This window comes from Oceanospirillum beijerinckii DSM 7166, assembly GCF_000422425.1.
Taxonomy (GTDB): Bacteria; Pseudomonadota; Gammaproteobacteria; order Pseudomonadales; family Halomonadaceae; genus Oceanospirillum; species Oceanospirillum beijerinckii.
This window is the reverse complement of record NZ_AULT01000005.1, coordinates 115344-173014: the sequence shown is the minus strand read 5'-3', so window position 1 is coordinate 173014 and position 57671 is coordinate 115344. Positions and strand designations below refer to the sequence as shown.

At 47.4% G+C, this 57671-nt stretch carries 42 protein-coding genes and 3 tRNA genes (2 of these 45 cut by a window edge); 22 read left to right on the top strand and 23 right to left on the bottom strand.

The window, feature by feature from the left end:
* The 3 genes in view from H579_RS0100690 to H579_RS0100680 are tightly spaced (at most 49 nt apart) and all read left to right on the top strand, a layout consistent with a single transcriptional unit that may run on beyond the window.
* Positions 1-62, top strand: partial view of a type II toxin-antitoxin system VapB family antitoxin gene (locus tag H579_RS0100690; RefSeq protein WP_028299060.1) — the end only. 130 nt of this gene lie to the left of the window's left edge; only the last 62 of its 192 coding nucleotides appear in the window; the start codon falls outside the window, past its left edge; the stop codon is at positions 60-62.
* On the top strand, positions 62-463 hold the full coding sequence (gene vapC / locus H579_RS0100685; protein WP_028299059.1) for a type II toxin-antitoxin system VapC family toxin: 402 nt from the start codon (positions 62-64) through the stop codon (positions 461-463). The genes H579_RS0100690 and vapC overlap by 1 nt, the downstream gene beginning before the upstream one ends.
* Positions 464-512: 49 nt before the next feature.
* Positions 513-4847 carry a hypothetical protein gene (locus tag H579_RS0100680; protein WP_028299058.1) on the top strand — a complete coding sequence of 1445 codons (4335 nt, stop codon included), beginning with the start codon at positions 513-515 and terminating at the stop codon, positions 4845-4847.
* Between the two features lie 85 nt (positions 4848-4932).
* Here H579_RS0100680 and safD read toward each other — a convergent pair whose 3' ends face one another.
* The 3 genes from safD to H579_RS29575 all read right to left on the bottom strand — a co-directional run bounded on the left by safD (position 4933) and on the right by H579_RS29575 (position 7440).
* On the bottom strand, positions 4933-6303 hold the full coding sequence (safD, locus tag H579_RS0100675; protein WP_028299057.1) for a sulfoacetaldehyde dehydrogenase SafD: 1371 nt from the start codon (positions 6301-6303) through the stop codon (positions 4933-4935).
* A 2-nt stretch (positions 6304-6305) separates the two neighbouring features.
* Entirely contained in the window at positions 6306-7058 is a 753-nt protein-coding gene (locus H579_RS0100670) for a sulfite exporter TauE/SafE family protein (protein ID WP_028299056.1), read from the bottom strand.
* 277 nt (positions 7059-7335) lie between these two features.
* Complete coding sequence (locus H579_RS29575) at positions 7336-7440, bottom strand: glutathionylspermidine synthase family protein (RefSeq protein WP_245583185.1); 105 nt, start codon at positions 7438-7440, stop codon at positions 7336-7338.
* Between the two features lie 299 nt (positions 7441-7739).
* Between H579_RS29575 and H579_RS29370 the strand changes: the two genes are divergently transcribed.
* Entirely contained in the window at positions 7740-8585 is an 846-nt protein-coding gene (locus H579_RS29370; protein ID WP_211224640.1) for a hypothetical protein, read from the top strand.
* A gap of 82 nt (positions 8586-8667) precedes the next feature.
* On the opposite strand, the gene H579_RS23695 is transcribed toward H579_RS29370, so the two are convergent.
* A complete protein-coding gene (locus H579_RS23695; protein WP_036564929.1) occupies positions 8668-9948 on the bottom strand; it encodes a hypothetical protein in 1281 nt (426 codons plus the stop codon).
* 910 nt (positions 9949-10858) lie between these two features.
* Between H579_RS23695 and H579_RS23690 the strand changes: the two genes are divergently transcribed.
* A complete protein-coding gene (locus tag H579_RS23690) occupies positions 10859-11914 on the top strand; it encodes a sensor domain-containing diguanylate cyclase (RefSeq protein WP_169449681.1) in 1056 nt (351 codons plus the stop codon).
* 203 nt (positions 11915-12117) lie between these two features.
* On the opposite strand, the gene H579_RS0100645 is transcribed toward H579_RS23690, so the two are convergent.
* A complete protein-coding gene (locus tag H579_RS0100645) occupies positions 12118-12627 on the bottom strand; it encodes a M48 metallopeptidase family protein (protein ID WP_028299054.1) in 510 nt (169 codons plus the stop codon).
* A gap of 468 nt (positions 12628-13095) precedes the next feature.
* Between H579_RS0100645 and H579_RS0100635 the strand changes: the two genes are divergently transcribed.
* The gene (locus tag H579_RS0100635; RefSeq protein WP_028299053.1) at positions 13096-14724 is read left to right on the top strand and encodes a methyl-accepting chemotaxis protein; all 1629 of its coding nucleotides are present in this window, start codon (positions 13096-13098) and stop codon (positions 14722-14724) included.
* A 45-nt stretch (positions 14725-14769) separates the two neighbouring features.
* Here H579_RS0100635 and H579_RS0100630 read toward each other — a convergent pair whose 3' ends face one another.
* From H579_RS0100630 to H579_RS0100615, 4 genes are all read right to left on the bottom strand, one after another.
* Entirely contained in the window at positions 14770-17745 is a 2976-nt protein-coding gene (locus H579_RS0100630) for an EAL domain-containing protein (protein ID WP_028299052.1), read from the bottom strand.
* A gap of 165 nt (positions 17746-17910) precedes the next feature.
* Entirely contained in the window at positions 17911-19539 is a 1629-nt protein-coding gene (locus H579_RS0100625) for a methyl-accepting chemotaxis protein (protein WP_028299051.1), read from the bottom strand.
* A 457-nt stretch (positions 19540-19996) separates the two neighbouring features.
* Positions 19997-21625: a methyl-accepting chemotaxis protein gene (locus H579_RS0100620; RefSeq protein WP_028299050.1), complete on the bottom strand. Its 1629-nt coding sequence runs from the start codon at positions 21623-21625 to the stop codon at positions 19997-19999.
* Between the two features lie 334 nt (positions 21626-21959).
* The gene (locus tag H579_RS0100615; RefSeq protein ID WP_084623759.1) at positions 21960-22823 is read right to left on the bottom strand and encodes a hypothetical protein; all 864 of its coding nucleotides are present in this window, start codon (positions 22821-22823) and stop codon (positions 21960-21962) included.
* Positions 22824-23057: 234 nt separating this feature from the next.
* On the opposite strand from H579_RS0100615, the gene H579_RS0100610 reads away from it, so the two are divergent.
* Positions 23058-24023 (top strand): TAXI family TRAP transporter solute-binding subunit, encoded by a 966-nt coding sequence (locus H579_RS0100610; protein ID WP_028299048.1) that lies wholly within the window; start codon positions 23058-23060, stop codon positions 24021-24023.
* Between the two features lie 23 nt (positions 24024-24046).
* On the opposite strand, the gene H579_RS0100605 is transcribed toward H579_RS0100610, so the two are convergent.
* Positions 24047-25894, bottom strand: coding sequence for an ATP-binding protein (locus H579_RS0100605; protein WP_028299047.1), 1848 nt, complete (start codon positions 25892-25894; stop codon positions 24047-24049).
* 467 nt (positions 25895-26361) lie between these two features.
* On the opposite strand from H579_RS0100605, the gene H579_RS0100595 reads away from it, so the two are divergent.
* From H579_RS0100595 to H579_RS0100580, 4 genes are all read left to right on the top strand, one after another.
* Positions 26362-27351, top strand: a complete 990-nt coding sequence (locus H579_RS0100595; protein ID WP_028299046.1) for a TAXI family TRAP transporter solute-binding subunit — start codon at positions 26362-26364, stop codon at positions 27349-27351.
* A gap of 358 nt (positions 27352-27709) precedes the next feature.
* Positions 27710-30376, top strand: coding sequence for a TRAP transporter permease (locus tag H579_RS0100590; protein ID WP_084623758.1), 2667 nt, complete (start codon positions 27710-27712; stop codon positions 30374-30376).
* A gap of 543 nt (positions 30377-30919) precedes the next feature.
* Positions 30920-31351, top strand: a complete 432-nt coding sequence (locus H579_RS0100585) for a universal stress protein (protein ID WP_028299044.1) — start codon at positions 30920-30922, stop codon at positions 31349-31351.
* A gap of 152 nt (positions 31352-31503) precedes the next feature.
* A complete protein-coding gene (locus H579_RS0100580; RefSeq protein ID WP_028299043.1) occupies positions 31504-31725 on the top strand; it encodes a hypothetical protein in 222 nt (73 codons plus the stop codon).
* Between the two features lie 255 nt (positions 31726-31980).
* Here H579_RS0100580 and H579_RS27495 read toward each other — a convergent pair whose 3' ends face one another.
* Both H579_RS27495 and H579_RS27490 read right to left on the bottom strand, forming a co-directional pair.
* Positions 31981-33036: a response regulator gene (locus tag H579_RS27495; RefSeq protein WP_051227180.1), complete on the bottom strand. Its 1056-nt coding sequence runs from the start codon at positions 33034-33036 to the stop codon at positions 31981-31983.
* Between the two features lie 163 nt (positions 33037-33199).
* Positions 33200-36607, bottom strand: a complete 3408-nt coding sequence (locus tag H579_RS27490; RefSeq protein ID WP_051227179.1) for an AraC family transcriptional regulator — start codon at positions 36605-36607, stop codon at positions 33200-33202.
* A 64-nt stretch (positions 36608-36671) separates the two neighbouring features.
* Between H579_RS27490 and H579_RS23675 the strand changes: the two genes are divergently transcribed.
* The 3 genes from H579_RS23675 to H579_RS0100555 all read left to right on the top strand — a co-directional run bounded on the left by H579_RS23675 (position 36672) and on the right by H579_RS0100555 (position 40274).
* Complete coding sequence (locus tag H579_RS23675; RefSeq protein WP_051227178.1) at positions 36672-37487, top strand: substrate-binding periplasmic protein; 816 nt, start codon at positions 36672-36674, stop codon at positions 37485-37487.
* Positions 37488-37921: 434 nt separating this feature from the next.
* Entirely contained in the window at positions 37922-38845 is a 924-nt protein-coding gene (locus H579_RS0100560) for a hypothetical protein (protein ID WP_028299042.1), read from the top strand.
* 577 nt (positions 38846-39422) lie between these two features.
* Complete coding sequence (locus tag H579_RS0100555) at positions 39423-40274, top strand: pPIWI-associating nuclease domain-containing protein (protein ID WP_028299041.1); 852 nt, start codon at positions 39423-39425, stop codon at positions 40272-40274.
* Between the two features lie 405 nt (positions 40275-40679).
* On the opposite strand, the gene H579_RS0100550 is transcribed toward H579_RS0100555, so the two are convergent.
* Positions 40680-40756: transfer RNA gene (locus H579_RS0100550), tRNA-Arg, on the bottom strand.
* Positions 40757-40814: 58 nt separating this feature from the next.
* Between H579_RS0100550 and arsS the strand changes: the two genes are divergently transcribed.
* From arsS to H579_RS0100535, 3 genes are read left to right on the top strand one after another with little or no spacing between them, the layout of a single operon-like run.
* On the top strand, positions 40815-41780 hold the full coding sequence (arsS, locus tag H579_RS0100545) for an arsenosugar biosynthesis radical SAM (seleno)protein ArsS (RefSeq protein ID WP_028299040.1): 966 nt from the start codon (positions 40815-40817) through the stop codon (positions 41778-41780).
* 57 nt (positions 41781-41837) lie between these two features.
* Complete coding sequence (locus H579_RS23670; protein ID WP_084623757.1) at positions 41838-42596, top strand: TIGR04283 family arsenosugar biosynthesis glycosyltransferase; 759 nt, start codon at positions 41838-41840, stop codon at positions 42594-42596.
* Positions 42583-43170: a TIGR04282 family arsenosugar biosynthesis glycosyltransferase gene (locus tag H579_RS0100535; RefSeq protein WP_051227177.1), complete on the top strand. Its 588-nt coding sequence runs from the start codon at positions 42583-42585 to the stop codon at positions 43168-43170. The genes H579_RS23670 and H579_RS0100535 overlap by 14 nt, the downstream gene beginning before the upstream one ends.
* Before the next feature lie 108 nt (positions 43171-43278).
* On the opposite strand, the gene H579_RS0100530 is transcribed toward H579_RS0100535, so the two are convergent.
* The 4 genes from H579_RS0100530 to flgA form a co-directional block, all read right to left on the bottom strand.
* Positions 43279-44040 (bottom strand): flagellar brake protein, encoded by a 762-nt coding sequence (locus H579_RS0100530; RefSeq protein WP_028299038.1) that lies wholly within the window; start codon positions 44038-44040, stop codon positions 43279-43281.
* A gap of 48 nt (positions 44041-44088) precedes the next feature.
* Complete coding sequence (locus tag H579_RS0100525; RefSeq protein ID WP_028299037.1) at positions 44089-44577, bottom strand: flagella synthesis protein FlgN; 489 nt, start codon at positions 44575-44577, stop codon at positions 44089-44091.
* Positions 44578-44585: 8 nt separating this feature from the next.
* A complete protein-coding gene (flgM, locus tag H579_RS0100520) occupies positions 44586-44891 on the bottom strand; it encodes a flagellar biosynthesis anti-sigma factor FlgM (protein ID WP_028299036.1) in 306 nt (101 codons plus the stop codon).
* Between the two features lie 151 nt (positions 44892-45042).
* Positions 45043-45738 carry a flagellar basal body P-ring formation chaperone FlgA gene (gene flgA, locus H579_RS23665; protein WP_157834524.1) on the bottom strand — a complete coding sequence of 232 codons (696 nt, stop codon included), beginning with the start codon at positions 45736-45738 and terminating at the stop codon, positions 45043-45045.
* A gap of 231 nt (positions 45739-45969) precedes the next feature.
* Between flgA and H579_RS0100510 the strand changes: the two genes are divergently transcribed.
* The 5 genes from H579_RS0100510 (at position 45970) to H579_RS0100490 (ending at position 53240) form a co-directional block, all read left to right on the top strand.
* Entirely contained in the window at positions 45970-46914 is a 945-nt protein-coding gene (locus H579_RS0100510) for a chemotaxis protein (RefSeq protein WP_028299035.1), read from the top strand.
* Between the two features lie 161 nt (positions 46915-47075).
* Positions 47076-47915: a CheR family methyltransferase gene (locus H579_RS0100505; protein WP_028299034.1), complete on the top strand. Its 840-nt coding sequence runs from the start codon at positions 47076-47078 to the stop codon at positions 47913-47915.
* A gap of 161 nt (positions 47916-48076) precedes the next feature.
* Positions 48077-48889, top strand: coding sequence for a putative metalloprotease CJM1_0395 family protein (locus tag H579_RS27485; RefSeq protein WP_051227175.1), 813 nt, complete (start codon positions 48077-48079; stop codon positions 48887-48889).
* 277 nt (positions 48890-49166) lie between these two features.
* Positions 49167-50972 (top strand): acyl-CoA dehydrogenase C-terminal domain-containing protein, encoded by a 1806-nt coding sequence (locus H579_RS0100495; protein WP_028299033.1) that lies wholly within the window; start codon positions 49167-49169, stop codon positions 50970-50972.
* Between the two features lie 471 nt (positions 50973-51443).
* Positions 51444-53240 (top strand): acyl-CoA dehydrogenase C-terminal domain-containing protein, encoded by a 1797-nt coding sequence (locus H579_RS0100490; protein ID WP_028299032.1) that lies wholly within the window; start codon positions 51444-51446, stop codon positions 53238-53240.
* A gap of 401 nt (positions 53241-53641) precedes the next feature.
* Here the strand turns inward: H579_RS0100490 and H579_RS0100485 are convergent.
* The 6 genes from H579_RS0100485 to bioC form a co-directional block, all read right to left on the bottom strand.
* Positions 53642-53726 (bottom strand) — tRNA-Leu (locus H579_RS0100485).
* A gap of 146 nt (positions 53727-53872) precedes the next feature.
* Positions 53873-53957, bottom strand: a tRNA-Leu gene (locus H579_RS0100480).
* Between the two features lie 234 nt (positions 53958-54191).
* Positions 54192-55193 (bottom strand): GTP cyclohydrolase FolE2, encoded by a 1002-nt coding sequence (gene folE2 / locus H579_RS0100475; RefSeq protein ID WP_051227174.1) that lies wholly within the window; start codon positions 55191-55193, stop codon positions 54192-54194.
* 50 nt (positions 55194-55243) lie between these two features.
* The gene (locus tag H579_RS0100470; protein WP_157834523.1) at positions 55244-56005 is read right to left on the bottom strand and encodes a DUF1826 domain-containing protein; all 762 of its coding nucleotides are present in this window, start codon (positions 56003-56005) and stop codon (positions 55244-55246) included.
* Positions 56006-56302: 297 nt separating this feature from the next.
* Positions 56303-57034 (bottom strand): dethiobiotin synthase, encoded by a 732-nt coding sequence (bioD, locus tag H579_RS23655; RefSeq protein ID WP_036564928.1) that lies wholly within the window; start codon positions 57032-57034, stop codon positions 56303-56305.
* 19 nt (positions 57035-57053) lie between these two features.
* Positions 57054-57671, bottom strand: partial view of a malonyl-ACP O-methyltransferase BioC gene (gene bioC / locus H579_RS0100455; RefSeq protein WP_028299028.1) — the 3' portion only. The gene runs 180 nt beyond the window's last position; the window shows 618 of its 798 coding nt (coding positions 181-798); its start codon lies off the right edge, out of view; it ends in the stop codon at positions 57054-57056.

Below are 57671 nucleotides of genomic sequence, written 5' to 3'. Positions count from 1 at the left end.
TCCGAGCTTTTCGAGGCAAACTTAAATGGGAAGGTAATCTGGATGAAATGAGGCAAGACTGATGATTCTGGTCGATTCTTCAGTCTGGATTGACTACTTTAACGGCCAACATACTGCCGCCACAGATTTTCTTGATCAAGCTCTTGGCCAGTCCGATCTGATTATTGGTGATCTGATATTGACCGAAGTGTTACAGGGCTTTAAACAGGATAAAGACTTTAATATCGCAAAAACCCTGCTCTCATCACTTGATATCCACTCGCTACTCGGCCAAAACATCGCAATAAAGAGTGCTGAAAACTTTCGTTTCCTTAGAAAACGCGGCATTACTGTTAGAAAAACCATTGATGTAATCATTGCCACTTACTGCATTGAAAACCAAATCAACTTGCTGCAATCAGATCGTGATTTTCAGCCCTTTGCTGAACACCTCGGCCTGATGCTACTGCCCTACGGTCAATAACATCCACAACTTCACACCCTTATTCGAAAAGCTACAGTGAGTTTTTACAATGGAACAGCTAAATACTCTTAAAGATATTCTTTTAACACTTAAGCCTGCAGGAGCTGATGGTTTCGAGGGTTTACTTAGAGTTGTGCTCACTGAATTAACGGGCATACCTTTTCGACTGGCATCAAGTGGACTTCAGGGAGGTATCGACGGTGACTCAGCATTCAGAAATGATGCAATTTGCTTTGAAGCCAAACGATATTCGGAAAAAATTCACCGGAATGAAGTCATTACAAAAATAGCAGACCTTGCTCGCACCAATACCTCCCCAGACAGGTTATGGATTCTTGGTGCTACAACTGAAATAGGCACACAGCTGGAGATGGCCCTTAGAGTCGATGGTGAAAAGAATGCTATCTCTACACTTATTCTTGATTGGGTTGAAACACCGCTGCCTCTACTAGCTGTCGCTATTACAGCAGCACATAAGTCAGCAAAAAGTTTCCTTATTGAGTACTGCGAACTTCAACCAGCCCCCACAAAGCTTGACGATATATTTCAAAAGATTAAGTGTCACCCTGACTTTTCTCCCCTGCTCAATAAGCTGAAATCTGATCTTAATACACCGGTCTTAGCCCTGACTCATGCGGAGAGAGATAATAAAGCCTGGAGAGAGACCACATTTAGTTCTGCAAGCATTGCTAGAAATTGCTTGGGACAACCCCTGACAGTTAATCATCAAACAGAATTTTCTGAACTGCGTGAAGAGCTAAGACAACAGATCAGACAAGGCCTAAAAAGGAACAAGGCCGTAGCCCTGCTTGGAGGCGAAGGCCATGGTAAATCATGGCTTGCAGCTCAAATCTGTTTGGAGCATCAAGGGTTAGCTCTTTTTGCCAGTGCAGAACAGTTTGAAAGTTTAAGACCACTAGACCTGGATGATCTATTGATTGATCTACTTATCGAACAAAGTGGTGGTACTAGTGATGATCCAGCTAAAAAGAGATGGAAACATAGACTTAATGCATGGTCGAACCAACCGACTGACAATCCTGTCTTGTTTGTGCTTGATGGCATCAATCAACGACAGAATCTTCACTGGGCAAGATTAATTGATAGTCTGAATGAGCGTCTGATAAAGATTGGCGGGCAGCTTATCATCACTGTACGTCCACAGTTCTGGGGCAAAGTGGTCAGTCCTGGACTGAATTTTTCTCCTCAACAAATTTCAGTTCCAGAGTGGACACCTGAAGAACGAGATGCTCTCTTACAGCATTACGGTATTAAGCAACATTGGCTTGATAAAGCAACACTTAATACCCTAAAGAATCCCAGATTACTCGGGATTGCCGTAACAACACTCCCACAGAACGACCACTCTGCCTGGAAGGGCCTGACTCCTGATCGAATTCTCTTTGAACACCTAAGAGCCTCACAAAGAGAGAGATTCGAAGATGAAAACCTGATCGACTTAGTGGAGAGGTTGAGCGATCACGCAAAACAGGTTTTAGAAAAGGTAAAGCAAGCGCCATTACAGATATCACGGCAGTTCCAACAAGATTCAAACAATGTAATTGAAACGCGCTTCTTTCAAACCTGCGGCCCTCGTGGCAAATATTATGAATTGCGTGATGAAGGATTAGCACTTGCGCTTGGCTATGCCTTGATTGATAACCTGTGGCAAGCCCAGCAATATGAATACGACCTTGATGAGCTAATTGAACAGCTAATAGATCCTATTAGCTCGATGGACAGGGCTGCTGATGTCATTTTTTCTTCTCTGATGATATCAGCCTTAGATTCAGATCCGTTGAACACCAGTATTTTTTCTGTTTTGCTCAAGGCTTTCTCTAATCTACAGAATCTTGATAGCCAACGCTTTGACGAGTTTGTGGAGATTGTAAAGAAACAACCAGTAGAGCTTCTCAATACACTTAAACTCATTACTTTAGGATCAGAGCGGCACCTAAATCAGGATTGGTTAACTGAAGCAGCATATCAAATAGCTCAATCAGAGGAAGGCTGGCTTGTAATTGAGCCGATTATTCATCGATGGCTACGTAGCTATAACAAAGACTTTGTCGAACAGGTTCGCCGCTTCCCAAGAGTAAATACCTCGGAGGATATGAAACATTTAAATAATCGAAAGCAAAAGATTCAAGCTGTGCTCTCATCACTTTCACCCTTTGAAAAAAATCTACTTGATGAAATGAATGAGGCGTCGGGAAACGTAGGGGCCTTATTGGCACAAGCACTCAAACTACTGGCAAGCAAACCATTAGCAGACTTCGCAGATAGCTTTATAGCTTTGGGCTTAAGCTTCACTCTGGATGAGGGCGTTAGCTTTGCAAGAGAAGCATTCTCTCAATTAACAAGCTTTAATCGAATGGATCGAGAGTTAACAAAACAAGCTTTTTTGAAAGCTATCAAGCCACTACGATCTGAAGACACATCAACAGCAGGACAGTGGACAATTGTACGTATGCTCTATGCCACTGGCGACTTTGCAGCAGCCTTAGAAGCTAAAGAAATTACACAGAAACTACGTACTTTTGAATGGCAATATCCAGAACCTAATAGCTGGAAGCTGGCCCAAGCAGCAGATCCAAATATTGTTGCCCCTATTGATTTTGATAGTGGAATAAAGCTCTTCTTGAACCTGTCAACAAATAACATTATGCAAACAATGAGTCAAAGTAGTGAAGCTATCGACTACAACTGCTTCCTGCCTATCGCTTGTCGTTTTGATTCTGATATAGCGAAATTAAAAGCCAGAGAATTACTATCGGGCTTGCTGACACGAACAGGAATCCCATTACGCCAGCTGATCCTTAATGGTACATCCAGTATTCCTTTAATGACCAGAGAAATGTCCACCGAACTTATGGAGCGGGCAACTAGTACCAATATGATGGATGATATATCTCAAGATGACGAATTTCTAAAAATGTTCCTTCTTTGGTATATAGTTCCTCATTTATCAACATCAGAACAGCTAAAGTGTCTAACCAATCCAATATTTGGCCCAACTTATCTGCTAAATATCATTCCCTGCTTAAAGCTTGAAAATGAAGGTATTACAGATTTTATCCAAAATAAACTGGACCTCAAAGATGAGCGGGCTGCTTATGGGGTTTTAACAGCAATACTTTTTGGCAATGTATCGATTACTCAAGAGTTTGAGTCCTTGGCTCAATATTACTGCAATGCTCAAGACTCAAAACTCCGTGCTCATGTCTTTGAAATCTCTATTAAACATGAACTTAGAACTATCAGATACAAGCATACTCAAGGAAGCTGGAAGGCATGTGACGAACAAGCAGGAACCTATGAAAACTGGTTTGGCTCTGTACTACTGATAAAAGCTTGCACCAAAGGAGAACTATCTGTTGAACAGATGATCAAAAGAATTTCTCAAGAGGCATGGTTCTATGCAGCAGAGCAAGTTGGGGAAGAGTTAGTCCAGCAGCTAGCCCATTACTTTCTATTATGCATACAGAAAACCGCTGGTATAACTATCAGTCGAGAGCAAGAAGACTTATCTGGTGTATTTTTTGTTGAAGGACAGAACGTATCCCCATCTAATCTATTTGATAGTACATCCCGTGGAAAACTAAAGCTCCTTATAAACTCATTTCCAGCTGTACTATTACAGATTCTTGAGATACTGGAGGATATTAACCCCAACCGTATATCCGCATTGAAAAATATCTCTTTTGTTGTAGCAAATCTTATCTCAAAAGACTGGCCAGAAAGAGCAGTGGCTCTTTTTCAAAAAGCTTTAGCTAGCGAAGGAGTGATGAATTATTCAATTGAAATGATATGGTCCAGCGCTCCATCAGAAGCGATGAAATCTATCTGGGAGCAAAGACTGCTGCAGTCAGAAAACAACGAAGCCTTGGCAAAAGAAGTACTGGCTGCAGAGAGATTTGATGCAAAAGCCTTTTTAAAAGAGTTTGCCGATAAACTGGCCAATAGCTCATCAACGCTTGACCAGGCTTATGCTGCAACAATCATGGGATTTTCTTCTTACCCAGAGCAATTTGAAAACATCGATATCATCCAAAAACACATCGAAGAGCAAAACATTGTTGGAGATGCCGCAAGAATAGCGAAGAAATCATACGATCAATATCAATGGTCTCAAAAATGGGCAAATGATATGTGGTCAGCAAACTCCGCTGAAGAGTTCTGGCGCTGTTTAATAATCTTACAGACCTGTATAGATGCCAGAACACCGGTTAATCCAACAACTGAAAGTCAATGGCAGCACTTTGTCCCTCTTTTTGAACAGCTCAGAAAAAAAGCTATCAAGGAGAAAAATAAGGAACGTAAGGAGAAGCTCCTTGGAGAAAAAACACCGGATAGTATTTTTCTCACAGCTGGATATGCTTAAACATTGCTGAGCGCAGCTTTCCGGTGCTGGTTTATCCACCGGAAAGCTGAGAGATTAAGCGATACAACAGCTAAGAGCCGGAGCCTTACAACACCAGAGTCTTGGTAAAGCTCATCTCGCGAATGGCGTATTTGATACCTTCACGGCCGACACCACTCTCTTTTACACCACCAAATGGAAAATGCTCGGTGCGGAAACCCGGGCCATCATTTGCGGCCAGTGTGCCCACATCCAGCTCTTCAAACAGACGACGAATTAGGGCCAGATTATTGGTGAAGATACCGCCCTGCAGGCCGTAAGCCGTGTTGTTGATAATCGGGATAATGCTATCTACATCATCAAACTTAAACAGCGGCATTACAGGGCCGAAGGCCTCTTCCACCATCAGTTCACACTCAGGATCAACGTTCTCCAGAATGGTTGGGTAAACAAAGGCACCTTCGTACTTGTTGCCCATAGCGACTGTCGCGCCACGCTCAATAGCGTCTTCGATAAAGTCCCGTACCTGATCGGCAGCACCCTGGTGAATCAGAGGGCCAATAAAGGTTTCATCTTTCGCTGGATCACCCACCACCAGCTCAGAGCTTTTCTCGACCAACAGATCACGGAAGGCATCGTATACTTTTTCATGTACAAACAAACGTTTAGCGGCAGTACAGCGCTGACCTGCGGTGGCGAAACGTTGATTAATTGCGGCTTTTACCGCACCTTCCAGATCGGCGTCATCCATGATGATCAAAGGATCATTACCACCCAGTTCCAGCAGCAATTTCTTATAACCGGCTGCGGCGGCAATAGCATTGGCCGCTGCAGTACCGCCGGTAAAGTTGATGGCATTCACATCCGAGTGACCGTTTAAACGATCCAGCTCTTTCATCTCAGGCATACAGAACTGCAGTACGTTTTCCGGCATACCGGCTTCATAGCACAGCTCAACCAGACGCTGAGCCGTGGCGGTATTTTGCGGACCCGGTTTAAACAGTACGCTATTACCCGCCGCATAGGCCGGTCCGATCTTGTGAATCGCGATATTGATCGGGAAGTTAAACGGCGTAATACAGAAGATGGTGCCCAGTGGACGCCAGCAGACAATACCGATCTTTTTACCCATAGCGGCATAAGCATCGGAGTCCAGTGCTTCACCGGTAATCTGACGGGCTTCTTCGCTACAGGCAATCGTCGCATTAACCGCGCGCATCATCTCAACACGGGAGTCAGAGATCGTCTTACCGGTTTCACGGGTGATCAGCTGAGCAAGCTCTTCTGAATTAGCTTTCAGCAACTCAGACAGTTTTAGCAGCACATTAGCGCGCTCAAAGGCTGCGCTATCACGTTGAGTCTTATGGCCGGATTTCAGCAGAGCCAGTTTCTGCTCCACCTGTTCCCACGAGGTGTACTCGTATTCGCCGATTGGCTCATTGTTGTAAGGGTTCACTAAGGAATAGGTTTGGCTCATGGCTAAGCTCCCATTTGAATCAGTTGATAAGTAATGCGACCGGCAGCACAAAACAGCGCGACCTTCATCAAGGTAAAAAACACTTGAGTATTGATATAACGCAGCACGATCACGCCCAGCTTGGCGCCCACGACAGCAGCCAGACTTAGCACAGCGATCAGCTCAGCGTTATCAAGAAAAGAGAAACCCAAAAACAGAAAGGCCGGAATCTTGGTCAGATGGGCAAACAACTGCATCAGCGATTTGTTGCTCACCACCTCTTCTTTGGTCAGGTCATCACGGATAAAAAACACCGCCAACAGAGGATCAATGGCCCCGGCAATAATGCCCAGGCTGCCCGTCGCGATACCGACCCAGAAAAAGTTCTTATCCTGGATTTTGAAGTGCGGCATCTTTTTGGGTTTAAACAGGGTGTAGAGAATCAGGCACACCAGCAGCAGCAGCGGGAAGAATTCCCCCACATACTGCACAATAAAAAAGGTGGTCAGCACCGCTCCGATAACAGCACCAAAACCAAAGGGAATACACATCCCCCAGCGGATGCTGGTACGTAGAAACCAGCTGCGAGCCGCATTGTTAAATACCTGCACCGTGCCATGAATCGCCACCAGCGGGCGCACCGGCATATAGACGCTCATGGCGGCAAACATCAGTACACCACCGGCCATACCCGTGATCGAGGTGATCATAGAGGCCAGCGCAATGGCCAGGGATAACCAAAGCAGACTTAAACCGGATAACTCAACCACTTCCATCTTTTCTATCTACCTGTTGCCCGTTGAAACTGTCTTTCTGGCAGAGTAAGAAAAATTGCATGGGTCCAATAGGACCAGTTGGCTAAGTTACGTTGTCCACTTGGCTTTATGGGGCTATTTCTGAGGATTACAGAAAAAGAGTAGGGAGTGATGTTTGCGGAAATAATGAATCAGGATAATGGGACAAGGACGGTAAGAGGATCAGGAAGCTCTGTACCTAACCGATCAGCCTAACCCAGAATGATATGAGGCAAAAAGCGCGAAGAGTCTTGGGTAATCAGGCTGGTAGCAGGTTCGGATGATAGGGAAACATCTGCCATAACATCAGCAACAGGGCTTTATTGGATAGTACCGTTTTCCAGATCGGCTCCAGAAAATCCACCTTACTCGGGCCAACCAGTTCCCAAAAATACTTGCTGCAACAAAGTAAATACCTTATGTGTAGTTTAACTCTTAAACTGTTGGTTAAAATAGTGCCACATATGATGAGCCCTGGCTATTTGCACACCAGTGCCTATAGCTTCAGTAGTGCCTATAGTTTCAGCATTGCCTATGAGCAAGCCGGTCTATGCTCACTTCAATAAAAAATAAACCACCAAAACTGGTGGTTAACACTAACGGAGAAGAATATGGCAACTGTTTCTGCACAGATTCAGGAAATCTACATTGGTTTACTTGGCCGTGCCGCAGATAAGGCAGGCCTGGACTATTGAGGCTCTGCGTGCCAATATTGTCAACGAGCAGGTAGAATACCAGCAAGGTCTGGGCTCTATGACTCGAGCTCGAACGGTTGCAGAGCTTTATAACCGTTTATTTGAGCGCGCAGCTGAAAGCGAGGGGCTGGAATATTGGGTAAATGGTGGCGGTGCAACCGTCAACGTAGACCTGTTGGTTGTTGCATTACCTAATGGAGCCTCGGCAACTGATCGTTTGGTTTTAGACAATAAAACCGCAGCCGCAGAGTACTATACTAACACCGTCGATGAGTATACAGCTGACAGCGCAAAGTCTGCCGTAGACAACGTAGATGAAACGGCCGAATCGCTTGAGGCTTCAAAAGCCGCCACTGATGCCTTGAGTATTAATGAGCCAACCGAACCAGAGCCAGAGCCAGAACCAGAACCAGAACCAGAACCAGAACCAGAACCAGAACCAGAACCAGAACCAGAACCAGAACCAGAACCAGATTTTGTCACCATAACGCCTGATGCAGATACGGCTACAGCTACGGCTACAGATACTGCTGATGCCATCACATTTGCCGATCTGACTACCGGCAACTTTAACGTGGATAATTTCAACACAACCGATGACAAACTGGTACTGACAGGCCTGACAGGTGCTGATGGATCAAACCTATCGGATTTAGTGGGTGATAGTATTTCAAGCGGTACTATCGGCGTTCAAGTCAATGAAATTACGGGCTCACTTTTTATTAACCTGGGGCTGGATGCTGATAACCAGGTGATTAGCATTCAACTGGCAGGCGTAACAGATGCCTCGCTGGTGAATGTTGATCTGGTTTAATTACTGCAATAAACAACGGGTGCAGGATACCTGCCTAACAAAGGCAGTATATCCGGCACCTGAGATCCGATGTTAACCACTCTTACTGATTATAACTGCCATCAGGCAAGACCGTAGGTAGCTTATATTGACTATCCGTTAACAGATTGTATAGCGCAGTATCTGTGCTTTGCATTAAAGCAGGAGTATTCAAACGCCACTCCTCCTGAATTTCAGACAAGCGCCCACTCTGAGCCCCCAAAACGGATGTCATACCCCAATAAAAATACTCCGTCGCCATACATGCATAATCACAACTTTCATCGTCGTAGCTATACCAGGCGCTACCAGGGTAGGAAGAAGGTATCGTGATAAACTGACCTCCACGAGCAATATCCATCGCATTAGCCAGGGAAGTACCAACACTTTCACCAAACACATTAGGGTACTCAGCAGAGTAGCCATTGTGAGTGATCAGGTGCCACACTTCCTCAAGAGCGGCATCAAACTGTCCTTGATGCCCATTGGTATGCCACTCAGGGATCGTTTCATCATTCCCTAAATCCTGCCCCTCCATCCCATCAGGAGGATTAAAACTCTCTATATCACTCTCTGTTTTCCACATAAAGAGATAGGACTTTGCTGCCAACATTCTGTCCAGTACCGGTTGATTATCAATGACTCCATTTTCATCATTGTCCAGATACTGAGCCATGATGTGAGCAGCGTGTACCAAACGGGACTCGTCGACACCAGAAGCAGCGTAGATAGGGATACCAAATACCTCAATCTTACGATTCATAGACTCAAAACCGATGTCACTATGAGTCACGACTGTAAAGTCAATCTCAGTATAGCCCCCACCCGCTCCCTCACCGCCATCAGTCACAGAAGACACCTCTGCAGAACCATCTGCATTAATTAACGATGAGCCGCCACTGACCGTTCCTGTAACAGGCACACTGGCCCCTAATGCATCTGAAACAAAGCTTTGATAGTTTTTACTGGAGCCCGCAGTACCATTCAGTGGATCGCCACCCAGCGTATAACTCATAGATCCAGCACCTAGAACGGTGACAATCGCACCATTATTTAACGTTAACTGGACAGTGTCAGATGCGACAATAGAGCTGGTAATACTTAAGCCACCAATCAATTGAAGACTATTACTACCCTGAGTATCTGAAATAGTAATCTGAGCATTGGTATCAATCAGGCTGGATGAAAGCACATAAATATCATTGCCTTCCCCTTTGCCTACAATACCTCTCTGTACAATAAAGGTATCGTCGGCAGCAATAGCGAATGGAGATATCGCACTTACTGCAAGACCCGCAGTCAACAGTGGAATTGATAAAAATCTAACAGCTAACTTACGAACCATAACGATCTCCAGGATAAGCACTCAGCAAAGCACTGAATATATCAATAAAAGGTCGGAAAATAATGAGCAGCTATTGCTCAAGTGAGTATAGACCTTAAATTACTCACCCGACCCAGTGTGCTCTTCACTAGGGCAGTTAAGCACAAGGCTACAAAGTCAGAAAAGAGAGCGATACCCCCCTGGCAACGAAGCAAGGCCTATTTATTATGTACCCAATACAGTAGCTCAGTGATTAAAAGAGCCAGGAAAGGCCCGTAACAGTCTGGAAAATTAAGATCGCATTCTCAAAAAGGCCAACAGCTATATTAAGCAGCTGTTAGCCATTTTTTGTCACTGGAAGGTTTAATTGGCAATGCACATTTTGGACAAAAGAGGTTCTTATTAAACGTCAGCTTGCGACAAGACAAATTCTTGCAGCGATGAGGTAAGCGTAGCAACATGGTTTCTCCTTTTTAATATTGGCCTCGCACGGTTCTCAGGTTCAACACAGATAAAGCATGTGCGGGTTTCACCTATCGGATTTACCGGGGGTTGTGATCCATTACTCTTTTCAGATAGAGCTATTTTTTGCAGTGAGCGATTATCAGAGGTGGATCAAAAAAGCTTGGCTGGTATCTAATATGTTTTTTTATACAGTGTTTTCAGCAAGTATTCTATCAGCTATCCGATGCAGCAGAAAGCACTTCGCAAAAAACCCCCATAGTTTTTAAACCGGAGTCCCATCTGAATAAGGGGGGGAGCGTTACAATATAAAAATACGACAATATTGATTTGGAGCCTTGGGGTTGATCCCACAGACATGCCATAATGTAGATTAAGAATCTGCTTAAATATTAGAGGTTTTATTCAGTTTATGGCTAAATCCAGAGGCAAAATAAAAGCGCGAGCTTTATTTGCACCATGGTGTCTGATGCTCTCAGAAACTGTGCTGGCAGAGCCGGCCCAGGTTTCAGCTTTTAACAACCCTCTGTTTTTATTTCTAACAGTCACACTGATGTTTGTAATGCTGGTCTTTGGCCATCGTCAGTTCAAGCGCCTGACCCAAAATAAGAAAGAAGCCAACCATATTGCCCAATCCTATCTGAAAATTATTAATCAGTATGTTATCACCTCTAAAACAGATCTGGAGGGTAATATTCTTGATGTCAGTGATGCCTTCTGCCAGATCTCAGGTTTTAGCAAAGAAGAGCTTGTTAACCATAGCCATGCAATGGTACGCCACCCAAACACACCCGATGAAACCTATCAGAGTCTGTGGCAATCGATCTCGGAAGGCCGGGATTGGCAAGGTGAGATGTGCAACCAGAGAAAAGATGGCACCAGCTATTGGGTGTATGCCTCAATCACAGCGAACTATGATATGTATGGTCGTAAAGTGGGTTATATCGCAGTACACCAGGATATTACCGATCATAAAATGGTAGTGGAGCTGTCTATTCGGGATGCGTTAACCGGCTTGTATAATCGTCGCCATTTTAACCACTATTTTGAGCAGCACCTTCAGGACTGTTATGAGAATAACAGGGCATTAAGCCTGATTATTTTTGATATTGATAACTTCAAGAAGTATAACGATACCTATGGTCACCAGAAAGGTGATGATGTGCTTAAGGAAACGGCTGCGGTACTGCAATATTGCACGGGTGATGAAACCGCTGCCTGCTTTCGTTTAGGTGGTGAAGAGTTTGCGATTATCATTCAGCAAGACGAGACGGGGGCCGAAGGGTTAGCTGAGCGTATTCGAGCAGAGATCGAAGATCTGGGCATTGAGCATATCAATAACGCAAATTATGGCGTTGTTACCACATCGGTTGGTTTTTATACCTATCATACTGATGAGTTCTCCCCTCCTGAGCCCGACGAGTTGTTCCGTGTGGCAGACCAGTCTCTGTATCGCGCAAAAGAGAGTGGTCGTAATCAGGTTTGCGGGGCTGATATGGCTCAAAGCAGTATCGAGTTATTCTAGTGCTTGAATGCCCCAGGCTCAGCTCCCATCTTCTGTAATATGGCAGGTTATCTATCCATATCCAGCCAATCTTTTGGCAGTCTATATCGAGCCATCACCTCCCTCTCATATTTCTAAGCCAATCACTCAGGGTGAGATGATCATCTCTGACTAAGTTACAATCACTGGACCTTGGATACCCTGTCAAAGACCGTCTCAAGCCTCTATTCATAGAGTTTTTTATGCTGCTGGGTTTGCAAGGTCAGCATTAATCTGAGATCCAGTTCCAATTGGAAATAGTCTGGCTCGATATGGCTGCATAGTTGATAAAACGCTTTGTTGTGTTGCCGTTCCTTCAGGTGAGCCAGTTCATGCACGACAATCATGCGCAGAAACTCTTCTGGACAATGCTTAAAGCAAGGATCGATACGGATCTCGTGGTTGGCTTTTAATTTTCCGCCATGGACGCGGGTAATATGAGCATTCAGCCCCAAGGCATGGTGTTCAACGCTGACCTTGCTATCAAAGCAGACTTTACGCAATGGCGAGGCTTTTTTCATATAACGCTGTTTAAGCTGTTGCGTGTAATCGTATAACTGAGCGTCGGTCTTAATCGAGTGCGCTTGGGGATAACGCTTCAGTAGATAATGATCCAGCTTACCTTCATTCAGCAGCCGTTGTGCCTGTTGTTGGATCGGCTCTGAGTAACCGGAAAGGTAGATAAGCTTTTGCACAATAGTCCTGCAGTATTTGCTCTGGGTCTGGTGATCGCAGGCATTGATAATAACGTGCTAGTACTTGGATTGGAAATCGTCACTGTCCTGGAAGAACGCTTCAGTTGAGGCGAGTCTTTATATTGAGCCTTTTACTGTTCAAGCGGTATGTACCCACTTACACAAAAGTGTTGCGATATTTTCTGACCGATAGCTGAAAAATAAAGCCATTTTCTAAAGAGAAGCTTTTGTGTAAGTGCTTATCTGAATGCCAGGTTTCAGGGCATTCTGATGATTGATGCATCTCAACACCCTTGCCTGCGATGACAAAAAAATGAGCTATCGCCCCCTATTATCTGCCACATTTGATCTAAACTAAAAAATGCATGTTATCTCGACAGGCTATGCCTGACACCTTGTTCACGGATGTTCATTGTAGTCTCATGAATTTCAAAGGATTTTACTCCTTATTCGATCAAGGGTTCCGATATGATGAAACGACTATCCGTGGGGAAAAAACTGACCCTGATGATGGTAGCCCCCATTGTTGGATTACTGGTTAGCTTCTTTATTGCTGATAGGCAGCTGGAGTTATTTAATGACGGTGTCAATACGATCTATAACGACAGAGTTGTGCCTTTAAATGATCTCTATTACATCAGTACGGATTATGCTGTATTAATTATTGATGCAGTTAATAAAACCAATGCGGGCATGATGTCTGCTGAAGACGCCCGTAAAGGGATTCAGCAAGCTCAAACACGCATTGAGCAAAACTGGAAAAAATATATGGCAACGGAGCTGACAGATGAAGAAACCCGCCTAGCCTCTGAGGCCGCCACGCTGTTCCGTCAGGCTGATCAATCCATTAATGAGCTCTTGTCTGTTCTGGCGGGCATGAAGGGCATGCAAGCGGGGGCGCTGGATCGTTTTGACGGCCCTTTATATCGCACCATTGACCCAATCAGTGACAAGATTGCCGAACTGTTACTGCTACAGCTGAGTGTTGCCGGTGAGGTGCGAAAAGAACTGGCAGGGTCTTATGAGACCGCCAAGATGATTCAAATAATAGAGATGATTGTTATTTTTCTTGCCGTGGCGCTACTGGGCTATCTGGTTGCGAAAGCCATTACAACACCTCTGGATAATATGTTTAAGACAATCAGGCATATTGAGAAGAAGCATGATCTGACTCAACGCCTTAAGGTTTCGGGTAATGATGAAATCGCAGCGATAGGTTCGGCTTTTAATAATATGCTGGAACAGTTTCAGAAACTGGTTACCCAAGTTGCCTCTGCAGTGAAGCACCTCTCTCAGGAAGCAGACAAAATGTCCTTGGCCAGTCAGCACACCAGTGAAGGTATGACACGCCAACAAGAGGAAACAGACCATGTGGCAACCGCCATGAATGAGATGGTTGCGACAATACAGGAAGTAGCCCGCCATGCGGCGGAAGCAGAAACGGCTGCACAGACCACACGCACTGAGTCCGAACAGGGTGAACAGATCCTGATGGAAAATAATCGCATTATTCAGGCATTGGCGGATGAGGTCAGCAATGCTGCAGAAGTGGTGAGTTCACTGGAGAAAGAGGCGCAGAATATCGCTTTGGTCACTGACGTCATTAAGGGTATTGCCGAGCAAACAAATCTATTGGCGCTGAATGCGGCCATCGAAGCCGCCCGGGCTGGTGAGCAGGGGCGCGGCTTTGCCGTTGTGGCTGATGAGGTCAGAAATTTAGCCCAGCAGACCCAGAACTCCACAGAAGAGATCGAAGAGGTGATTCAACGGGTACAACAGGGCAGTCAGGATGCGGTGAATGCCATGACCCGCAGTCGGGAACGGGCTCAACAGGGACTGGAGCAAAGCGCGCGAACCAGTGGTGCTTTGATTGAAGTGACACGCCATGTCACATCAATCAGTGATATGAACAGTCAGATCGCCGCGGCAGTCGAGCAACAGAGTGCCACGGCAGACGAGATGAATCAGAGTATTGTGAATATTGCGGACGTGGCACGGGAATCCAGCTCTGCTTGTCAGGAAACTGCGACTGTTAGTCAGGAGCTCTCTGGTCTGTCCACAGAGCTAGACAATATGATCTGTCGCTTTAAGGTTTAACCCAAACGGCTTGAGGCAGGACCGCCTTAAGTTTCCTGTTAAAGATCAACACTCAGTCACTTTCAACGACTGTTCTGCCAGCCATTCCGGTAGCTCTTCTGCCGGCATGGGTCTGGCGAAGTAGTAACCCTGGAAATTTTGGCATCCCATCAGACTGAGCTGTTCACACTGTTCTTTGCTTTCGACACCTTCAGCAATGACCGATAGCTGCATATGCTTACCAATGGCCAGCATAGACTCAACCAACGGCTGTTTTTCACCGGGTTTTACTTCATCAATAAAGGTTTTATCGATTTTCAGCTCATCCAGTGGCAGATCTTTCAGATAGGCCAGCGAGGAATAGCCAGTACCAAAATCATCCAGTGAGATTTTAAAGCCCTGTGCCCTGAGCTGTTCAAGCTTCAAACGGGTTTCTGCAATATCTGTCAGCAGTGCGGTTTCTGTGACCTCCAGAATAATCAGTGCGGGATCAATCTGACGCTGTTGAATCAGGCTCTTTACCTGATCAATAAAATCCTGTTGAGCAAACTGCCAGGCAGAGATATTGATCGAGATCTGCGGTGGATAATCCAACTGCTGCTGTTGCCACTGAGCGATCAGTTGGAAACTATGATCCATAACCCAGTGCCCCAGACGTAAGATCAAGCCGGTTTCTTCCGCCACTGGAATAAAGCGGAAGGGTGGAATCAGCCCCTGTTCAGGGTGCTGCCAGCGTAGCAGGACCTCAGCCCCGACAACACGTCCCTCTTTTGTTACCTGAGGCTGTAGATAAAGTTTCAGATAATCATTTTCCAGGGCTTCACGCAGCCCACGTTCAATCTCCAGGCGATCATTCACCCTTTGCTGCAGACGGGGTTCAAACAGAACATAATTATCCCGGCCTGAGCTTTTGGCCTGATACAGAGCAATATCGGCGTAACGTAACAGGTCAAGCTCTGTTTCCTGGTGCTCCGGGTCAGCCGGGAAAACCACGGCACCAATACTGCCGCCGATATTCAGGATGCGCTCGCCCACCTGCAAGGGCTGCATCAGCAGATGCAGTAAACGATCGGCCAGTAGCTTAATATCCAGCGGTGTCACGTCACCATCCTGCTGGTCGATGACAACAAACTCATCACCACCGACCCGGGCGATAAACAGTTCCGAAGCCAGTTGCTGACGCAGACGCTCGCCCATCTTGCGGATAATCTCATCGCCGACATCATGGCCCAGGGCATCATTGACGGTTTTAAAATGATCCAGGTCGATCAGGAACATGGCTGCCTGAGTGCCATTTTTCCGGCTTTGGGCCAGGACATCATGCAGATGTTCATGCATCTGAGCCCGGCTGGGCAATTGAGTCAGATAGTCCTCATAGGCCATCTGACGCATTTGGGCTTCCGCATTAAGGCGCTGCAGCTCTGCTCCGGCCCGTGCAGCAAAGATCTCCAGAATGCTGGTAGCCTGCTGTGTGTGTTCCAACGGTTTGGTATCCAGAATGACCATAACACCCAGAGGTGTACCGTCTGGTTCAAAGATAGGGGCACCAATATAACCCTCAATCCCCATCTCCTGCAGCAGGAAGTCCTTCGGATACAACTGTTGAACATCGCAGGCGTGAATGCAGATATCCTGACCAATAACATTATCGCAAGGGGTGTCTTTCAGCGCGTATGAGATATTTTCGACAATTTCATTGCTTGAACAGATTGATAAGGTGCGTATTGTCTTTTCACCAGGGTTGTCCTGATTTAGCAGGCCAATAAAAGCATACCGGGCTTTAAACAGCTGACTGATATGCAGCACCAGTTGATCGAAAAACTCCCGCCCACTGGATGAGGAGACTCCAGCGGCAATATTCTCGATGGCCTGTTTGGCATTTTCCTGCTCGGTGACATCACTATGACTGATCACCACTTCGCTGAGCTCTCCTCGCTCATCTTTTACCGGGTAGATATTGAACTGCAGCCAGGCATCTTTCTGTGCGGTGAGACCATGTTCTGTCTGGCCTTTTGTGAATTTCAGTGTCCGGGTTTTCTGCTCTTCATTGTGGACACTACGACAAAAGGCTTGATTTAACTGTTCTGGGGTTATCTTCAGCAGAGCCAGAAAGTCTGCCTCAGGCTGCTGTTTCAGTGCCTTTCCCCAGAAATCTATACAAGCTTGATTGCTGGTAATAATTTCTCCCTCCGGGGATAGAATAACTGTGGCTACAGGCGCTTGATGCAGCACCTGGGCCCATTTTCTATTGTAGGATTCAGCTTCTTTCTGTCGCAATACCGCATCTGCCAAGGCCTCTGTGCGTTCCTTCAGCAGATGATTTTGAACCTTAAAATCATAGGCCATACTGAGCGTCATCAATAAGATCAGCAGAGTGAAAATAAAACCTGCAATATACAAGCCTTCAATTTCCCCTGCGTCAATCAACGCGCCATAAACAGAGCCAGACAACTGAAGCAGCAGATAGATAACCAGCATTACCGCAGATAAAGTTCTGCGCTGTCGGTATAGGCAATAACTGCGATAGAACAGCCAGAGCATCAGCCCCTGACCAAGCAGGTGCAAGCTTTGTCCCAGAACATGCTGTTTACCATGAATAAGATGTATTGTCTCACCATAAGGCAGGGTATAACGGGTCAGGTGGCTGACCTGTTCGAAGCGAATTGAATAAGGACTGAACAGATTAACAAGAAAACCGAGAGTAGAAATAAACAGTATCAGCTGAAACCAGGGGGTGATTGTTTTCTGTTGGGTATAACAGGCAAAGAACAGAAACATGGCGGGATAAAACAGCAATATCGCGCCCGTTTGCCACTTCAATCCGATCAGAGCCGAGTCTAATTCAGCACTGTATAAGCTGTAGCTCTGTCCAAGCTGATAGACCCCTACGGCTAACGCCATAACGGAAAAAGACAGGTACAGTTTCGCTTTTTGGGTGAAAAAGCTGATGATACCAACTTGGACTGATGCTAAAAACATGACGCCTGCAGAGGCGATCATAAGAGACAGCATCAGTGGAAAGGCTGTCGTTGTCTGCTCCATATTACTCTTCTGATCCGACGCTTTGTGTCAGTTTAACTGAGTCACGATATGAAATAATGTTATTTCTTGTATGGATTTTGACATCAGAAGATGGGAGCTTATCCCGGTATCAACTTCGATAGCTGATACCGGGCCATATATCAGTTTCCTTGCTTTGATCCGGGTCTAACACTTAAAACGCGCGACATTCTCCTGCAGCTGAACCGCGAGTTGCGACAGCTCTTCACTGCTGACAGCAACCTGATTAGAGCCCGCTTCCGTTTCGCTGGAAACGCTGACGATATTGACCAGATTGCGGTTCATCTCTTCTGCGACTGCACTCTGCTCTTCGGTAGCTGCGGCGACCTGATCGGTCATATCACGAATATGCTGCATTTGAGACACAATCTTGCCCAGTTCCCCTCCAGCATGTTGTGCCGCCTGAACACTCTCTTCCGCCCACTGACGACTGCGCTCCATCACTTCAACCGCATTGCGTGATCCCGCGCGCAGACGGTCATTCATACTGTAGATCTCTTTGGTGGAGTCCTGAGTCCGTTGAGCCAGGTTACGTACTTCATCTGCGACTACAGCAAAACCCCGACCCTGCTCACCGGCACGGGCTGCTTCAATCGCCGCATTCAGCGCCAGCAGGTTGGTTTGTTCAGAGATCTCCTGAATCACATTCAGCACCGTGCCAATCTCTTCAGTATCTTTCTCCAACGCCTTGATTACACGAGCGGCTTCTTTTACTTCATTGCTCAGCTGAGTGATCTTATGTACAGTACCCGCCACCTCCTGATTGCCCTCATCGGCTTCAGCATCGGCTGCGTGGGTGGCTTCGGCACTGGCAACAGCGTTGCGAGCCACTTCCTGTACTGTGGCAGACATCTGATTCATCGCTGCAGACAGCAGCTCTGTTTCCTCTGTCTGACGGTGAATACCCTGACTGGTTTGCTCTGCTGTGGCAGCCAGCTCTTCTGCTGAACCTTGCAACTGGTGTGCTGAGCTAGTCAGCATAAAGACCAGATCCTGGAACACCTTTAGAGTTTCATCCACAGCGCGGGACATATGACTTAGCTCATCGTTCCCTTGCAGGTTAACCCTTACGGTCAGGTCGCCATCAGCCACCTGATGCATGATGTCACTGACCCTATCCAGTGGCTGGGTAATAGAACGGGTAATCATCACAGCGATGGTAATCATAACGGCCAGAATCACTATTAACTGAACTGCAGCCTCCATCACCTTAGCCATAAACAGCTCTTCGATTTCGTAGATATACTCCCCGGAACCGATCACCCATTGCCATTCAGGTAACACCTTAGCATAGGATATTTTGTCTTTTAGCTCGTCAAAACCGGCCTTCGGCCATTGGTAGAAGAAGAAACCATCACTTTTACCCTGGCGTCCCAGATTTGCCATATCCCTTAATACAAAAACACCATCCTTCGTTTTAAAATTGGAGTAGTCTTTACCTACAATCTCCGGCTTAGCACCATGAACAACCATGACGGCGTTATAGTCCAGAGCAAAAAAGTACTCACTCCCAGCATAACGCATACTTTCCAACGCTTTTCTGGCTAGAACCTGTGCCTCAGATTTTGTTATCTCTCCAGCTTCTGCTCGCTTGGCGTAGCCCGAAGCCAGGGTATGCGCAGATTCAACCAGTGACTGCACACTCAAGTGTGCACTTTTATACAATTCATTACGCAGGTTGTTGAGGCTGATGATTTTAATCAATGCCATTGCGACAATGGCTAGCGCTATCAGCAGGTAAAGACGTTTTTTAACGGTGAAATTTTGTAGGGTCATTAGCTCAAATCTCATAATCGACTGATCATGGGAGCTATTATTATTTGGGGGCTCTCCATGAGCAGGCACCACGCTACTATCCATTATGTAGCTACAAGTTAGGGGTAGTTTTATATCGCTAATACAGTATTAGCTTTATGATATTGCGCACCACCTTAGTCTAAAGAGAAAAATGAGTCGAGAAAAAAACGTGACCAAACTTAACAAAAGTACACAAAAATAGTGCACAGAATAGTCGTTTAAGTGCTATGCGCACTAAATCAGTGCACTAATACATTGATTTAAAATGTATTTTTAAATCAATGCCGAGTTATGTGTTTCTCCTGTATCATCAGACAAATTTCTTGATACATGAGCTGTCAGGGTAGGAGAAAAACCACTTGATATAAGGCAGGGATGTATTTGATTCAGAATATTGACAGACCACCTGATCAGGTAGCCTGCCAAACAGTCTCCTTTAACACCTAAAGCGGGCCACACTTTGTTGCAGTTGAATGGCGAGCTGTGAGAGTTCTTCACTACTGGATGCTACGGTGTCAGAGCCTTGTGCGGTTTCCTCCGCTACGTTAACAATATTGGTCAGATTACGATTCATCTCTTCAGCTACTGCACTTTGCTCCTCTGTGGCTGTAGCCACCTGAGCAGTCATATCCCGGATATGTTCCATTTGCTGTACGATCAGTTTCAGTTCTTCACCGGCATGAGTGGCCGCTTTAACACTGTCATTTGCCCACTTCTGACTGCGGGTCATCACCTCAACGGCATTTTTGGAGCCTGAGCGCAGACGCTCATTCATATTATGAATCTCTTTTGTCGAGTCCTGGGTACGTTGTGCCAGATTACGCACCTCATCGGCAACAACGGCAAAACCTCGACCACTTTCACCGGCACGGGCCGCTTCAATAGCCGCATTTAAGGCCGGTAGGTTAGTTTGCTCAGAGATTTCCTGAATCACTTTTAATACAGCGCCAATCTCTTCTGTGTCACTCTCCAGAGCCTTGATCACACGGGAAGCCTCTTCTACTTCATGACTCAGATGAGTGATCTTCTCTACGGTGTCTTCGACCTCATGATTGCCTTCATCCGCTTCTTCATCTGCGGCATTTGTCGCTTCTGCACTGGCCACAGCATTACGGGCCACCTCCTGCACGGTCGCAGACATTTCGTTCATAGCAGCTGACAGTAGTTCTGTCTCCTGGGATTGACGACGGATACCATCGCTGGTTTGTTCTGCAGTAGCAGCTAACTCTTCAGCAGCCCCCTGGAGCTGATTGGCTGAGCTGGTAAGCATAAAAACCAGATCCTGAAAAACCTGCAGTGTCGCATCAACCGAGCGCGACATATGGCTCAGTTCATCATTCCCCTGCATATTCACCCGAACGGTCAGATCACCATCGCTGACCTGTTTCATCACGGTACTAACCCGATCCAGAGGTTGTGTAATAGAGCGGGTGATAGCGACAGCAATAGCCAGCATCGCTGCCAGCATAACTGCAATCTGTATCAATGCCTGAATAAGCTGGGCCATGAAGAGTTCTTCAATTTGGTAGACATAGACGCCCGAGCCTATTACCCACTGCCATTGCGGCATTACCCGCGCATAGGAAATTTTCTCTTTAGGTTCATTAAAGCCACTTTTAGGCCATTGATAAGTGAAAAAGCCACTCTCTTTACCCTGGCGCCCCAAGTTAGACATCTCCTTAAGGACAAAGATGCCATCCTCTGTTTTAAAGTTAGCCAGGTTTTTTCCGACCAAATCCGGTTTAGCGCCATGCGCAACAACCTGCGTGTCATAATTCAGAGCAAAGAAATATTCACCATCCGCATAGCGCATAGATTCAAGGGCACGACGGGCCTGTTGCTGAGCTTCCTGCTGTGTAAGCGCCCCCGAAGCGACTTGTTTTGCGAAACCATCAGTCAGTGTATAAGCACTTTCTACCAACGACTGGACATTAAAGCGTGCATCTTTATAGAGTTCCGTTCTTTGGTTTAACAAGCCCGTAACCGTACTGATCAACATTGCCAAGATGGCAAGAAATATTAAAAAGTAGAGTCGAACTTTTACAGAAAAGTTTTGTAGCTTCATGGCCATATCCTGCGCGCTAATAGATACCAGGGCAGAGAGATATTTTGCGAAATAAACAGTCGCTTTCTTCTGTCTGGGTAGGGTATTTCAAGTGACATGTTAGAGCATAGAGTCTAAATCGTATGATTACCAATCAAAGGCATCTTTAATACTAACTATCATGCACACTTTATCAGTTAACGGCTGGGGCGCTATTGTGAAACGCGTGATAAAATGTCACCAAAAGCAACATTTTGTATTGAAAGCGGTTTAAATCAACTGTGAAGCAATATGTAGTGTTTTATCACGCATATGATACATTTCTTAGTGTACTTTATTCTTTTTTAGCCACATCTTATTTAGGTGTTTCAAGCTCTAGAATTTTTCGTTGTTCCAGTTTCAGCAACCTGAAATCATTAGCCCAGTACTGCTGTACCAACTGCTTTAACAGGCCCGATTCTTTAGCTTTAAGCAGCACTTCTTCCAATAAGGGCTTGTAGTGTTTGTCTTTATGGCTCAGGTAAAAGCGGTAGCCTCTGTTATAAACAAGCAACAAAGAGTTCTCGATAGACAGTGTGGGGTGCTCCCTGCTCTCCTGAATAACTTCAATCACGCTGCGGGACAGATAGTCTACCCTCGCCCTTTTTAGCAGGGTAAACATGGTGCGCCAGTTGCCATCAACAGTGACAAAAGGCAGCTGGTTCTGTTGCCATACTTTTACATCAAACCAGCGTTTTCCCAGTGCGGCATGGATATTACGCTGTCTCAGGTCTTCCAGTGTTTGAATACGGGAAAACCAATCTTGATCTTCAGGGCGTATCAACAACACTCTTTGTCCAATTAAGCCATCTGTTAATCCGATCTCAACAGGCACGAAACGCTGATTTCGTGCTTGGGATTCAACCAGCCAGAGCAATGACAGGCCCCCGGTTTCCAGTAGCTGATTGGCCCTTAAATGAGGAATTTTATGCACAACCAGCTTGGGTTGGTGGCCCGCATCAAGTAGTGCCCGATATAACAGGGTGTGAAAAAACAGATGCTGGTTACTGTGTTCTTCAATAATGGGGATATCGAGTGTCACCTCCTGGGCATAGAGCTTTGTATTGATAGCACAGCATAGGATCACCAGGGCCAGATAGCGGAAAAACAGCACGGACTGCCTCGTCGAAGGACGACAGTGAAACTGTAGTTGTTGTCGGATGGTGGCTTGATTCTGCATAGTGCGATCCTGTCAATAGACTGGCGAGGTTATGCGTGGTGATATAAAAAGTATAGGCGGCAAAACTGAACTGGAAAATTGTTGTCGTGCCCGGCTATAGGTACACTGTCTGTCAGCGGTTAGGCGGTATCAGTTATATTGAAAGCAGCCAGCGATCAATAGAGTAATCTGTAGCCTGTCAAGAGTGACTTTAAACAGTGTTAGGAAAGGTTAAATAAGGCGGTAAACAGGGCTATGCAGCGCGGATCAGTGTTCGGCGTATTGTTGGGGTTAGGCGTTATGCTACAGAGTGCATCCACTCTGGCGGATAGTCGTATCCTGGCTTTAGGAACCGGCGGGGTAACCGGCCTTTACTATCCTTCAGGTGGTGCTATCTGCCGCTTAGTGAATCTGACCCGTCAGCAACACGGTATTCGTTGTGCTCTACGCAGTACCTTAGGTTCTGTGGCTAATTTACAGAAGGTGGCCACAGGTGAGTTGGATCTGGGCATTGCCGAAGCGGGTCAACTGGCTAACGCTTTCTATGGTCAGGGAGATTTTACCCATGCCTCGCCACAACTGAGAACCCTGGTGGGTCTATTCCCTGAATATATCTCTGTGCTGGTACGGAGGGATTCCGGTATTCAGTCATTTTCGGATCTTAAGCACAAACGCTTTAATATCGGCAAAACCGGTAGCAGCCAGCGCCTGACCATGGATATTCTGATGACCGCAAGAGGGTGGCGGTTGGATGATTTTGCTCTGGTTGAAGAGCTGGAACCCGCAGAACAAGCGGATGCCCTGTGTGATAACCGTATTGATGCCTCTTTATATGTGGTCGGGCATCCCAGTGGTGCCATTAAAGAAGCGATTCAGGACTGCGACAGTCGTTTGATTAATCTGGAGGCTGAAGACATTGCGGCCCTGGAGCAGCAAAGTCGTCACTATCAAGCCTTAACTCTACCAGGCTCTCTTTATTCTGACCGACAGAACGATGTGCTGACCGCCGGAGTGAATGCGACCCTGTTTACCCGTGCGGATCTGCCCGACGATGTCGCTTATACCGTAGTGAAATCCCTGTTCGAGCAGTTTGATTCCTTCAGGCGTCTACACCCCGCTTTTGAGGTGCTTGATGTTAAACATATGGTGCAAACGCCATTAGCTGCGCCGATGCATCCCGGTGCCCAACGCTATTTTCAGGAGCAGGGTTTCTTGCCTTAAGCTCACGCTCTTACTTTCCAGTATTACTCATTAGATCTTACCCGCTCTTGACTGGACAGCTGAATAGGCAACATTAAGCGAAAATGCGCCCCACTGGCGCTCTCCAAAGGCAGACTTTCTATCTGCCCCTGCAATATCTGGCTGACCAGATTGTAGGTGATATGCATCCCCAAACCACTGCAATCCTGATTACGCTTTGAGGTGACAAAAGGCTCAAAAAGCTTACTATGCCAGCCCGATGGAATCCCGATGCCGTTATCAAAGTAATCGATTCTGATGAGGACACTCCTGTACTGTTCAGAAGTTTCAGGCAGTTGTGACAACGTCTGTCCTTCATGGGTTTGTAGCGTCACTTTGATTGAAATTTTTCCGCCAGGGCAGTTGTCAAAACCGTGAATCACAGAGTTGATAATCAGATTACTGAAGATTTGATAATAGCTACCCGGATAGCTATCAAGCGGCAGTTGTTCCGGGCCCTGAATATCAATCTGAGGCCGACAGTTTTTTAGCCGTGGCTGAAGAGACAATACAACCTCATCCAGATATTTGATCAGATCAAAACGACGCCGTTGCTCACTGGACTGATCCACCGAGACCTGCTTAAACGCCCGCACCAATTGTGCAGCGCGTTCCAGGTTCTTGCAGATCAAATCGCTGCTTTCTAATGCCAGGCTGAGCAGCTTTTGATCCGGTTGCGACTGATTCAAGTGCGTCGTTTTAAAAGCACGGGTTGAATGCGGGTTTGCAGAGGCTGCTGTGGATAAATCATTACCTGCAGAAAGCACCATCTGCTGTTGCAGTTGTTTAGCCTGATCCGATAAAAACGTTGCGGCGGTAAAACCGATACCGATAGGCGTATTAATCTCATGGGCAATACCCGCCACCAACTCACCCAGAGCGGCCATTTTTTCTGACTCGACCAATTGTCGCTGAGTCGCTTTCAGCTGAATCAGGGTTGACTGTAACTCCTCGTTACGCTCTTCAAGCTGATTGCCACGCTCTTCAAGTTGACGCCTTCTCTCCTCCAACTGAAGACCTCTTTCTTCCAGCTGAAGGCTCTTTTCCTGTAACTGAGCAGTACGCTCAGCGACCCTCTGCTCTAACTCACTATTCAGCTGTTCCAACTGTTGATTGGCTTGCTCAAGAGACTGCTCCGCCTGTTCCCGCTTTTGGATATCATGCAGCATAGAGCGGCGCATGGTATTGATCGCCGAAACGACGTCACTCAGTTCGTCATCATTTTTCGGGGTTCGTTTCAGTACCAGCTGTTGATCCAATTTATCCAGCTTTAAACGGCGGGCATAGAGCGCCATAGCACTTAAGTGCCGGGTAATCAGTTGGTGAAAAATGGTTAGGATAAACACCGAAACCAGAAAGGTTTTAATGCCCTGGGTGGCAAGAATCAGCAGCACCTTGTCCCCCAGGCGACGATAAACCTCGTCCAGGCTGATAATCAGTGTCAGATTCCCTACCGCAAAACTTTTGCCACGATGATCCTCATGTGTCAGTGGGTAGTGGTGCTCCAGTAGCTGACCGGATTGCGGTTTACTTCCGGCAAAAAAAGCATCGCCATACAGAGAGGTAATCTCAAGATAGCGTACATCGGGTAGCTGCAATAGCCCATCCAACTGTACCTGCACCTGCGCAGGGCTGATCTCCCACAAACTATTGGACAGGCTCTTAATGGAGCTGGTCTCGATCTGATACAAGCGCTCATCAATAGCGGATAACTCATAGCGATAGTCCAGCCACAATTGAGTTGCGGTTGCGACCAGAGTGATCGCCGAACTGCAAATCAGAATAGCCGTTAGCAGACGTAAACCCAGAGGATTATGGCGACAAAAATTTTTAATACGCTGCAGTGGTGCCATACATTCGATTTCTCATTAAAAGCGCTCTTATCACGAGTACTTTTGTAAAAGGCCGATCAGAAACGCCCTGTTAAAGCCTTATAAAGACGCATGCTCTTATCTTATTTTCAGCAATTTTTATTAAAAGTGAAATATTTGTAGCATCTTTGGCACGGAAAGAGGTGTTAATGGCATGAAATGCGGTCTGCTTGATACTGACTTTGAAGTACCTTGGTTTTGCCTCCTGACAGTATGTCAGCAGGTGGCAGATAACACACCTTCACGACAGCAGTTTTTAGAGATCACCGATCGTCAGAATTGGCCCTGATACCGGGTCTCTTTTCGCCCTGTCTCTGCATATCAATGCTCAGAGATACCTGTTGTCATGTGGGTGGTTATCCGCTTCGGAGTGCTTAAACGCTAGATGATGAAACCGCTTCCCAGGATTGGCTCAATGCTATGGGATCATAACGATAAGAAGGGTCACTATGTCTCTGAAAACTAAACTTGCCACTACCGTGCTGTCTTCTGCAGTGGGTATCGCCGCTTCCTTTGCTTCTGTTAACGCCAGTGCCAACCAGACTTACGTCAACATCGGTACCGGTGGTCAAACCGGCGTGTACTACGTTGTCGGTCAGTCCATGTGCCGCCTGGTTAACCGTGGCACCAGTGATCATGGTATTAAGTGTACTGCACCGTCTACCGGTGGTTCCGTAGCGAACATCAATGCGATCCGTCAGGGCCAGCAGGATATGGGCATGGCTCAATCCGATTGGCAATACTACGCCCTGAATGGCGAAAAGCACGATTCCTTCAAGGAGCAAGGTGCATTTAAAGAGCTGCGCGCACTCTTCTCTGTACACAATGAGCCTTTCACTGTTGTGGCCCGTGCGGACTCCGGTATCGAGCACTTCGATGATCTGGTCGGTAAACGCGTTAACCTGCAAAACCCTGGTTCCGGTACTCGCGGTACCATGGAGCTGATCATGTCTGAAAAAGGCTGGGACAAAGGCACCTTTAAGCTGGCGTCTGAGCTGAAAGCCTCCGAGCAGGCTCAAGCCCTGTGTGACAACAAGATCGATGCGATGCTCTATTCTGTGGGTCACCCATCCGGTGCGATCAAGGAAGCAACCACGTCTTGTGACGCGAAAGTGATTCCTGTAACTGGTCCGGTTATTGATAAGCTGATTAACAGCAACGATTTCTACGCGAAAGCAACCATTAAAGGTGGTATGTACAAAGGGACTGACAGCGACATAACGACCTTTGGTAACGCTGCGACTATGGTAACGTCTTCCAAGGTTGATGCAGAAACTGTTTATCAGGTGGTAAAAGCAGTATTTGATAACTTTGACCGCTTCAAGCGCCTGCACCCGGCATTCGCCAACCTGGACCCTAAGACTATGATTTCAGCGGGTCTGTCTGCGCCTCTGCATGAAGGTGCGGTACGTTACTACAAAGAGCGTGGCTGGATGTAATCCCGTTCTCTTGCCATGCCATACCGGCGTCCCTCTGTTGTGAGATATATCGCAGAGGGACGCTGCGGTGTTTTCTACGGCGCTAATTATCAAGGTGTTTGTGATAAAGCTTTGTCCAGCTCGATTGCCCGGTGCGAATGTACTGAGCGTCCGGGCTTGTGAAACGCTTGAGCTTGTTGAGCATAGACTTGTGTTGAACGCTTGGGTTTGTTGAACATTTGGCAATAGCTTTTTCACAGTCTCCTTAACGATTCCTTCTTTAGACCCTCTGCTTCGTCAGACCCACAGCGTGCCGGGCTCGGCGGACAGAGGGCTTTTTTCTGATCTGAATTGATCCTGATCTTTTTGAGGAGCTGATATGACTGATCGCCATAACAGACCGGCCGATGCAAACCCTGACACACAGGACAAGCTCGCACTAGATAACTCTCCAGTGGATGATAACGAACTGCAGGAAATGGTTGCTGCCAATGATACGGGGGCCCGTATTCCTGACGGTTGGCAGGGTAAAGTGCTGCTGGGTGCGGCGCTGGTATGGTCCCTGTTCCAGCTATGGATCGCATCCCCACTGCCTTTTTACGACTGGCCGGTTATCGGCAGCTTCGGTATTTTTAACGACACCGAAGTGCGTGCTATCCACCTGGGCTTTGCTACTTTCCTGGCTTTTACTGCGTATCCCGCGCTGGCTCGTTCACCCCGCCATCATATTCCAGTGACGGATATCGCCTTGTCGTTGCTGGCAGCGTTTAGCGCATCTTATATCTTCCTGTTTTATGAGCAGCTGGTGACCCGTCCGGGCCTGCCAAACACTCAGGATATCGTCGTAGCGGTCACCGGCCTGGTGCTGTTGTTAGAAGCCGCCCGTCGTACGCTGGGACCACCCTTGATGATCGTGGCGATTGTCTTTTTGACCTATTCTCTGGGCGGCGCTTATATGCCGGATCTGATCGCTCACAAAGGCGTCTCCCTGGAAGAGTTGATCAACCACCAGTGGCTGACCACCGAAGGCGTATTTGGTATCGCCCTGGGTGTCTCCTCTAACTTTGTTTTCCTGTTTGTCCTCTTTGGTGCGCTGTTAGATAAAGCCGGTGCCGGTAACTACTTTATTCAGGTGGCGTTCTCGCTGCTGGGCCATATGCGTGGCGGTCCGGCAAAAGCAGCGGTAGTATCGTCTGGCCTGACTGGCCTGATCTCAGGCTCTTCTATTGCCAACGTCGTCACCACAGGTACCTTCACCATCCCGATGATGAAGCGTGTGGGCTTTAGTTCTGAGAAAGCCGGTGCAGTAGAAGTGGCCTCGTCAGTGAATGGTCAGATTATGCCGCCTGTAATGGGTGCTGCCGCCTTCCTGATGGTGGAATATGTCGGCATCTCCTATGTTCAGGTGATTACCCATGCCTTCCTGCCTGCGCTGATCTCCTATCTGGCACTGATCTATATTGTGCACCTGGAAGCACTGAAGCAGGATATGCATGGTCTGCCCCGTCGCGCCGAGGTTAAACCCTGGCAGCTGCGTCTGATCGGTATTCTGAGCGGTTTCCTGGTGACCTCCGCCATTGCCGCCGTAGTCTATTTTGGTATCGGTTGGATCAAACCGGCCTTTGGCGATTTTGCCGGTGTCGTGATCGCTATTCTGCTGGCCGCAGCCTATGTTGCCCTGGTGCGTTTTGCGGCCAAGGTGCCGGATCTGAAACTGGATGACCCGAATGAGCCTATGGTGCAACTGCCGGAAGTGGGCCCAACCGTGAAATCAGGTCTGCATTTCCTGTTGCCGGTCGTGGTACTGGTGTGGTGCCTCATGATCGAGCGTTTATCGCCCGGTTTGTCCGCTTTTTGGGCAACAGCACTGATGATTGTGATTCTGCTGACCCAACGTCCGCTGATCGCTTTCTTCCGTCAGGAGCAAAATCTGTCTGCTCGTCTGAGTCAGGGTTTTAGCGAACTGATCGACGGCCTGATTACCGGTGCCCGTAATATGATCGGTATCGGTATTGCGACGGCAACCGCCGGTATTATCGTGGGTGCGGTTTCTCAGACCGGTGTTGGCTCCGTGCTGGCCGATCTGGTGGAAGTGCTGTCCATGGGTAACCTGCTGCTGATGTTGATTCTGACTGCGATACTGAGTCTGATTCTGGGTATGGGCCTGCCAACCACCGCCAACTATATCGTGGTGTCTTCGCTGCTTGCGCCTGTGGTGATCTCCCTGGGCCAGGAGTCCGGTCTGATCGTGCCTCTGATTGCCGTACACCTGTTTGTGTTCTATTTCGGCATTATGGCCGATGTAACACCACCTGTCGGTCTGGCCTCCTTTGCTGCGGCTGCGGTATCCGGCGGTGATCCGATTCGTACCGGTTTTGTCGCCTTTGCCTACAGTATGCGCACAGCGGCACTGCCGTTCCTGTTTATCTTCAATACCGATCTGTTATTGATCGATGTGACCTGGATACAGGGTATACAGATCTTTATCACTTCGACTATTGCCATGCTGGTATTTACCGCAGCAACCCAGGGCTACTTCTTCAGCCGCAACCGCTGGTATGAAACCGTACTGCTGTTGCTGGTGGCCTTCTCCATGTTCCGTCCCGGTTTCTGGATGGATCGGATTGTTGAGCCTTATCAGCTGGTTGCGCCACAAGCGGTGGTTCAGACGCTGGATAATGTCGAATCAGGGACTGAGCTGCGCTTCTGGATCGACGGTGAAGATGCGGTGGGTAATGCCCGTTCCTTTGTGGCAAACCTAACGCTGAGTGATGGTGGCAATGGCCAGGAACGTCTGGCTGGCACGGGAATTGAATTACTCAACAATAATGGCAAGGTGATTGTGGATTACGTGGGCTTTGACAGTGCCGCAGAAAAAGCCGGTTTAGCCTTTGATCAGGTGATTACCGGAGTGCAGGTGCCACAGGCACAACCACCGAAAGAACTGATTTATATTCCTGCACTGGCATTGCTGGCATTAATTATTGTCATTCAACAGCGTCGCCGTGAGGCCGATAGTGCTAATAAGCGTGCTGCTACAGCATAAGTGTTTACAGAGTTTGATTGCCCAAATGACTACAACTTAGGCGTTGGGCAATCAATCGATAACCACGACGTGTTAAGACGCCTGTTATCACAAAAGTTAACAAAGGGTAATGCTTAATACACGGGTATTAGATACAACTTTGGCTAAACTAAAGTCATTATCTGATCAAGATGAAAACCCTGTATTTAGGCCGCTCTGATTGAAGTGACACTGAGATCAGTAATAGCGTGACTCAGTGCCACAACAAACAATTGGGGTTTAGTTTGAAAGAGTCCAGCTTTTAGTTTGGTGAGTTCGGGTTTAAGAGCGCAGGCGGCTGAACTAAAGTTCGCCCCGTGATGATGAGCTGGAAAAGAAAGCTTTTTCAGTGAGACCTAAGGGCAAAAGCGCTGAGATTCAGTCGCCGTCGATGTCCGCAATTGAAAAAAAGGGTCGCATCACTGACAGATTCTTAAAGGTGTCTGGTCAACAATAGACCAACGCCAACCGACTTCATCGGTCACCGTGACTAAGAGTGGTGGATAACACTTAGAGGATGAAGTGATGTTTAAAAGAGTATTGGTACCCGTAGATCTGGGCGAACCGGATTTCAGTCAGCAGGCGTTGGAACTGGCGATGCGCGAAGTCAGAGACAACGACGCCGAGCTGCACCTGATTACGGTAGTACCCGGTTACGGTAATGCCCTGGTAGCGGGCTACTTCAGTGAAGAAGAACATAGCAAAGCGGTCAAAAAAGTCGCTAAGCAGCTGAAGCAGTTTGCGGTAGACAAGCTGCCCGCCAGAGTGAAACCGGTACTAAAGGTATACGAGGGTTCTCCGGCGGAGAGCATCCTGCGTCATATCAAACGTAAAGAGATCGATTTGGTTGTGCTGGCGGCCCATCACAGGTCCCGTCTGGATGAGTTTTTACTGGGGTCGGTATCGGCCCGGGTCGCAGAGCGGGCTCGTTGTTCCGTGTTACTGCTAAAAGACTAATCAGCGAGCAAATTGTGGCTGGCCATTGCCAGTGTTGTACCGTGAAGTTAATAACGTTGTACCGTGAAGTTAATAAAAATCTTGCGCGGCTTAGTGTTGGAAGAGTAGTGCAAGGCAAGTCCCCACACTGATTAAAGATAAGTAGAAAGATTATGAGTACATTTAATCCGATTACGCCAGTACAGTTTGCCCTGAAAATCCGTGAAATGGCCTCCGACAGCTGGTGGGTTTACCGCCACGAGATGGGTCCGCAAGGTTTTATTAACCCGATTCCTCGTATCGTGTTTTACGCTCAAAACGAAGAAGCCGCTCAGGCTTGGATTGAGCAACAACGCCGTACACAGGAAGGCTGTGTCATTCTGGTAAATAACTAATTCAGCCCAGTTGTTTGCTTAACGGGTGTTTTGCTTCGGTGGTTTTCAGCTATCGGTTGTTTCCTGTCCAGACTTAGCCTTAAACAGCGCTTGGTACTGTCAGAAACAGGCACCTGAGATGCAGTCCGTCGAACTTGAGTCTCGACACGGTTTTCTACCCTTTTTCACATGAAAAGCGTAGAAGACCGATTACTTGCCGCACTTTTCGCTAGTCAAGCTACCGACAATCCGCTTGGGTTGTCGGAGCTTGATTTTTTAGTTTATCAGGTGCACTGAACTTTGAATGACACCACTCTCATCAATCTCCAGAAAGTCCCCCTGCATCTGCTGACACAATTGCTGCAGTTTCGACCGCAGGTGTTGTGCCCATGGGCTATGGTCGAACACCGGTTGACCGCTGCTTTGTTGCACTTGAATCAGTAGTTGTTGCTCAGAATTGCCTTGTTGCAGGCTGACTTTTAGGTCCCGGCCTTGTGCTTGCAGCAATGCCAGCTCAATGCTGGTGATCAATAGAGTCTTCATCAGTTCTGCATCCAACTGCACCACCTGGGGCAATGCAGAATCAACACGGTAATCCAGTAACCAACCCTCTCGACGACTTTGTGGCAGGAATATCTGCAGCACCTCATCCATTAATTTAACCGGCTCAACAGGACTCAGTATCAGATCCAGAGGGTAGATATCTTGTAATAACTGAATGCTGTTATTCAGACGCAGTTGTTGGGCGTAAAGATTAGTACTCAGATCTTTGGCAACAGGGTTAAGATCCAGCTGTTGCAGGCGTTGGCTTTGCTGCAGAATGGGGGCCATCTGTTGCTGCAGTTGATAGGCCACACTATCCAGTAACGGCGCCTCTTCCTGAACCTCATCACTCTCAACGACTGGCTGCAGGCGAGCCAGCTGAATATCCCGATAAGAGCGTAGCGCCACCACGACAGAAGTGAGTAAACGGGAAGCGGATAGCTCCGCTTTGCTCAGATAATCATTTATATCGTATTGGATAATCACCTGAGCTTCCGGCGCATAACCGGGATGACCAGTACGCAGAATAATACGCACATCCGGATTGTTCATCTGATGCCGGATATGCTCAACCAGCTGTAGCCCTTCATTTTCCGTCTCCATCACCACATCCAGTAAGATCAGAGCAATATCCGGGTGTTGGAGCAGTACAGCCTGAGCCTCGGCACCATTCATGGCGCTGATCAGTTCAATCGGTCGCTGTTCAAATTCATAATCGCGGAAGATCATTCGGGTAATGCCGTGAATGCCTTCTTCGTCATCAACAACCAGTATTTTCCAGGGGGTCATAAGCGGGCTACGATATTGTTTGAATTATTGTCTGAGGTGCTGAAAAGACACAGATCCAGCCAACGGCTATTTTGCCAGTAAACGGAATGGATAGGCTACTGTTTCCTACTTTTCCGTAACGCAGCTGTCATCTCTTATACCGCCCAGTGGGTCGCTCAGACCATCAATGCAACTGCTTTACTTTGGCGCTGGCCCCCCAGGCCTGATACAGACGTTTCGCTTCATCACGACAAAACTGAGCCAAACGAGGCTGTTGAGTCACGTGCAGATAGTGGCCATAGCGCTCATAAGCCAGGGCTTTATGATAAGGGCGGGCCTGCTGCTCCAACTCGGCCAACGCTTGTTCATACAAGGCTGCCGCATCTGAAGGCTGCACAGAGCTTATTTTTTCACCTGACTTGTCAAAAACGCAGGCTTCATAGCCCCCCCCAACAGAGTTCAACTGCTGCTGTAAACTGGCCTTTTCGGCTCTTAATAGTATCAGTTGCACAGAGAAGTTCTCCGGGCAGTGCTGCGCCCAAAGCTCAAAACGGGATTCAATTTGCTCAATGATCCTTTGTCGACGGCGGCTCAGCTGCTGCTCCTGTTGTGACTGAATCAGACGCATCATCGCAGTACAGAACAGAGCTTCGCTGATAATAAAATAGCCGGGCAACTCATTTTCCAAGCGAGCCTGCCACTGATACATCTGTGGCCATAAACTCTGCTGATCAAGCAACAACGCCCCCTGAATCAAAGCGCTGGCTTGCCAGGCGTTGTCATAACGTGCCTCCGCAGGTAATAGCGCTTTGCCTTGCAGATAATGAATCAACTGAACCGTGGATTCTTTTAAACGTGCTGCCTGAAAGTGCTGTTGTGGCAGCATCTGCTGATAATGTTTGTCGCAGCGTTGTAAGGCTTTACTCAGGGATTGATCACTGGAAACCAAAGCAACCTGATGCATCAGCAAACGTAATTCACTTTGTAACAGCTCATCTCCCGCTTTGTTGCTACTGTTCGCGATCTGTTTTAGCTGTTTAAGCACTTTAGGCAAAGGCTCAAACCAATGCTGAATCTGGCTACTATAACACAGCTCCGCACTGATACTGGATAGCGCACGTTTATCAATCAGTTCCTGATTGGCAAAAACGTCTTCTGTGTTAGCTAAACCACGTTCTGTGCTCTCTGCCGTTCGTTGTTGATGCGCCTGCTGCAAACCTTGCTGTAAAAAGTGTTGAGCCAACTCATAGTCACCACAAAACCAACTGGCGACCCAGGCATAACCGATAAAGGCAAAACAGGTAAAATCATTGGCAGGCAATTGCAGGCTATCAAGGGTCATCTGACTGATCGCACAAGCCGATAACAGGGGCTGAGCTTGCTGCTGCGCCAGCAGACTGATCAGCTCCAGCTGAGCCTGCTGAAGAACCCGAAGCTCCAGGCTATCAGCGCCTCTGATCTCTGCATCTTCATTGATATCTATCTTGTCATTTTCTGCTTTATCGCTGCCTATGTTCGTATCCGTATTTGTATCATCTGTTTTCATGCTCTCAGAATAAGTAACCTGCTGGCGCAATGCCTGAATCTGCTCCAACGTGTACAACAGAAACAGCAGTTGATCCTTATCCTCACGTGGTAAGTCTATTTGCTGCTGCAATAGCACCGCTAAGGCATCCGACTGTTGGTTTCGATATTGATGGATACGCGCTTTTAGCAAACTCAGCTGTACCAGCTGCAGTGGTTTGAGCGGCTCTTTTTCCAACGCCTGAACGCAGGCTTCAGCCTCCACAAACTGAGACAGTTTGAGATGCAGCTGTCCCTGTTGCAGCCATAAAGTATGGCCTTCCTCGTGATCTAAGCTCGGTTGATTACACTCAACTGGATTGGAACAATGACTGAAAACAGTCTGCGCCTGTTGCAGATAATCCAATGCCAAAGCGAATTGCCCCTGCTGCTGTGCCTGCTGAGCCGCCTGGCGATTTAACCGATACAACTGCTGGGGCGATAGCGCTGTTTTTAACCGCTCAGTGACCGAATGGGGCTGACCGATAGAGGGCTGACTGATAGAGGACTGATTTAAGTGATGTAGAGCGATGCTTAAGCTTTGCAGTATGGGCTCTTCTGGCAAGTGATCGAACAGTACCTGCCCCAACTGAGCATGGTATTTCTGCCTCTGCTCAACACCGAGTTGCTGATAGAGATAATCCTGAATCTCCGCACAGGTAAAACAAAATTCAACCGGCTCCAACTGGTTCGGCACAGCTTTTATCAGTCCCTCCTGCTCAGCAGGCCAAAGATGAATCATCAAACGCGCTAAGGGATCAGCAGTGATCTCCGCCAAGTGCTTTAAGTTAAAAGATTTTCCGTAAACCGCCGCCCGGTATAGCGTCTTCAGGCCAAAAGGATTTAGCTTTTCCAGCTTAGTGGGTAGCTGCTGTATCAAGCTATCCATAGTTGATGCCGAGGGGATTAGTGCCTCAACAGTACCGCCCGCCTTAGACTCACGGCTGATTTCAGACGTATTGTCTCTTCCAGCCAATGGTGCCGAACTGACCTCCAGAGGCGCTAGCTGCTGACGGTATTGACTCGGAGCCATCCCCATCCAGCGTTTAAATGCCTTCTGAAAAGCCGACTGATTAGAGAACCCCAGCTGAAAAGCGATCTCACCAAAACTAAGCTGCCCCCGCTGAATTAATTGCAGACACAATTCCTGCCGGGTTTGGTCATACAGCGTTTGAAAGTTTGTTTCCAGCTCACCCAACTTACGCTGCAAAGTGCGCAGACTTAACCCTAACTGCTGAGCAATCTGCTCACGGCGAATCGCCTCACCCTGAGTCAGTAATTGCTGACGGATCAGGGATCTGATCTGCGCTGTCAGCGCCTTCTTTTCACCGGTTTTGCTCAATAAGGAATCCGCAAACTCCTTGTGTAACTGATGCATCTCCCGGTTGGCATCCACACAGGGCAAGGTCAGATAAGATGCCGGTAGATGGATGCAGTGTCGCTCAGCCTGAAAGCTCACCTCTGCAGCAAAAAACTGTCGATAAGTGGTCAGGTTTTCAGGCTGTGGAAAAGTCATCTCTACCGCACTGACGGGAATCTGCCGCCCCGTCAACCAACGGGGCCAGTTCAACAGGCAAGCCAGAAAATACTCCACCACATTCTGTTCGACATTTTCAGCCTCAAATAGCAGCTGCAACTGCATATCTTGCCCATGCTGATGCAGTTCCAATTGCGCACCTTGAAATAGAATCGGCAGGTAATCTTCCAAAATATGCAGCGCTTGACCCAGAGTCTCAGACGTTGAGATCAGAAAGCCAATAGAGCCCAACATTCGCGGTTGTGTCGCCTCAGCCAAGCGCAAAGTAATATGAGGATTACCACTGGCTTCAGCCAAGCAAGACAGAACTGAGCTAAAGTGATCAGCCGGAAAACGGGCATCAGGCCGGGTGAAGTCCGTATCACTTAAAGAAGCAGCCGACAGAATTTGATGCCGCAGAGAATCGGAATCATCGTCGGCACCGGAATCATAATGACTGGCTAACTGCAGAATAGGCTCTAACAGTTTACTGGAGGCTGTCGCTATTGGCATGAAATGAGCAATAATAGACCAAGAAAGATAATCAACTGTGATTTAACAAGAGTAACACAGCACTTTGAAAAATATATCCTGCCGTGCCATCTGTTTTTTCGCTTTGTTCAGTTTGGCTTGTCTAGCACTGCTGCCACCGCGCTCCTGGGCAGCCAATCAGCCTGAATCCACGGCTCAACCAGCCCATGCGCCCCAAACATTACGAGTGGGTATGCCACAACCCGGCGTAGTGCCCTTTTTCTGGCAAGATAAACAAGGCCAATTTCGAGGCATCTATGCCGATACCCTGCGCCTGATAGCACAGCGTTTACAGCTTGAGCTGGAATTTATCCCTCTATCACAGGCACGATTACTGCGTCAGTTTGAAGCGGGAGAGATTGATCTGGAAGCCGGTGTCGTACCGGATACGTCAGGCATGGGAGCCTCAGCCAGCCGGTTACGACAAGAATCCCTATTCAGCCGACCATTCGGTATCGTAAATGAAGTGATTATCTATCGCCCGGAACTGTCCTTCCCGGTATTTATTCTGCGCGACCTAAAAGGTAAGCGAGTAGCAACAGTACGCGGGACCCAGGTACCCAATACCTTGATTCGTGAAGACTTTGCCAACCAGTGGCAGATCGCCCAACGGGTACACCGGGGCTGGAACGAGATCGGCCTAATGACAGAAGCGGTCGCACTCTACTATCAACGCAGCCAAAATCTGGAGTATCAAATCTCACTGCCCTATGCCAGCAACCCCGTATCATTCAGGTTACATCGCAATCAACAGCAGTGGTTGCCACAACTCAATCAGGTGATTGCTCAATTAGAGCAGGAAGGCAAACTGGAACAGATGGTGTGCAAGTATCTATGCGGTACAGGGCCGATTGCTCAGTGATTGGGTGTCACTATCTTATATTATCAACCTATTATGGCTGTATTAACTTAACACCCAAGCTAGGGCTATCGCATTTGGCCTTAGCCCTTTAATACTCCCTGAAGCAGAAGATCTCTATAGCCATCATCTGCTGCTGCCAGGGTACTTCGATTCTTAACACCCTGTTTGACACTCTTTTTTTGCTTTAAAAGATTGATCGTCATTTGACGGAATATCGCTAAACTCTCTGGAAGCAGGCCACAGAAAGCAGAATGCCGGTAGAACTGCGGCTAACCGATCATTACTTCAGTTAGTGGGATAACCTCAACAGGCTGGCGCGGGTGAACGAGCCAGCCAGTCTTTCATATAGACAAGAAAATGAAAAAGACTTTATTTTCAAATAAGTGGCATAAATCTTACTTGCATGTATATAGTTAACAAGATAGGGGAAGACAATGAATTTTAATCAGGTAGGACAAGAGTATCAGGCTTTAGCTATAGCTGGTGACCCAAAACATCACAACATGATCTCAAAGGAAGGGGCCCAGTTTTTCGAATGCCTTGAGAAGCATTTGATTAGCGAATATAAAGTAGAAGAAAATCGTAAAAACCTAGATAAATGGATCTCTGCGTTAGATTACTTACGAGCGTTTATGTATCAAGTATCTAAAATAAAGATTCACTCTGATAAAATTCACTCTTCTGTTCCAGCAGAGCCAGGCACAATGATTTGCATCTCTGGGTCTGACGCTTTAACTGACTTTGAGTCTCTACTGTATTTAGCGAGATCAGCTCTGGACAAGTTAACTTTTGCAATAGCCAAAAGGACGTACAACCAAAACTGCGACAAGTTCAATAAGCTAGGAAATATACTTAAAGGAAGGCCCAAAGATCAAAATGCAAAGGATCTAGTCTTGGTTATTGAAGCTGTTATCGAAAGCTTTCGAGGTACGCTGATTAACTACCCTAGCACAGACTCCAAAGACAGGAGTACAGGACTAAGATCGTTATTTGCACACAGTAGAGCAACAGAGGAGAGCTTAGATCATGGCTTTGTTTGTCACCGCATAGACAAAAGAAAAGCTCTCTTATTAGACCTAGAGCTTGATGGACATGGTTTGATATCTGTATCTCACACATTAAACAAGAACATCACTTACCTAATGCTAAATTGCATATCTATATACTCTGGCTATAATAAAACAATTACGCTATCCGATTGCGAACCATCATGGGTGAATAGCTTTGTATGCATATCAAAGTATGAATCTAGCTCTTCTTCGGAGCAAATAACTGTGGTCAAGCCTGATCGCATATCATTTAGTATAATCAACAAAAACATTGACCCTAAGATCTATAAGAAAGCAATTTCAATATAATCAGTCAAACATAAGCCCCACCCCACTGACTATAGCCCAGTGGGGATGGAAAAAGCCAACGAGTTTTGTGTATACATTCCAGCCTCAATCAGAGAAATACGGGTTCTTCCTAGCCATTTTACCTGCCACAGGGGCGCAGAGGCTCCCTGTTTACGGCTATTTTTCGGGCTTATATGACCGCCACCACCACTACACTTAACCCTTTGATTTAATTCAGAGATGGTGAAATGCGGTGGTGAAACTTGCAAGCACTACTGAACACCATCGAAATAGGACCAACATGGCCGTATTGACCACTATCACCACTTGGTTAAAACAGACCTATTTCAGAGTGTTATATCCCTGAATTAAGCCGAAAGTCAAAAGGTCTCTACCGGCACTCAATGAACCACGGAGGGGAATACACCCTTGGTTTATCGCTATTATCCGGCGCTATCTGATCGTCAGCAGCAGTGGTATTAACCTATTGATATTAAATATAAACAGGGTGCCGAAAAAACACTAGCTTTCTATTCCCCCTATGAATACCGTAAAGATAGACTCAGAGCTCTCTAATACTTTGGAAAAGGACTTATAAATGGAAGAAATTAGGCAACAATTCGAAAGCAATATTATGAGATGGTTAGATTCTGATTTCGAAAGGGAGCTACTTAAAGCCGCATTCGATAATTTATTAATCCCAGGTCCTATACGGTTTAATAACTTTGCATACGCTATGCGAGAAATTATTCGACACCTAACGCACCGCTTAGCTCCTGAAGAACAAATTAAAAAATGTAAATGGTTTAAGCCTGAGCCTAATTCTAGTAACGGTATCTCTCGTGCTCACAGGATTCGATATGCAATCCAGGGTGGGTTATCGGATTATTACCTAAAGAATATCCTTGAAGTAGATAATATTGGACCAACAATTAAAGAGCTCGTAAAAGCCAACGAATCTCTAAGCAAATACACTCACATCGGTGAAACTACCTTTGGAATGCCAGACGATGATGTTAAACGTTTAGCGATTGAGTGCTTGAAGGCCGTCAATTATTTTACTCGGCATATTGAAGAGTGTCGCTGTAGTATTATAGAAGTACTGGCCACCCGTATTGATGATCATGTTGTTAATCAAGTTATTTCCGAGACTATTTCCTCTATTGACGAGTTATCAACTCACCACTGGGTAGAAGAAGTAGATGTCAGTGCTTCTGAAGTTAGCTATATAGGCCCTGAATCTATTACGGTGATTTCAAAAGGAACTGTGGGTATTGAGCTTCAATATGGCTCAAATTCGGACTTAAGATCAGATATGGGAGTAACGATTAGCGATTCGTTTCCTTTTGAAGCAGAACTCTTGTTTGAACTTAAACAACCAATTGAACAGCACGGAAGTGTTAGCAACTTTGGTGTCAATACTGATAGCTTCTATGGATATGACTCCTAGAGTAGGGGAAGGGAAGGGAAGGGCAAAACTTCGGAGTTTCAAGGCTAGCGATGACCTCACCAAGTCCGCAAATCTGCACTTTATCCGCAGCTAATCCGCAAGCCGCCCCCCCTCTATAATGCGGTTTCCCGCAAATCCGCATAATCCGCAGCAGGGGTGATCTGTTTTTTATCTCTGATAGGTTGCCAGCGCCGGCATCTAAACTGTTTCTGAATTGGTTGAATCCAAAATGGAATAAACAACGTACTTTGAAGAAGAGATATTCAGGGTTGAAAGAACTGATAGGATGTTGATAGTTGTTTGCCCCAGTTGGTGCCACTCTGGACCTATAGGGGACCTAAAACAAAAACGGGGAAAATAAGATAAAAGCCAAGATGTGTAATATACTGATTTAAAAGGCTTTTATGGTGCCCCAATCAGGATTCGAACCTGAGACCTTCCCCTTAGGAGGGGGACGCTCTATCCAGCTGAGCTATTGAGGCTACATTCAAGGCGCTTAGTATATAGAGTTCAACTAAAAAATAAAACCGAGACCGTTAGATGCTTGATACCAGACCTTTACTCGAAGCGACTGATTTTCCAGCGATTTATCGTGACAAGCTACAAATACTGCAAATTAATCTGGGCTACCTGTGCAATCTGAGCTGTGTGCACTGTCATGTAAACGCAGGTCCTAAGCGTACCGAGCTGATGAGCCGGGAAACCATTGATGATGTACTGCGTTTTATTGATCAGCATGATATCAAATTATTGGACCTGACCGGCGGTGCGCCGGAGATGAACCCTGAGTTTCGTTATCTGGTGACTGAAGCGCGCCAACGGGGTGTCGATGTTATTGATCGTTGTAATTTGACTATTCTGGTTGAACCCGGTTACGAAGATCTGGCTGATTTTCTGGCTGAGCAGCAGGTGATTATCACGGCTTCTCTACCTTGCTACTCCGAACAAAATGTGGAGAACCAGCGGGGCAAAGGGGTTTTCAATAACAGTATTGAAGCTCTGAAAAAGCTTAATAGCCTGGGTTATGGCAAAGAGGGCAGTGGCCTGCAGTTGAATCTGGTCTATAACCCAGGTGGTCCTTTCTTACCGCCGTCTCAGATAGGTTTACAGGAAGCGTATAAAAAAGAGCTGGGTGATAATTTTGGTATTGAGTTCAACGAGTTACTAACCATTACCAATATGCCAATCAGCCGATTTGGCAGTATGCTGCTGTCGAAAGGTCAGTTTGAAGATTATATGCAGTTACTGAAGGATAGCTACTCTGATGCCAACTTGAATAACGTGATGTGTCGTACGCTGATCAGTGTGGATTGGCAGGGCCAGGTATATGACTGTGACTTCAATCAGATGCTGAAGATGCCGTTAATCGCGTCTGACAGTGCCGATATTTATCTGAAAGATCTACTGGATCAGGATCTGATCGGTAATGAGATCTGCATCGGTGATCATTGTTACGGTTGCACGGCGGGTCAAGGCAGTAGCTGTGGTGGTGCACTGGACGGTTAGGCCATCGGTTTGATAAAGCGATCTTTACGCCCTTCTCTTTGAAACAAGGAAACCCTTGTGATCTCGATTATTATCCCGGTTTTGAATGAGCAGCAGGGTATTGTTCAACAGCTGCAAGCACTGCAGATTTTCCGTCAGCAGGGTCATGAGATCATTATGGTGGATGGTGGCAGCACGGATGATACGGTTGCCTTATCTCTGCCCTTGGTCGATAAGGTGCTGTATTCCCAGCCTGGACGCGCTTACCAGATGAATCTGGGTGCAGCTCAGGCCAGTGGTGATCTGTTACTTTTTCAACATTGCGATAGCCAATTACCAGATGAGGCGTTGGCGTTATTGGAGGCTCTGCCTGATTCACAACATTGGGGGCGTTTTGATGTTCGCCTAACCGGTCGGCACCCTATGTTTAAGGTGATCGCTTTTATGATGAACTGGCGCTCCCGCTTGACCGGCATTGCTACGGGAGATCAAAGCATCTTTGTTTCCAGGTCACTCTTTGAGCAACTCAGAGGCTTCCCTGAGCAGCCGTTAATGGAGGATATCGAACTCTCCAGCCGCTTATGCCAGCTGAAAAAGCCGGTGTGCTTTAAACAAGCCCTGACGACCTCATCCAGGCGTTGGCAACAGAGGGGCATCTGGAAAACAATCCTATTAATGTGGCGCTTGCGCCTGGCCTATTTCTGCGGTGTGTCTGCGGAAAAGCTGGTTCAACAATATTATCCCAACTATGTTATCCATGAAAAAACGCAACCTGATCCAATTCGCCAAGGCACCCATTCCGGGAAAAGTAAAAACCCGCTTGATGAGCCAATATAGCGCGGAGCAAGCCGCAGAAATTCACTGTGCGTTGACTGTGCAAACCTTTCAAACGTTACAACAGAGCAATGCGGATCAAGTGGAGCTACATATTGCTGGCGACCTGCAACATCACTTCTTTCGACAGGCACTTTTTGCGCAAGCCGCTCTGAAACCCCAGGTTTCGGGTGATCTGGGAGATAAGATGCGCCAAGCTCTGAATAACAGTCTGGAGCAGTATCAATACTGTTTACTGGTGGGTAGTGATTGCCCTGCGCTCACGACAACGGTCCTGGAGCAGGCTTTTTTAGCTCTTGAAGGTTTAGCTCTTGAAGGTAATGGACAACAGCCTGGAACAGATCTTGTATTGATCCCTGCCGAAGATGGGGGTTATGTATTGATCGGTTGTCGCTGTCCGTTACCTGATAATGTGTTTGAGGGTATTGACTGGGGGGAAAGTACCGTTTTAGCTCAAACGCTTGCCAATCTGAAGCAGCAGCACCTGAGTTATACTCTTCTGCCGACACTATGGGATGTGGATCACCCTGAAGATGTGGTTCGCTGGCAGCAAGAAGGGGGAGCAATAAACCTGTGACGAGCGCTCTGGAAAAGACTGCAGATCATAGCCGAGAAGATCGCTTAAATTGAAGGTAAGGGATGCAGGGGATCAGGAGATCAGGAGATCAGGAGATCAGTGGTACGATCAAGCCAGCCCCATACGTCGCGCTTCTCGCTGGATATAGGAAACAAAACGGTCAATCTCCCGCTGATTACGGCCATCCGGGCTTAAGAAGCGAAAGCCACACTCAGTATTCTGCTTCACTGTATCGTAAACAGCGTGGCGAGCTTCTGCTGCACATAATACTGAAGAATCAAACGCATTTTCCGGTAAGTCGAAAGCTACTTCGTCAAAAACTTCCAACTCCTCAAACTCAGGTTCTACCAGATAGGGAAACAACACCTTACAACCAGAGGATGAGATATCAACGATCTGTCCAATCAGAGGTTTGGGTCGTTCATAAGACACCAGCTTAACATCAACCCGATCAGACATAGCAATGTGAGCCCGAAAAGCATCACGACGTTGCTTATACAGTAACTGCTTAGGCAGAGCGATCTTATAAATCGCTGCGCCGTCATTAGTTCCTGCTGCGATAACACGGTTACCACCAAAAACGACCTGAACACCACGATCGTTGCCCGAGATGACAAACTGCTCTGCATTCATCGCTCTTTTATGGCCACTGCCTGAAAGCTCATCCAACAGGAAATAGCCTTCATTCAGATCGACCTTCAGTACAATACTGGTGAAGATCTGCTGATCATGACCCCGGAAGGTAATCGACAGAGGGGAACGATGTTTTTGTAAGGAACGCAGGATCGCAAAGATACTCGCCTGACGAGTGATCACATGCTTACGATCATCCAGAGAAGAAGCTGCTCTTGGGGCCTCAATGCCGGGCATAGATATCAATCCTGCTTTGGGTTGAAGGAGCTAGTGTAGCAAGTGTATTTAAGCTTGTCCCAAAGTTCGGGTTGAAGAAGCAATAGCACGACCTTTGGCATTGTAGGTACGACCAGTACGCGCATCAGGATTGCCCCGTACAACCCCAAGCATAGTATCGACTTGCTGCAGCCCTTTATTGATGATTATTCCATTGGCCTGGTTAAGCTCCTGCACTTCTTCGTGTAGCGTCACCAGTTGCTGCCAACCTTTACTCAAGGCAGCAGAAAAGTTTTCAGGTAAGGAAGCGATTAATTCGTCCATACCGTTATCATCGACAGAAAAACCAGCACCTTCAATCAACAGCCGACGCTGCTCTATGTCGGCTTTGACCTCTTCTAATAGCTGATTTTTTTGCTTGGCAATTGTTTCAATTTTGTCAAGCTCCCGTACTTGCAGAGCCTGTTGCTCATCAAGCATGCACGTTTTAATCTGCTTCATGTGACCGATGCTATCAAGCAGATGTTGTTTAATGCGTAAAGAAAGCTCTGCGCTCACGGGTTACCTCACAGTCCTGACTCAAACTGAATAATATTCTTTGCCAGGGCCTGAGAGTCAACCTGATAACTACCATCTTCAATCGCAGCCTTAATAGCGGCTACTTTTTCCTGGTCGATATCAGGAGCAGACTGAGCTAGATTACTCAGTTTCATCGCTTCTTCGCTAATCTGAACGCTGTCTCCTTTTGTGGCAGGAGCATTACCCGGTTGAGCATCTTTTTTAGCGACCTCATCCTTACTGCCATTAGCAGCGGTATTGCGAATTTTCCCACCCTGAAGACCACCAGATAGGCTGTTAATATCAATAGCCATATGCGCTGACCTCATTCAAAAATTCTTAACTTGCTAAACCTATCGGCGTCTCAGATAAAAACTTTAACAAAAAAGTTATAAATTTCTCTATTTTGCCAGCTTGATCGCATAATGCTTACTGTGTATTAGAGCCAAATTCCAGCGCTCAAAACTACATAGGTACTTCAACCTGACCGGGCCCTGCAACAATGGCTCGTATTATACGATGGGATTGCACATTTCGCACCTGAATCTGTTCCCCAACAGCCCCTTCCTGCAACGCCAGTCCCTTCATTCGTACAACCAAATTGCCCGCAACGGCACGAATCACAACGCTATCACCCTTTCTAACCGCAGCGGAAGCCTTAACCATATTAGTATAAACAATGTTATTTGCCTGTATCGGTCGAGTTGTAGTTGTGCCCGCAACCTGAGCTATATCCCTGAAAAAAGTATAATTTAATGCCGAAGTTTCTACTTCACGCAGAGCAAGCCTTGATGCCGATAGCACAGTATTTCTGGGTACACTGACCTGACTGACGACTACATTTTCAAAAACCCGGATATTTGCAGGAATAAAGATCCCCCAGCGAGGTTGATTGCAGTCCAGACGAATATTCACTTTACCAAACAGATTCTTCTTACCAAGAAAATCGACTTTGATGGGTTGCTGACACTTTGCCAGCTTCAGGCGAGGGTCAACACGCCCCACTGTAACTTCAGTGCGGGTCTTTTCTATATCGGCAAGCTGGGGCTCAAGAAAGTCTATAATCACTTGCTCCAGAGAAGCCTGATTCTCTACAGCCACTTCATTGGCCTGAACAACACTGCTCAGCAATAATACTGCAAAAGCGCTCGCTACATTCAACAACCCTCTTAGAGTCCCAAACCTTGTCAAAATCAGCTCCTTTCTATACCACAAGCCCTATATATTTTTAGCGAACACCGCGTTATGTCAGCAAGCGCTTGTAAAGGTCTCGTAATCTTTTTTAAGAAAATTGTTAGCAGGAGACAAACAAATCCCCTACACAGTTCAATGATACGTTAAATCAATGATATTCTTTACCAGTAAACATTTTCCAATTCAGCAGGCAACTTTATGACAGAACAAGCTGGCCGTTTATCCGAGCGGGCACAATTGGTTGGTGGTAACCGAATGGAACTGCTGCTGTTTCATCTGCGCGGTCGTCAAAGTTACGGTATCAATGTCTTTAAAGTGAAAGAGATTATGCCCTGTCCCCGGCTTACAAACCTGCCGCACCACAGCCCCATTGTGAAAGGGGTTGCAAATATTCGAGGTGAAACTATCTCGATAGTAGACCTTGGACTGGCGATTGGATTGCCTGCGATACAGGAAAGCACTGACAATGTTGTCATCGTAACAGAATACAACCGCATCACTCAGGGCTTTCTTGTGAAAAAGGTTGATCGCATTATCAACCTGAACTGGAAGGAAGTGCATCCACCACCAGCCGGCACAGGCAAAGACAACTACCTGACAGCCGTGACCGAATATCAGGGTGGTATGATCGAAATCATTGATGTGGAAAAGGTGATTTCAGAAGTTCATCCCGTCAACGAAAGAATCAGCAAGGGTGTCATCGCGGATACGGTTAAGCTTATATCTTCCAGCTACCATGTCGTCGTCGTCGATGATTCCTCTGTGGCCCGCAATCAAGTCATCCGTTGCCTGGAAGAAGTCGGCGTGCAAACCACTGGTTTGGAGAACGGCAAACAGGCACTGAACTATCTACAGTCGATTGTGGAGTCTGGCAAAGATATTCGCGATGAAGTACTGATGCTCATCTCAGATATTGAGATGCCCGAGATGGATGGCTATACACTGACCACAGAGATTCGCAGCCACCCTGATCTGAATAAACTGGACATTCTTTTACACACGTCTTTAAGTGGAATTTTTAACGAAGCGATGGTGAAAAAAGTGGGTGCAGATGATTTCCTGGCTAAATATGAAGCTGACGAGTTAGCCCGTAAAGTAGTCAGCAGAATCGAATCTCTACAAACCTTTGAAGAAGTTGAATAGCTTAATTTCTTCGAAATAAACTAATATAAAACAGTATTTCATAGTATTGCCGGGAATGACTTTAGTCTCGCCCCCCTGCTTAAACACAGCAAATACAGGGGTCTTTGAGCAATTTTGTGATAATATGTAAAAAAGTATTTCTGCTTGAGTGAGTTCAAGGAATGTCGACTGTCAGAACCATAGGTACACAAGATTACGATGCATTTAGAAAGTTTCTCCAGGATGCCTGCGGCATTCTACTGGGAGACAACAAGCAGTATCTTGTCACCAGCCGCCTGAACAAAATCATGGCGCAACACGGTATGACCACGCTTGGGGAATTAACCAAAGCGATCACATCACACCCCAGATCCGGCTTGAAAGAAGCGGTAGTGGATGCGATGACCACCAATGAAACCCTATGGTTTAGAGATATCCACCCGTTTAATATTCTGCAGAACCAGCTGCTACCTGAATTGAGTAAATCGTTAGGCGGCCAACAGCTCAAAATCTGGTCAGCCGCCTGCTCTACCGGTCAGGAGCCGTACTCCATCAGTATGGTACTGGACGAATTTAAGCAGAAAAACCCTGGCTCATTCCGAGCCGGTGAACGAATTGTCGCCACTGATATTTCCTCGACGGTACTCAACGCCGCTAAAAGCGGTGAATATGAGATGCTGGCACTGGGCCGAGGCTTGTCTCAGGATCGCCTGACCAAGTTCTTTCAACAGACAGGAGACGGACGCTGGGCGGTCAAGGCCCCGATTAAGCAGCGCGTCGACTTTAAGCCGATGAATCTGCTCCATAGCTATTCCATGCTGGGCAAATTCGATATTGTCTTTTGCCGCAATGTGCTGATCTATTTTTCAGCGGATCTGAAAAAGGATATCCTGACTCGAATCCATGGCACCCTCAAGCCAGGTGGTTATCTGTTTTTAGGTGCTTCAGAAGCATTAAGCAATATGCCAGATCTCTACGAAATGGTTCAGTGTCGCCCAGGAATTATTTATCGCGCCAAGTAATTTCCTTTAACTCTATGATTTAAATAAAAAAGCCCATTTGATGTAAAAAATGGGCTTTTTTAGTTTGCGATAAATCCCGTGAAGTTACAAAAAAATGCTAGGAACTTCTGCGAAAAATCCGCCATAATTAGCTTATCAACTGGTTAATTACGGGGCGAGTTATGGATATACCAACCATTAGCAACGCCTCCAGTTATAGCCGTCTTGTACAGGACTATCGCCAAAAAGAGCGTGGTCTTGACGCCGAACCTGATGATCAACAGCAGGCGGAACTGGAGCGCGAAAAACAGAAAGTTATCTCTGATCTCAGCAAACGGGATGCGGAGGTGCGCGCTCACGAAGAAGCCCACGCCAACGTCGGTGGTGAATACGCTTCGGCTCCCCAATATGACCTCACCGAAGGTCCTGATGGCCGCCAATATGCTACCGGTGGTCATGTTAATATTGATGTCTCGGAAGAAGAAGAACCGGAAGATACCGTTGTAAAAGCGGATATTGTTGAACGTGCCGCCCTTGCTCCTGCCCAGCCTTCACCTCAAGATTTTAAAGTGGCTGGCGAAGCTCGCAGCATGGGCAATGAAGCCCAAGCTGAAATTCAAATAAGAAAAGCTGAAGAAGCCAAAGAAGTACTGGAAAGCGATAGGGCCGAAGAAACTTCAGAGAACTCCGAAACAGGCAACATCAATGCTCCTGCCGCAATAAATAATACCACTGAGAACACCTCAGATAGCAGTGTTGGCAGTTCAGCCATTGGCTCCAGTGCCGCCGCAAATAGCGCAACCCTGGAAAGCAACCGCCCCCAACAGAAACAATTCAGTTTTGGCTTGAGCTTCCCACAACGCTTTACCAGCAATATTTTTCAGCAAGCTAATCCCGCACCGTCACAGGCACAGCAGTTACTGCAACGCTTTGATTCTCTTGGCTTAACTTACCCTCCTGAGCCAATCGGCCAACAAGTATCCATTTCAGCTTAACTCGAAAGCCCAGCCTTAGTGCTGGGCTTTTTGTTTAATTTCCCACATAAAAATCAAAAATTTTTCTTGACCCTGACCGCTCTCTATCATAAGTTTCAAACATACGTTTGAATTAGTTTGTTCAACCCAACCACAAACTACGGATTAACAAACTAAACTTCTTCCATAAAGCTGAAATAAAAGTCATTGATCAACAGCCCAACGCTTCGGCCATTGATCCGCTAACCACCCGAACTTTTATTTCGATACGAACAAGAACAGAAAAGCCGAGGTCGTTATGCCAACTTATAAAGCTCCTTTACGTGATATCCGCTTTGTGATGGATGAGATTCTGGATTTCCCAGCCCACTACGCACAGCTGCCTAACGGTGAAGAGGCCTCGCCTGAGATTATTGGGGCGATCCTGGAAGAAGGTGCCAAATTTGCAGAAGAGGTACTGACCCCGCTGAACCAAAGCGGCGATACCGAGGGCTGTCAGTACAACGATGGTGAAGTCACCACGCCTAAAGGCTTTAAAGAAGCTTACAAGCAGTTTGTAGAGGGCGGCTGGCCTTCCATGACTCAGGACCCGAACTACGGCGGTCAGGGTCTGCCTCAGTCTCTGGGCATGGTACTGAATGAAATGATCTGTTCATCCAACCTGTCCTGGGGCATGTACCCTGGCCTGTCTCACGGCGCGATGGATGCTCTGCAGCACCACGGCACCGAAGAGCAGAAGCAAACCTATCTGAGCAAAATGATCGAAGGTAGCTGGACTGGCACCATGTGTCTGACCGAGCCTCACTGTGGTACTGATCTGGGTCTGATCCGCACCAAAGCTGAGCCGCAGGCGGATGGCAGCTTCTCTATCAGCGGCACCAAAATATTTATCTCCGCCGGTGAGCACGATATGTCCGATAACATCGTGCATCTGGTACTGGCGAAACTGCCTGATGCACCGGAAGGTTCCAAAGGGATCTCTCTGTTTATCGTGCCTAAGTTCACCCCGGATGCGAACGGTGAGCCTGGTGAGCGTAATGGCGTTCAGTGCGGTTCTATCGAGCATAAAATGGGCATCCACGGTAACAGCACCTGTGTGATGAACTTTGACGATGCGAAAGGTTATATCATCGGTGAACCGAACAAGGGCCTGTCCTATATGTTCGTGATGATGAATGCGGCGCGTATCGGTGTGGGTATTCAGGGTCTGGGCCTGACCGAGGTGGCTTACCAGAACTCCCTGGCTTACGCCCGTGACCGTCTGCAGATGCGCTCTCTGAACGGACCACAAGCGCCGGAAAAACCAGCTGATCCTATCATCGTACACCCGGATGTACGCCGTATGCTGCTGACCCAGAAAGCTTTTGCTGAAGGTGGTCGCGCACTGATCTACTACACCGCACAACTGATCGATCAGGTGTCTGCCGGTGGTGAAGATGCAAAAGATGCCGATGACCTGCTGGGTCTACTAACCCCTATCGTAAAAGCCTTCCTGACCGAAGCGGGCTTCGAGTCTACCAACCAAGGCCTGCAGTGTTTTGGTGGCCACGGCTTTATCCACGAGTGGGGCATGGAGCAGTTTGTGCGTGATAGCCGTATCACCCTGCTGTATGAAGGTACTACCGGTATTCAGGCACTGGATCTGCTGGGTCGTAAGATCCTGATGAACCAAGGTGAAAGCCTGCGCAAGTTCACTAAGCAAGTACACAAGTTCTGTCAGGCTGAAGAAGGCAACGAAGAGCTGACTGCACTGATCGCACCTCTGGCTAAGGCCAATAAAGAGTGGGGTGATATCACCATGCAGATCGGTATGAAAGCGATGCAGAACCGCGACGAAGTGGGTGCTGCCTCTGTGGATTACCTGATGTACTCCGGTTACGTGACTCTGGGTTACTTCTGGGCGAAAGCCGCAAAAGTCGCGCAGGATGCACTGGCAGCAGGCACTACTGAAGAAGCCTTCTACAAAGGCAAACTGGCCACGGCTCAGTTCTACTTCAGCAAGCTGTTCCCACGCACTCAAGCCCTGGCCGCAACTATCGCACAGGGTGGCGACAGCCTGATGGCGATGGATGACGAGCAGTTTGGTGCAGGTTTTGAGATCTAAACCGACCATCAATCTTTAAACGTAGCACGCGATCACAAGCGCTATCTACATCCGAGATTTCAGCAGGCCAGGGAAGGCCTGCTTTTCTCTCTTCTGTTTGGCTATCTTCGCCATACCACCAACCGCAACGGCTCAATTCCACCCTGAAAAATGAGATAGCTCCAAGTGACTTGCCGGTCGGCATTAGACTATTTGCTGCAACGCAAAACATTGACACCGCCGTAGGCCGCTTCACAGCTCAACTTACCCGCAATCGCCCATAAAACCTGAACTCATGGGTCACACATCCTGCTGGCTCCACCTTGGGGCATTCAGTAATATGACCAGAAATTAAAATCTGGTCGCAGCCTGAAACTTATCAGTCCGCATTAAAAGCGCCTAATCAACCCTCACAGAGTCAATCCTGTCAGATCGGTATGATTACGCTGTTTTGATCGTTCAGGCGTCAAAATTCCTGGGGGAAATATCTCAATGGCTAAGTATAAAGCTCCTCTGCGCGATATGCGCTTTGTTCTGAATGAAGTGTTTGAAGCGGAAAAAGTCTGGTCCGCAATGCCGGCCACCGAAGAGGTGACACCGGATCTGGTGGACGCCATTCTGGAAGAGGGCGCCAAGGTTACAGAAAACGAACTGTTCCCACTGAACCGTACCGGTGATGAGGAAGGTTGCCAGTTTAAAGATTCCGAAGTAACCACACCGGAAGGCTTTAAAGCGGCTTACGACCTAATGGCTGAAAGCGGCTGGATGGGTCTGGGCGGTAATCCGGAATTTGGCGGTCAGGGCATGCCAAAAATGCTGACTGTGCTGTTTGAAGAGATGCTGTACGCTGCCAATGCCTCTTTTGCGCTGTACCCGGCACTGAACAGTGGCGCGGCACTGTGCCTGGACAATCACGCTGACGAAGCGATGAAAGAGCAACTGCTGCCTGCCATGTATGAAGGCCGCTGGTTAGGCACTATGTGTCTGACCGAGCCGCACTCAGGTACCGATCTGGGCCTGATCCGCACAAAAGCAGAACCAAACGATGATGGCTCTTACAAGATCACAGGTACTAAGATCTTTATCACCGGCGGTGAACACGATCTGTGTGACAACATCATCCACCTGGTACTGGCGAAACTGCCGGATGCACCAGCAGGCTCCCGTGGTATCTCCCTGTTTATGGTACCTAAGTTCCTGATCAACGAAGATGGTTCTCTGGGCGAGCGTAACCCGGCCTTCTGTGGTTCCATCGAACACAAGATGGGCATCAAGGGTTCTGCTACCTGCGTAATGAACTTTGATGGCGCTCAGGGCTGGATGATTGGCGAGCCTAACAAAGGCCTGGCCTGCATGTTCACCATGATGAACTACGAGCGTCTGTCTATCGGCATTCAGGGTCTTGGCCTGGGTGAAGTAGCGTATCAGAGCGCGATGGACTTCGCACAGGAGCGTACTCAAAGCCGCTCCCCAACCGGTGCCAAATACCCGGAAAAATCTGCTGACAACATCATGGTGCACCCGGATGTACGTCGTATGGCATTGAATGTACGCGCTTATAACGAAGCCGGTCGCGCCTTTGCCTCTTACGTCGGCATGCAGCTGGATATTTCTAAGTTCCATCAGGATGAAGACACCCGCAAAAAAGCCGGGGATCTGGTCGCCCTGCTGACACCGGTAGCCAAAGCCTATCTGACCGATCGCGGCCTGGATTGCACTATCACTGCTCAGCAGATCTACGGTGGTCAGGGCTATATCCGCGAGTGGGGTGCCGAGCAGTATGTGCGTGATGCCCGTATCGCCCAGATCTACGAAGGCACCAACGGTATTCAGGCACTGGACCTGATGGGGCGTAAAGTCGTCGCCAATAAAGGCGAATACGTCAAACTGTTTGAGGCCGATATCCGTGAGTTTATGGCGCAAAATGCCGATAACACTGCGGTACAGCCTTATCTGGAAAAACTGGGAGCCGCACTGGAAACTCTGGTACAGGTCACTGATAACGTCCGTGCCCGCGCACAGAGCAACCCGGAAGAGATCGGTGCCGCTTCTGTTGATTACCTGAACCTGTTTGGCCTGGTGACTTACGCTTACATGTGGACTCGCATGGCAGCCGTTGCAGCACCAAAAGCGACAGATGATACCAGTGGCTTCTACGACAGTAAGGTCAAAGTAGCCAATTACTTCTTCGCCCGTGAACTGCCAAAAGCCGCTGCGCTGGCAGCCCAGGTGAATGCCGGTGCTGAGACACTAATGGCGATGGATGAGAACCTGTTTTACGGTGAATAATCGCTCTGCACTGCTGTGAGCATTTCAATGTTCACAGCAGGAAGAATCTGACTGAAAACATAAACTGTCCTGGCGCGAATCACGCTTGGTTGCCGATAGGCCAGCCTACCCAGGAGGTCAAACAGTTACTTCACTCGCTAAGAGTTTGCCGATTGAGGTGATAAACCGAAATCGGCTTTTTTGTGCCTGAAATTAAAGCCAGTGCACAGCCCACCTCTATACCCGATCAATACAAATATCATCAGTAAAATCAATAGCGCCTGACATCAAGCAAAATATAGAAAGAGAAGCATAGAAAAGAAGATATCGAAGAGAAAAATAAACAGATAAAACAGGAAATCAAAGATACAGGAAGGGTAACTATCAGAAATACAGATTTAAAATAATGGGATAAAAACTGATGGTGCGGAAGGAGAGACTCGAACTCTCACACCTTACGGCACCAGAACCTAAATCTGGCGTGTCTACCAATTTCACCACTTCCGCATAATGTGCTGCCCTTATGTTAAACAACCCGGTGAAGGTTTTATCTGTTTAACGGCAGTTTTGACTGTGCTGCATCATCTTCCCATTTTCAAACAGAGTTTCTAACAACTGTCTGACTCTCACCTGAGCAAGGCTTTGCGAGAAGATGGTGCGGAAGGAGAGACTCGAACTCTCACACCTTACGGCACCAGAACCTAAATCTGGCGTGTCTACCAATTTCACCACTTCCGCAGCACGGGGGCGTATTTTATAGCATTTTTTCTGCACGTCAAGAGGGATCAATAAACTCCAAGTAAAAACTATAATAAGCACTCACACAAAGGCTTCTCTATAGCATAATACTTCACTCTTCAACTGTTGGACGAAGACTGTTGAAGCACTTTTATGTCAGCGTGCCCCTTACAATAAACCGAGTCATCGACACAACCCGGTTTATTATAGTCCTTTAATTTCTGACTTAAATAATCAAAAGTCAGCCCTTAGACCACCTTTAACGCCCTTGCTGGCAAACGCCACCGCATCATGGGCGTGCAGGCTTTCCAAGTGCTCAACCTTCAGACAGAAATCCTGATAGATCTCCTGATTTAACAGCCCCTGACGAATCCGGCGTGCGGCATCTTCACAGAACATCAGGTTCTGACCGTTTAAGCGGGCAAACTCCTGCTCATCCTGACGCTTCACTGCGGTCTGTACCGGCGTCTGTAACGCACCTTCAATCTGATCAATCAGTTCAGTCACTGGCAGTGTTTGCAGTTGTGCATCAAGACGTACCGTCACCGTAGCCAGAGAACGCTGGCTACGAGGTGTTGCAATCGAACCTTGCTTGGATAACAACCATTCAGACAGCTCCGATTTACTCACTTGCTCCTGCCCAGCAAAGGCGTCCTGCATCGCCTGCTCCAGTAGCTGACGCGACAGGGAAGCAGAACAAGGACAAGTACTGGAATACGCCACGGTTACTGTTAACTCGATCTCAGTGGCTGCCGATTCGCCTGTTTCAGGCTGAGCCGTCTTTTGCTTCACCTTCAACGTGATCGGATAAGCTTTCCAGCCCGAGCTATCACTTTTCAGTGCTGAGCGCTGCAGATAGAGATCAAAATTAAAACGAATACCGCTTTGCTCGCTTAAACCTTCATGGCTGATCAGCTGCTGCTGTAGCAAAGTTTGTAACGCTTGTGGCTGCAATGCCTGCTGCTGGCAAAACTCCTCCAACAACAAGTACAGGCGTGACATATGAATGCCTTTAGTTTCCGGTTGATCCAGACTGACATAAGTTTGTGCCTGACCCTGGCACAACTTCTCACCCTGAAGCGAATCCTGTATACGCAGCGGTAAGGCAATACCTGCCATGCCTACCCAATCCAGCGCACCTGTAACCTGTGGCCGCTCCGTTGCAGCCACATCCGGCATCACTTTAGGCTCAGATGCAGTTTTCTGAGTCTCAACCGGAGATAAAATAGAGTTCATTAAGGTTTTCCGTATATTAATCGATCACCTGGCAGTAACAGGTGATAGGCTTACATCACATCCATACTTAAAAACAAACGCGGCGCTTGTGGTGTACAAGCCGGGGATCGATGCACCAGACCTTGTCCTTCCTGTTCCGGCCAGGTATCTCCCTTCATTATTATTACGTCACCAGCCCTCATTTGGTTTGGTATTGTTTCTGCAGGGTATAAACCAGACTCATGATCATCCAGACCATTACTACCCCGACCTAATTTGCTGCGATCCACCACCTCATTAGGCAGCCACTGTGTCGCACTACCGGCATAGGTACACACCATACGTGCACCAATACGATCCACATGGAAACGCGGACACATCGCTTCTTTTAGTAGTGACAGGCGCACACCCACTTCTTCCAGACCAAACAGACAGGCAAACATATCGGCCAGATAAACCACATCCTTGATAAAGTCGTTTCTATTAGGATGATCCGGCAAGTCCTGCATCAGGTGTTCGGTTAACGTTTCAGGAGAAGCCACTAAACGCAGCGGTAACAAACGCCCTCGCTCCAGCAACCAGTTCACATAAGCCAGGCTATTAGCATCCAGATCACGCTGCCAGCAGGTGAGACGCACTTCAGCGTCATAAATATTGGCCAATACCAGAGGATCATTATCCAGCTGATAGGCCTCTTGTTTTGGCCTATGACGCAAAGTAAAGCAGTGCTGACTCAGATCACCTGCCAACTGGCGGGTGATCGATGAGTTTGTAGCTGAGCAAAAAGGGGCCTGTTGCGCCTCAGGTTTTATTATGTTGTTTAAAGCAGTCACGGTGTTATACCTCAATACAGAGACGTTACAACATAACAAAATATTGCTTTTCCACCAATACCAGGATCACCAGAACCGCCAACTTATACCATTCCCCGATAAGTTTCTTGATATCAGAGTAGGTTGGATAAGCGAAGCGCCATCCGACACGGACTCCGATACCGGATGATTGTCGGAAGGCGCCTTGTGGCTTTTCCGACCCACAACAACTTATCTGGTTTGGTATAAATAGCGGGCCTACTACTTTTGCTGTCAGGTTAGTACTGCTTGATCACCTCTTAACAGTACCCAGTCAGCTTAAGCCTGCTCTTCGCTGCCTTGCTCTTCTCCCAATAGATACTTCACCGCACCTTCCGGGAAATGATCTGCGGCCTGCTCCCAACTGGAACCTTCAATATTCGGAATCTCGGCCAACAGAGGCGCTGGGATCATCTGATGCAGTGTCGCCAGATTCTCTTTATAGCGATTCATATCAGGGTCAATCTGATTGGCGACCCAACCGGCCAGCTCCAAACCATCACGCTTGATCGCTTCCGCAGTCAGCAACGCATGGCTGATACAACCCAGCTTCATACCGACCACCAGAATTACCGGCTGTTTCAGGCTAATCGCCAGATCGGCCAGAGTTTCTCTTGGGCCCAGCGGCACACGCCAGCCACCGGCACCCTCGATCAACAGCAAGTCGCCTTTTGCCATCATCATGCCACGGGCAAAACCGTTTAAACGGGATACCGACAGCTGCATGCCTTTTTCCGCAGCAGCAATATGGGGCGCGATAGGTGGCTCCAGGGCAATAGGATTCACCAGCTCGTAATCCAGCTCTTCATTCATTGCCGCCATCAGAGTCGTAGCATCACTGTTTCTCAGACCTTCATCAGTCTGTTCACAACCCGCAGCCACTGGCTTATGGGCCAGGGTTTTATAGCCCATCTGACCGGCTTTATGCAGCAGGGTGGCACTAACAAAGGTTTTACCGGCGTCGGTATCGGTTCCGGTGACAAAATAGGTTTTCATCGCTTTTCTTTTCATGAAATGTCTTAACTCCGCTCTACTCAGGACGCTTTAACTGCAGTTCCAGCACCTGATAACTCACCGGCAAGCCCTGCTCAACTCTAAAACCCTCGTAAGCCTGTTTCAGCTTGATAATGGCTTTACGCCCGGTGAGATGGTTTTCACCCTGTACGTGGTGTGCGCCGATGCCCTTGATCGAGTCAATGACGCCTCTGAGATCTGGGTAATACAGGGTTTCGGTATAGCTTTCGCTTTGGCTGATCTCTAAGCCTTGACTCTGAATCGCTTCAGCCAGGCTTTCCAGACCGACAAAATTATTCACATGCTCTGCATCATCAACAGTGGCCCAGCTTTGTTTGAGCTCATCCAGAGTGCCGGGCAGTAGCGTGCAGATAAAGGCCTGTCCACCGGATTTCAGGCTGTTATAAATACCGGAAAACAGCCGGTGATAGTCATTACACCATTGAATCGCCAAACTGGAGAAAATCAGATCCAGACTTGCAGGTTCTAACGGCAACGCTTCTGCATCGGCACAGAGCCAATCAATACCCTGACTACCCGGCTGTTGCTGAGCATAAGACAACATACCCGGTGCCAGATCCAGACCATACACCTGAGATGCCTGGCAGTGATCCCTTAACTTACGGGTCCAATA

Excerpts from the sequence above, each read along its gene's own strand:
- vapC (WP_028299059.1), top strand. The coding sequence starts at position 62 with ATGATTCTGGTCGATTCTTCAGTCTGGATTGACTACTTTAACGGCCAA.
- H579_RS0100680 (WP_028299058.1), top strand. The coding sequence starts at position 513 with ATGGAACAGCTAAATACTCTTAAAGATATTCTTTTAACACTTAAGCCT.
- safD (WP_028299057.1), bottom strand. The coding sequence starts at position 6,303 with ATGAGCCAAACCTATTCCTTAGTGAACCCTTACAACAATGAGCCAATC.
- H579_RS0100670 (WP_028299056.1), bottom strand. The coding sequence starts at position 7,058 with ATGGAAGTGGTTGAGTTATCCGGTTTAAGTCTGCTTTGGTTATCCCTG.
- H579_RS23695 (WP_036564929.1), bottom strand. The coding sequence starts at position 9,948 with ATGGTTCGTAAGTTAGCTGTTAGATTTTTATCAATTCCACTGTTGACT.
- H579_RS23690 (WP_169449681.1), top strand. The coding sequence starts at position 10,859 with ATGCTCTCAGAAACTGTGCTGGCAGAGCCGGCCCAGGTTTCAGCTTTT.
- H579_RS0100635 (WP_028299053.1), top strand. The coding sequence starts at position 13,096 with ATGATGAAACGACTATCCGTGGGGAAAAAACTGACCCTGATGATGGTA.
- H579_RS0100630 (WP_028299052.1), bottom strand. The coding sequence starts at position 17,745 with ATGGAGCAGACAACGACAGCCTTTCCACTGATGCTGTCTCTTATGATC.
- H579_RS0100625 (WP_028299051.1), bottom strand. The coding sequence starts at position 19,539 with ATGACCCTACAAAATTTCACCGTTAAAAAACGTCTTTACCTGCTGATA.
- H579_RS0100620 (WP_028299050.1), bottom strand. The coding sequence starts at position 21,625 with ATGAAGCTACAAAACTTTTCTGTAAAAGTTCGACTCTACTTTTTAATA.
- H579_RS0100615 (WP_084623759.1), bottom strand. The coding sequence starts at position 22,823 with ATGCAGAATCAAGCCACCATCCGACAACAACTACAGTTTCACTGTCGT.
- H579_RS0100610 (WP_028299048.1), top strand. The coding sequence starts at position 23,058 with ATGCAGCGCGGATCAGTGTTCGGCGTATTGTTGGGGTTAGGCGTTATG.
- H579_RS0100605 (WP_028299047.1), bottom strand. The coding sequence starts at position 25,894 with ATGGCACCACTGCAGCGTATTAAAAATTTTTGTCGCCATAATCCTCTG.
- H579_RS0100595 (WP_028299046.1), top strand. The coding sequence starts at position 26,362 with ATGTCTCTGAAAACTAAACTTGCCACTACCGTGCTGTCTTCTGCAGTG.
- H579_RS0100590 (WP_084623758.1), top strand. The coding sequence starts at position 27,710 with ATGACTGATCGCCATAACAGACCGGCCGATGCAAACCCTGACACACAG.
- H579_RS0100585 (WP_028299044.1), top strand. The coding sequence starts at position 30,920 with ATGTTTAAAAGAGTATTGGTACCCGTAGATCTGGGCGAACCGGATTTC.
- H579_RS0100580 (WP_028299043.1), top strand. The coding sequence starts at position 31,504 with ATGAGTACATTTAATCCGATTACGCCAGTACAGTTTGCCCTGAAAATC.
- H579_RS27495 (WP_051227180.1), bottom strand. The coding sequence starts at position 33,036 with ATGACCCCCTGGAAAATACTGGTTGTTGATGACGAAGAAGGCATTCAC.
- H579_RS27490 (WP_051227179.1), bottom strand. The coding sequence starts at position 36,607 with ATGCCAATAGCGACAGCCTCCAGTAAACTGTTAGAGCCTATTCTGCAG.
- H579_RS0100560 (WP_028299042.1), top strand. The coding sequence starts at position 37,922 with ATGAATTTTAATCAGGTAGGACAAGAGTATCAGGCTTTAGCTATAGCT.
- H579_RS0100555 (WP_028299041.1), top strand. The coding sequence starts at position 39,423 with ATGGAAGAAATTAGGCAACAATTCGAAAGCAATATTATGAGATGGTTA.
- arsS (WP_028299040.1), top strand. The coding sequence starts at position 40,815 with ATGCTTGATACCAGACCTTTACTCGAAGCGACTGATTTTCCAGCGATT.
- H579_RS0100535 (WP_051227177.1), top strand. The coding sequence starts at position 42,583 with ATGAGCCAATATAGCGCGGAGCAAGCCGCAGAAATTCACTGTGCGTTG.
- H579_RS0100530 (WP_028299038.1), bottom strand. The coding sequence starts at position 44,040 with ATGCCCGGCATTGAGGCCCCAAGAGCAGCTTCTTCTCTGGATGATCGT.
- flgM (WP_028299036.1), bottom strand. The coding sequence starts at position 44,891 with ATGGCTATTGATATTAACAGCCTATCTGGTGGTCTTCAGGGTGGGAAA.
- H579_RS0100510 (WP_028299035.1), top strand. The coding sequence starts at position 45,970 with ATGACAGAACAAGCTGGCCGTTTATCCGAGCGGGCACAATTGGTTGGT.
- H579_RS0100505 (WP_028299034.1), top strand. The coding sequence starts at position 47,076 with ATGTCGACTGTCAGAACCATAGGTACACAAGATTACGATGCATTTAGA.
- H579_RS27485 (WP_051227175.1), top strand. The coding sequence starts at position 48,077 with ATGGATATACCAACCATTAGCAACGCCTCCAGTTATAGCCGTCTTGTA.
- H579_RS0100495 (WP_028299033.1), top strand. The coding sequence starts at position 49,167 with ATGCCAACTTATAAAGCTCCTTTACGTGATATCCGCTTTGTGATGGAT.
- H579_RS0100490 (WP_028299032.1), top strand. The coding sequence starts at position 51,444 with ATGGCTAAGTATAAAGCTCCTCTGCGCGATATGCGCTTTGTTCTGAAT.
- folE2 (WP_051227174.1), bottom strand. The coding sequence starts at position 55,193 with ATGAACTCTATTTTATCTCCGGTTGAGACTCAGAAAACTGCATCTGAG.
- bioD (WP_036564928.1), bottom strand. The coding sequence starts at position 57,034 with ATGAAAAGAAAAGCGATGAAAACCTATTTTGTCACCGGAACCGATACC.